A 56,878-nucleotide genomic window follows, 5' to 3' on the forward strand; every position below is an offset into this window, starting at 1 on the left:
TCGCGCACCTCGTTGGCCAAAGCTCCCATCAGCGGGCGCTCTTCTGCAGAAAGTTTGCCCATTCCGCGAAGAACTTCTGTGATTGGCCCTTTTTTACCTAGATATGATACACGGATCTCATTCAGGCTCTTTAAATCATTTGCTGCCTGAATTTTTTCAAGCGCTTCAAGCTGAAGCTGTTTTAATTGCTCCTGCATCGTTTATTCCTCCTTTTATTTCAGATGATTCCTGATTTTTTTGAACAAAATAAAAAACCCGTCCAAAAAGGGACGAGTTGACAGTCGCGGTACCACCCTTGTTAACAGCAAAAAGAACCTGCTGTTCACTTCGTTCATAAATAACGGATAGGATCCGGAGCACCTTTACACCCTGGATTTCTCCGGATGGTCCTGGTGTCAGCTAAAGAGGTGAATTCATCTGCTGCTGTCAAAAAAATGCTCACAGTCACCGGCATTTTCTCCCTGATTGACGCTTTCGCAGACTACTCTTCTCTGTCAACGCTTTTTCATGGTATGTAACTGTCTTTTATTATAATGAATTCATGTTGGCGATGCAACCACGCTTTTGTCTATTTCACAAGGTGATACATCAGGATTCCTGCAGCAACTCCAGCGTTTAAGGATTCAGCTTTCCCAAGGATCGGGATGTACAGATTCTGGTCGGTAAGGGACAGCCATTCCTCCCTTACCCCGCTGCCTTCATTGCCGATAAGCAAGGCAAAGTGTCCGGAGGTTTCTGCTTTTCTGTAATCGGATCCGTTCTGCAGGGAGGTTCCGTAAATGGCCACTTCATTCTGCTTCAGTTCTGAAATGGATTCATCCATTTTTTTCCTTACAACCGGTATGTGGAAAATGGAGCCCTGTGAGGAACGCACGACTTTTGAATTATATGGATCAACTGTCCCATCCCCGAGAATGACGCCGTCAAGACCTGCTGCATCGGCTGTCCGGATTATGGTTCCAAGGTTCCCCGGATCCTGAAGCGCATCAATCAGTATGACTTTTTTCCATGTGCTTATGCTTCCGCTGTCCTTCTGGATGCATACGGCTGCAGCACCTTGAGGGGTTTCTGTCTCGGAAATGGCTTTCATGATTTCTTTTGTTACGTAGATGATGGAGAGATCATCGACGTCCCAGCCTTTTGGAATAACTGTGTCTTCTGAGAGGATCAGCTCTTTTATATTTGATTTATTTTTAATGGCTTCTTCTACAAGATGCATGCCTTCAATTAAAAAGGTGCCTGATGCATCACGTTCTTTTTTTGTGTGAAGTTTGCGCCATTGTTTGACTTTTTGATTTTGTATGGATTCGATTCGCTTCAATTGTCCTGCTCCTTTTAGTGTTGGGTTTTCCTGCCCATCTTTTTTCTTTTGTTAATATCACAAGCTATAGAAGAATTTGGTTCTGAACTTATACCCGTTCCTTTCCGCTCCAGAAACTTGCTTTCCGCGGGGAGGGATGGGAGCCTCCTCGGCCAGCCTGCGGGGTCTCCCATTCCCTCTTCATCCCGCAGGAGTCAAGTTTCTTCCGCTGCAATCCACTGGAGTTTAGGCATATCTTATGAAACGGCCATATTCGCTGAAAGCTTTTTTATTATTTTAACGGAAGATACATAAAATAAGCAAAGTGACGCACGATAAACAGAGATCAACTATTTTAAAAATGGAGTGAGTCATATGGATTTAAATTTACGAAATGCCATTATCTCAAATGTTTCGGGTAATGACCAGGGGCAGCTTGAGGATACGATTGTGGATGCAATCCAAAACGGTGAAGAAAAGATGCTTCCGGGACTTGGCGTTCTGTTTGAAGTGATCTGGCAGAATTCAAGTGAAGATGAAAAGAATGAAATGCTTACGATTCTTGAAGAAGGCTTGAAAAAGAAATAAATGCCGGGCGGCTGCCCGGCATTTTTTTATGGGATCTTGCGCTTTTCTTAGTCGAATGTAATAGCTTTTACAGTTTCGTCATCTAAACGCTTAATAACTTCTGTAATCAGCTTAACCGCATTTTCATAATCGTCGCGGTGAAGCATGGCTGCATGGGAATGGATGTATCTTGTTGCAATGGTGATGGAAAGTGCAGGCACACCGTTTGCTGTCATATGGATTGCACCTGAGTCTGTTCCTCCGCCTGCAATTGCATCGAACTGATATGGAATATTCATTTCATCAGCAACGCCTGTAACGAAGTCGCGAAGTCCTTTATGGGAAACCATTGATGCATCATAAAGAATAATCTGCGGCCCTTCTCCCATTTTGCTTGAAGCTTCTTTGTCAGAGATTCCAGGAGTATCGCCGGCAATCCCGACATCCACTCCAAATCCGATATCCGGCTGGATGCTATGAGCAGAAGTGCGCGCTCCGCGGAGTCCTACTTCTTCCTGAATCGTTCCTACACCGTAGACAACGTTTGGATGATCTGCATCTTTCAGGCCTTTCAGGACATCAATGGCAATGGCACAGCCGATGCGGTTATCCCAGGCCTTGGCAAGAAGCATCTTCTCATTGTTCATCACGGTAAAATCAAAATAAGGGACAGCCTGGTCTCCCGGACGAACGCCGAATTCCATTGCTTCCTCACGGCTTGAAGCGCCGATATCAATAAACATATCTTTAATATCCACCGGTTTTTTTCTAGCTTCCGGAGGCAGGATATGCGGCGGCTTAGAGCCGATTACACCTGTTACATCCCCTTTATTCGTCACGATGGTTACACGCTGTGCAAGCATCACCTGTGACCACCATCCGCCTACTGTCTGGAAGCGGAGAAACCCTTTGTCGTCAATTTGCGTGATCATAAAGCCGACTTCATCAAGGTGGCCCGCTACCATAATCTTCGGTCCGCCTTCTTTACCGGTCTTTTTAGCAATCAGACTTCCAAGCCCGTCTGTTGTTACCTCATCGGCATAGGCTGATATGTAGTTTTTCATAACCTCTCTCGGTTCGCGTTCATTTCCGGGAATTCCCTTTGCATCTGTCAGATCCTTCAGCATCTGAAGTGTTTCGTCTAATTTTGTCATCCCTTTACCCCTCTCGTTTATTATCTACTATTATACTAAACGCTGGAAAGTAATACAAAATGTTAATAACCCTGTTTCTGGCGGTCATGGTTCACTTCATTCTTTTTCATATAGGCATCTTCGATCTGGGCTCCCGAAAATCCAAGGGCCTGTCCAAGGTGCATATACTTGCTGAACAGCAGGGTAAATTGTTCATCCTCATGGTTCTTTTCAAACTCGGCAATTGCGTTAAAAACATCGGCAAAATGAGCAGTCAGTGTCTTTTCTTCCGCATTCTGCTGCATCTCGATTCCGCTTGTTTTTTCAATTTCGATTCCAAGAGACAAAATAAAATGGACGCCGTCCACGTACTCTTCAAGAATGACATCTGTTTCCGCCGGCGGTTTCAGGCTCCAGAATTTAAAGCATCTCGTCTCATTCGCCAGTTCACCCACTTCCACATACAGGGCAAGAATCTTTTTGTGAATAAGGGATTCCTTCTCAAGGCCGTGCTGTTTTTCTATTTTCATGTCAAGGGTATGCTGCATCTCAAACAGTTTTGTTAAATTCACGATTTCACTCTCCTCTACGAGCCCATTTTATCACTGCAGGAACCATGCTTCAAAAATTTTTCATGAAATATGAAACCTTAAGGCGTGTTTATACGTATTGTAACAAAATATGTCTTGGAGGCATTGCTATGATTGTTATTTTTCTACGGCTGCTCCTGCTCGCACTCGTTGTTTTTATCCTTTATTCTTTAGCAAAATACGTGCTGAATCCTAAACGAAAGCTTGAGCTTGCACAAGAACAGAATCAGTTTTATCTGCTCGATGACCCCGGCAATGTCCGAAAGAATTTTCTGCTTACCTACAAAGGCGTCCGGTTTGAAGGCGAAAAGTATCTCGGCACGACCGATCAGGCGTTTGAAGTTGTCTCCATTTTCATCTGGACCGACACACCCAGCAAGCTTCAAGGACTTTCTTTATCAGACTTCACCTTCATCACAGACAAAGTAAAAGAAAACTATCCGCATGCAGCCATTGACTGGAAGAGTCCGGTCAGAGAATTTCTCTCAAAAGCACAAAAGCCGTGACCTTGTCGATCACGGCTTTTTGCTATTTCAGAAAAAATTCGTTCCATTTAATAATGCTTCTCCGTTCTCTGAGCAAATAGACAAATACGACAAGCGTGCAGAGGATCAGAACGGTCGCAATGAGCGACAGTCTGCCAAAGTAAGTGCCAAACGAAGTAAAACAGAAGGCCGCAGGAATATGAGTCCAGAAGGAAAGCTTTGCATATTCTTTAAACGAGCCTGATCTGTCCAGAATGCAGAGGGATAAGAGCGAAAAATTCACGAACGGAATCATCCGAAGCACGGTAATCTGCCCAACCGAAAGACGCGTATAATTTCCCATCCATTTTTTCTTAAGCCCTGAAAAACGGTCTAAGAAGGAAGGAAACTGTTTCGACAGCGTATAAAAGGTGATGCTCGCAACAGTCAGCCCGATAATGGAATAAAACGTGCCGAATTCTGTTCCGAAAAGAATGCCCCCGACAATGCAAATGGCCACAACGGGTATGAACAAAAACTGCCTCAAAATGTGCATGCCGATAAAAAACACAGGTGCCAGAAATCCCGCAGACTGGACGGTATTGACCACAGCCGAAGTAGCAAGATCGATTGTTCCCACCTCTTTCATGCAGTCCCTGATGATGCTGTGTGAGAATCGTTCCCTAAAGTGTATCGGCTGGGAGGCTGTCTTATGACAGTTTATAAAGAAAATAGACAAACAATATGAGATGGACAACCATCAGTGCCGGAAGACCTGCTGCAAACGTTCGGTGCTTTGTTTTATGGCGGTATGTATTCATCCCTATAGTAAGTCCCGCTGCTCCCCCGATAAAGGCGACAAGCCAAAGAGTGTTCTCCTTGATTCTCCACTCGCCCCGTTTCGCTTTTTTCTTATCCGCTCCCATTATGTAAAAGCCGTATACATTCAAGATCAAATAGTATGCAATCACGAGTGTCATATCATTCAACTCCATAATAAATGATAAAAAGACCATCCTCATACGGTGAGAATGGTCTTGTGGTATTAGCTGTTAAGTTTAGCTTTAGCAGCGTCTGCAAGTTGAGCGAAAGCTTTTGCATCAGTAACTGCAAGCTCAGAAAGCATTTTGCGGTTTACTTCGATGCCTGCAAGCTTCAAGCCATGCATTAAACGGCTGTAAGAAAGACCGTTCAAGCGTGCAGCAGCGTTAATACGAGTGATCCAAAGCTGACGGAAGTCGCGCTTTTTCTGACGGCGATCACGGTAAGCATACATTAATGATTTCATTACTTGCTGGTTAGCAACTTTGTATAATGTATGTTTTGAACCGAAATAACCTTTAGCTAATTTAAGAACTTTTTTACGTCTTTGACGTGAGACAGTACCGCCTTTTACTCTTGGCATGTCAATTCCCTCCTATGTGAAAACGAATTATTTAATGTTATCTAATAAATGACGGATGCGTTTGAAGTCGCCTTTGCTTACTAGCGTGCCTTTGCGAAGCTTGCGTTTTGCTTTCGTTGATTTGTTAGCAAATAAATGGCTAGTGTAAGCGTGTGAACGTTTTAATTTACCTGATCCAGTCTTTTTGAAACGCTTTGCAGCGCCGCGATGAGTTTTCATTTTTGGCATAAGGTATTCCTCCTCGTATCTTTACTTTTCAGCTTTTGGTGCAAGCACCAGGAACATACTGCGTCCATCCATTTTCGGATGAGACTCAATTGTACTTAAATCTTCACAAGCTTTAGAAAAACGGTCCAGAACACGCTGGCCAATTTCTTTATGAGTGATTGCACGTCCTTTAAAGCGGATGGAAGCTTTCACTTTATCTCCTTTTTCAAGGAACTTGCGTGCATTTTTAAGTTTTGTGTTAAAATCATGCTCATCAATCGTCGGGCTGAAGCGAACCTCTTTCATGCTGATGATCTTTTGATTTTTACGTGCTTCTTTGTCTTTCTTCTGCTGCTCAAAACGGAATTTTCCGTAGTCCATAATGCGACATACAGGAGGCTTCGCGTTTGCGGCAACTAACACTAAGTCAAGATTCGCTCTGGCAGCAATCTCAAGCGCCTCTTGGCGTGTTTTGATTCCAAGCTGGTCGCCGTTTGCACCAATCAGACGAACCTCACGAGCGCGGATTCCATCGTTTACCATCATGTCTTTGCTAATAATTAGCCACCTCCAAGGATTTTTAACTGAACAGACTCTGCTCGCACTTTTTTCAAATAAAAAAGTGCGGGCGCATAAAACACCCACACTACGATTTAGTATACTAAGTATAAAATGGTCGTAAACCTGCAGACTGCGCAATGCGTCAATCAGGTGAGAAGCGGGTGCTTCTGCTTGCTAGACAAACGTTCTATTCAATTAACATGCAAATTATATCACGGAAAAAATTCCTGTGTCAAGTCATGCTGGCTTTTATTGCAACAAAAAGAATTGTATCAAACATCTTCCGCATGTGCAATACTTTTTTACAAGATTTATCTTTTAACTTCTTTCACAATGCCCTCAATAAATGCATCCAGGCTGATTGTTTCAGATTTCTGCTCGCCGTATTTACGGACATTCACAGCTGATTCGGCTGCTTCATTATCGCCCACTACAAGCATATAAGGTGTTTTCTGAATCTGTGCCTCGCGGATTTTATATCCGATTTTCTCATCGCGTGCATCAAGCTCGACGCGGAGTCCTTCAGCCTGCAGCTTCTCCTGAACGCTTTTCGCGTAATCAAGATGAACAGAAGGCGAAACCGGGATCACCTGAACCTGAGTCGGAGCAAGCCAAGTCGGGAACGCCCCTTTGTACTCTTCAATCAGGAAGGCCACAAAACGTTCCATCGTTGAGACAACCCCGCGGTGAATAACAACCGGACGGTGCTGTTTGCCGTCTTCGCCGACATAATTCAGATCAAAGCGTTCAGGCAATAAGAAGTCAAGCTGCACAGTAGAAAGCGTTTCGTCTTTTCCAAGTGCTGTGCGGACCTGAACATCAAGCTTAGGACCATAGAACGCCGCTTCCCCTTCTGCTTCAAAATAGTCATGGCCAAGCTCATCCATAGCAGATTTAAGCATACTCTGTGCTTTTTCCCACATCGCATCATCGTCAAAGTATTTCTCTTTGTCTTCCGGATCGCGGTAGGAAAGACGGAAGGAATAGTCATTGATGCCAAAGTCTTTATAAACTTCTTCAACAAGCTTTACAACCCGGATAAATTCATCCTTGATTTGGTCAGGGCGGACAAAGATATGGGCGTCATTCAGTGTCATCGCGCGGACACGCTGCAGGCCTGTAAGAGCTCCTGACATCTCATAGCGGTGCATCGTTCCAAGCTCCGCCACGCGAATCGGAAGTTCGCGGTAGCTGTGAATATCGTGCTTGTACACCATCATGTGATGCGGGCAGTTCATCGGACGAAGAACAAGTTCCTCATTGTCCATGGACATAGCAGGGAACATGTCATCCTGATAATGATCCCAGTGTCCGGATGTTTTGTACAGCTCGACACTGCCAAGCACAGGTGTATACACATGCTGGTAGCCCAGACGTTCTTCTTTATCCACAATGTAGCGTTCTACGATGCGGCGGATTGTCGCGCCTTTTGGAAGCCAGATCGGAAGACCCTGTCCTACTTTTTGAGACGTTGTAAACAGGCTCAGTTCTTTTCCAAGCTTGCGGTGATCGCGCTCTTTCGCTTCTTCAAGCAGGCGCAGATGCTCATCAAGGTCTGCTTTTTTAATGAAAGCCGTACCGTAAATGCGCTGCAGCATTTTATTGTTGCTGTCCCCGCGCCAGTATGCGCCGGCTACACTCAAGAGCTTAAATTCTTTCAGCTTTCCTGTTGAAGGAACATGCACTCCGCGGCAGAGGTCAAAGAAATCGCCCTGTTCATAGATGGTCACTTTTTCCCCTTCAGGAATGGCATCAAGCAGTTCAAGCTTTAAGTGATCGCCGATTTCTTCATACAGAGCCTTTGCTTCTTCGCGTGTTACTTCTTTGCGCACAACCTCTATGTTTTCATTGATGATCTTCTTCATTTCTTTTTCAATCGCCGGCAGATCCTCAGCTGAGATGGATTCTTCCATATCGATGTCATAGTAGAACCCGTTTTCAATAACAGGACCGATTCCAAGCTTTACATCTCCATATAATCGCTTAATTGCCTGGGCCAGTACGTGGGCAGAGCTGTGGCGGATGATTCCCAGAGCATTCGGGCTGTCGAGTGTGACAATTTCAATGCTCCCGTCCTGCTCGATCGGTGTTTTCAAATCAATCAGTTCACCGTTCAGTTTACCGGCAATGGATTTTTTTCTAAGACCCGGGCTGATGGAGGCTGCAATATCTTCAGTTGAGGTGCCTGCCTGATATTCCTTTACAGCTCCGTCCGGAAAAGTAATGTTTACAATTGACATCCTGTCGTCACTCCTTGCATGTTTTCTTAAAAAATAAAAAACTCGTCCCTTAAAATAAGGGACGAGTGATTATTCGCCGTGGTTCCACCCTTGTTTCCATTCACAATACGCACAGTGAATGGCTCAAAAAAGATCTGTAACGGGATTTCCCGTCAGCACTTACTGGGGACCCGAGTCCTTTTCAAAGCTGAAGTTCAGAGGCGGTAAGCAGGTTATTCGTACTGGGAAGCTTTCAGCCGTGTCTTCCCTCTCTTTGAGCCGTGATAACTCACCCGTGTCCTCATCAAAACATTTCTTCTATTCATAACGTATTATAAAAGCATTCCGGGAGGAAATCAAGCCGATTCCGCTTTTTCCCTTTCGGAAGCTGAATTTTAAACGCCTGCCATCTTTCTTGGATAAATGCTGACTCGTTCAAGAAAGATATTCTGGATCGTCTGCACCATTCCATAATCAGGTGAATCTGTATACAGGTGGATCCTCCCTGGGGCTATGGAGACAAGTGGAGCCAAAAGGGAAGCATCGATATACATCGGGTGCTGATGAACGAACGTCCTGTCAATATGCCCCGCTAAATCCTCTTTGCTGATTTCTGAAAAATGTTCATTATAAACGGTCAGGTCCTGTTCATGAACAATATGAATGACCTCTGCCTTCGTTTCCCTGTTCATGGCATACTCTCTTAAACTATGAATAAATGTCTGATATTCCTGTTCAAGCTTATACTCTTCAATCGCAAGCTCAATATATTTATATAAACGCTCCACATAGCTGTGGAGACGGAATTTTATAAAAGATGAAAGAGCAAATGCTAGATCAGGCTTAATAAAGTCATTCAACGCTTCATAAATCGGCGTTTCTCTCACGGGGAGCTGTTTTGCGCCGGGAATTTCCGTCCGTTCACCTTCAATGATCGCCTCTGCAATATGTATGATTTGCTGTTGCTCTTCAGGCTCATGAAAATAAAAGCGGTCCCTGATGATCGAAAGCATAAGACGTGATTCATTGTATTTAAGAATATAAGACGCAAGCGCCGGAATAAAAAGCGTTCTTGCCGCCGCATCAAAATCACTTGCCGAAACCCCGACTCCGTTTCCGTCAATTATGCACAATTCAACGTTCCGCCGATTCTGCTTAAGGACAAGCATTGTATAAAATCTTTCTGCTTCATCCGGAGAATTAAAAAATACTTTGATCAAGGTTGTCCCCCCTTTTAGCCAATACCTGATTCCATGTATATGGCCAGAGAAGAACAATTAGAATCACAAACCTAAAAAAAGCAGCACGCCGCAGAATTTGCGGTATACTGCTTTTTCTATCTTTCGCGCCAGTTGCGGCCTTTCAGTTCGAACGGTTCTGCCAGATACTTGATTCTCTCCATAATTCTCGCTGATTTTACAGGCTCTTCTTCGCCCCGCTGTGTAACGCTTAAATGCGACTGAAGATCTTTCATGCTGAAATTGGAGGTGAAAAACGTTGGAAGGTTTTCAAGCATGCGGTATTGGAGAATTGACCCGAGAATATCATCGCGCACCCAGCTTGACATCGCCTCGGCGCCAATGTCATCAAGCATAAGCACCTTTACCTTTTTAACCGCCTCAACCTTCTCTTCCAGCGAATGATCATGCATGGAGCTTTTTAATTCTCTGAAAAATTCCGGCACATACACTAGCATGGAAGGAATCTTTTTCTTTGCCAGTTCGTTTGCAATCGCTCCGAGAATATAGGTTTTGCCGATCCCGAACGGTCCGTATAAGTACAGCCCTTTGCGGTACTTGCCCTCCTGATAGTCCCTGCTGAAGCTGAGGGCCATGTCCACAACCTTCAGCCTGCTTGCTTCCTTGAGGTCGATGTCTTCAAGGGTTGCATTCAGAACGTCCCGGGGAATAAACATGGACTTGATGAGCGACTGCTGTTTTTTCCGTTCGTCATCCGCTTCTTTCGTCGGGCAGACCTCATATTTCAGGTCAATGGTTTTTCCCTGAAGGATGAGCTTCGGATGATAGCCTTCTACTAGATTTTTGCATTCTCGGAGACTCGGGCAGTCGGCGCAGCGCTTGCTTTGTCCAATGTATTCATAGAGTTTGATCAGGCTTCTGTTGATCATTTCTTCATTCACTTCAGAACTGTTTTCATGCAGAAACTCCTGGATATCCGGATTTTGCATGATCTGAGCCTTCATGGCACCCAGCCTCTTCTGAAAATCCTCCCGGCCTGAAAGACGCCCAAGAGATTTGTTGATGGATTCCATTTTGTTCACCTCCGCCTGAGATTAATTTTGTTCCCTGTACTGTCTGAGCTTTTCTTCAAGCCGTTTCCGTTCGAGCTCTGTTGCTTCGTCATCCTGTTCTGCGGCTGGAACTGCACGTTCTTCGCTTTGCTGTAAATACTCGGGCAGGGTTTCTTTCCGGACGATTTTTCTGCCGGAAGATGTTTTCTTTGAAGCCCAGTCCTGGTACTTTCTGTGCTCCTGCTTTGCAAGGTCCATCGCATCCTTTACAGTTGACACCTGTTTCCGGGCCCAGTGGCTCGCGATTCGCTGAACATACGTCTTTGAGAGCTTCATGTCGGTTTTGAGCATGACATAGTAGATCAGGACGTTCACAACGCCCGGATGAAGCTTTTGTTTAAACATGACTTCTTCAACAATCTGCAGGTCTGCAGCAGATGGCTCTATGCCGTCTGCCAGGTCCTTTAAAAACTGCTTCGGCGAGATGCTCTCAAGCTGTTTGATCAGCGATTCTTCCTGTGACAGTTCAGCTTGAACCGCAGGCTTTGACCTGAGATGGGAAGGCTGTACTTTTTCAGTAAGCGCAGGAAGCTTTTCTCCATGCTCAAACTGATACCAGTCTCTTGCAGCCTTTCTGAGTTCGTCTATTTGAATGGCTTCATTCGCATCAATGGCGTTCATCACAACATTCTTCATCTCCATGGCTCCAATGCCGTAAAGATAAGAAAGTTTCTTGATCGTTTCTTTTACTTTCGGCGTGATGGATTTCCTTGGAATAACAGCTTCTGAAAGCCCGGCGAAAAACAGATCAAAATCAAAAACAGTGTCCGTCATATGGGGAGAGCTGCCCTCCTTGGAACCAAGAAAGTCCCGGCCTTCTTCAGGCACCATCGATTCCTGCATTTCTCCTGAAGCGAAAGAGTGCATTTCTGTTGGCTGCAGGGACTGAAACACCTCATTAAACGGCTTCGTCACTTGGGTCAAGTTTTCCGGAAGGCTGCTGTCTGAAAAATAGGTTTTCAGCTGACTGTATTTTGACTTTCCGATCCGGTTATACAGATAGATGTTCAATACCCCGTCTTGAAAAAACTCATCCGGCATGATAGGCGGCATAAGCTCATAGATGTAGAGTCTGGAATCTCCTTCTTCTTTCAGATAGGTTTTAAGCAGTCCTATGCCCTCAAGCTTTATCCGTTCTTCATAGATCTCCCTCAGGTTGTTTTGCATAAGAGACATCAAGCCATGATGCGTCGTTTCTCTGCTCCAGATCCGGTCCTGTTCAAGCTCTGACCAGAGTGTCATATAGAGGGCATAGCTTTTTGCCCCAAGCAGAGGCTGATAAAGCAGCGTCAGAACTTTTCTGTCAAAATCCTGCAGCAGCCCGTTCATTTTAACGAGATATCTGTCTACTGGAAGTAACTGTTTCCAATGATTGTCCATAGCATTCCCTCGGTTTCATCGGCCGAAACTCGCAGCACGCCTGCGAAAAGGAAAAAAGAGCCCAAAACCATGTTCTGCGCGCTCTTATTTCACCTTTTTGATCAGCTCTGATAGTTCTTGAATAAATACGTTTATATCTTTAAACTGGCGGTAAACGGACGCAAACCGGACGTAAGCCACTTCATCCACACCGGCAAGCCTGTCCATAACCATTTCGCCAATGTCGTCGCTGTTCACTTCTGATATTCCCTGATTCCGGAGTTCTTTTTCAATATCCTGCACAATCTCCTCCAGTTTAGGAAGAGGAACAGGGCGCTTTTCACACGCTTTAATGAGACCCCGAAGAATTTTATCTTTGCTGAATTCTTCCCGGACCCCTTCTTTTTTGACAACGATGAGCGGAATCTCCTCTACCTTTTCAAACGTAGTGAAGCGGTACTGGCACTCTTCGCACTCACGACGTCTCCGAATGGATTTTCCTTCATCAACCGGACGGGAGTCCAGAACTCTCGTGCCATTATGATGACATGTAGGACATTTCATACAACCAGCTCCAATCAAAAAGCATCGGGATTTTTGTTACAGTCTGATCATGATGCCGAATCTTTTCTTCTATCTTTCCCAAAAGCCTGGACTTTCCTTCGCAAGCACCCGTTATCACTTTGGATAAAGTCCAGTGCCGATAAACGGAAGATCCTTATTCAGCTTATCGTATGCCTCACTGATCAGCTTTTTGCTGAATCCGAAATCTGTTCCGAGCTTTGAATCTGTTGAAACGTTAAAATCGATGGCCGTTTCGTAAGGCCGTACAGATATGACCGTGACAATCATCAGCGCTTTTTTAGGTTTTTCAAAAGCAAGACTGATTTCGCCGTGCTCCTCGGAAACGGAGGTTACTTTCGCTCCAGGCATTCTGCCGAGCGTTTGCTGAACGGTTTCCATTGCCTTCTTGGCGGTTGTTTTATAATAGTGGCTTCTCAATGCCTCATCGTAGTGACTTTCAGACGTTTCCTGTCCTGAAGAGAAGAAACTTTTCATTTTATGCATAATGCTCATAGTCAGGCTTGGCTCCTTTTCTAATTAGAATAAAAGGTATGTATGTAAAAGGTAATGGCATAAGAAAAAGAGGTGCATGCTGCACCTCTTTCATTTTACATGAAAATGAGTAATCATTAAAGAGCTTTTACTTGTGCCTGTTTCACTTGTACAGGACCCATGCCGCGCGGGATCTCAATGTTCTCGCGTGTTTGTGCGCAAAGAGCCTCTGCAATATAGTCTGCTGCAACATTCGGGTTTAAATCTCCGCAAGTATATACATCAATGCTTGCATATCCATGTTCAGGGAAGCTGTGAATCGTTAAGTGAGACTCAGAGATGATAACAACTCCGCTCACACCTTGAGGAGCAAATTTATGAAAAGCTACCTCGCGCACTTCAGCACCTGATTTCAGTGCAGCATTTACAAACGTTTTTTCAATAAAGTCCATATCATTCAGTTTATCAAAGTCGCATCCCCACAGTTCAGAGATAACGTGACGTCCCATTGTTTCCATTATATGGTTCCCCCTTTAGGAATTTTAGTTTACATGAAGTTCTTCGCAATGGATTGTTGAACTACCACGGGGGAAAGTTAGTCCAGAGAGGTCCTAACCCTTTAAGTAGCCACAAGGCCGCGTTCATTAAGAAGTTCACGAAAAATAGTATACTTTCTTTAGTTTGTTTTTGCAACACACTTTTTTTAAAAAAATGATGCATCTCTTCTTTAGAGGGGCTCATAGCCCACGCTGCCGGGGGTTTTACTATTTTTTGAGCGGAGATAAATTTCGTTTTTTGGGGGAGGAAATAATTGAGTTAACTGTTTGTGTTCAGATAGGATCTTTGCAGAATTGTGCCGTTATGGCAGATTCTTTTTTGATTGAGGGTTTTTATCGGACGGAATAGGACCACCAAATCTGATTCATCTCTGCTTGAGGATTCTTATCGGACGAATCGGTGCCATCAAAATGGATTCTTCTCTGCTTGAGGGTTCTTATCGGACGGATTGGTGCCATCAAACCTGATTCTTCCCCGCTTGAGGGTTCTTATCGGACGGATTGGTGCCATCAAATCTGATTCTTCTCTGCTTGAGGATTCTTATCGGACGGAATAGGACCACCAAATCTGATTCTTCTCTGCTTGAGAATTCTTATCGGACGGAATAGGACCACCAAATCTGATTCTTCTCTGCTTGAGAATTCTTATCGGACGAATCGGTGCCATCAAAATGGATTCTTCTCTGCTTGAGGGTTCTTATCGGACGGATTGGTGCCATCAAACCTGATTCTTCCCCGCTTGAGGGTTCTTATCGGACGAATCGGTGCCATCAAAATGGACTCTTCTCCGCTTGAGGGTTCTTATCAGACCGATTGGTGCCATCAAACCTGATTATTCTCCGCTTGAGGGTTCTTATCGGACGAATCGGTGCCATCAAACTTGATTCTTCTCTGCTTGAGGGTTCTTATCGGACGAATCGGTGCCATCAAAATGGATTCTTCTCTGCTTGAGGGTTCTTATCGCACTGATTGGTGCCATCAAAATGGACTCTTCTCCGCTTGAGGGTTCTTATCGGACCGATTGGTGCCACCAAACCAGATTTTTCTTTGTTTGAGGGTTCTAACCTAACGGAGTCCTTGTACAGAGTTATTACTAGTTTGCTAATTCTCGCTGGTTTGCACCACACCCAAAAGCTGGAACCACAAAGAAAAGACAGCCAAAGGCTGCCTTTTCAACTTATCTATTTATACCGCCGACAACTTTTTCATTTTCGAAGCAACAAATCGAACGAGATCCACGACTCTGCATGAGTAGCCCCACTCGTTGTCATACCATGCGAGCACTTTGATTTTCCGGTCTGCCATGACGATGGTGGACAGGCCGTCAATGATTGCGGAATGAGGATTGGTGTTAAAGTCGATCGATACTAGCGGCTCTGTTGTAAAATCCAGGATTCCCTGGAGCTCACCGTCTGCAGCATCCATGAACGCAGCACTCACTTCTTCTACTGTCACGTCTCTTTTCACATCGACAACGAGGTCGACGAGCGAGACATTCGGAGTCGGGACTCTAAGTGCCATGCCATGAAGTTTGCCTTTAAGATGAGGCAGGACGAGTGACAGCGCTTTTGCAGCTCCTGTTGTTGTCGGGATTATCGACTGGCCGCATGCTCTTGCTCTGCGCAGATCTTTGTGCGGGTTATCAATGTTTTTCTGATCGTTTGTGTATGCGTGAACGGTTGTCATGAGGCCATTTTCAATGCCAAACTGTTCATCGAGCACTTTTACAACGGGTGCCAGGCAGTTTGTTGTGCATGATGCATTTGAAATGATGACGTGCTGTTCATTGTTGTAAGCCTCTTCATTTACGCCCATGACAACTGTAATGTCTTCATTTTTTCCCGGTGCTGTTAGGATGACTTTTTTTGCACCGGCCTGTACATGGTACATCGCTTTTTCACCGTCGTTGAATTTACCCGTAGCTTCAACAACTATATCAATATCCATGAGTCCCCAAGGTAAATCCCTCGGATCTCTGAAGTTAAGTAATTGGACCTTTTGTCCGTTAACAAGCAAATAATCATCAAAAGGAAGCACTTCCCCTTCGAACTTCCCGTGATTTGTATCATATTTGATCATGTGCGCCAGCGTCTCAGCCGGATAGCTTGCGTTGATGGCGACAATCGTCATGCTTTCTTCAAAGATTGCTTTTCTGAATACCATTCTCCCAATTCGACCAAAACCGTTAATGGCAATCTTCGCTTTCATACCATTACCCCTCTCGGATTATGTGATATACTAATATATGCTTATTCGCACGATTAGTATATCACATTTAAGCCCAAATAGGATGATTAAATGTTCTTTTTTCAAAAAAAAAAAATGAAACCAGGCTTCATTTAGAAGCGAGGTTCCATTTCTCAAGCAATGTATGAAACTGTTTTTTTGTTTCTTCGATCGTTCCGTTGTTATCGATCACTTCATCCGCCTGATCCTTCTTTTCATTCAGGGGGAGCTGTGATGCGATTCTCCATTTTGCATCTTCTTCTGATAAGCCGTTGCGTCTCATCAATCTGCTCAGCTGCACATCTGGATTCACGTATACGACCAGCGTCACATCCGCCAAGTGTGTCAGCTTGCTTTCAAACAAGAGCGGGATATCCAGAACGACGGCAGCCTCCCCGCTTGCTTCCGCCTCTTCTTTTTGCCGCAGCATTTCTTTTCTGACTGCCGGATGAACGATGCTATTCAGTTTTTCCCGCTCGTTTGCGTTTTGAAAAATAATGCTTCCCAGCTTCTCGCGGTCAATCGATCCGTCTTCCTGAAGGATGCCGCTCCCAAATGCTTCTGCAATCAGCCGGTATGCCGGCGCGCCTTGTTCTACGACCTGTCTTGCGATGATATCTGCATCTATAACCGGGATGTTTGCTTCTTTGAACATGTTTGATACGGTGCTTTTTCCGCTTGCAATTCCGCCTGTTAAACCAATTGAGAGCGTCACTTTTTTTCCCCCTGCTTCTAAAGCTTCCAGATTCCGAGTATAATCAGCAGAACTCCCGGAAGAAATGATAGTTTTTCCATCCAGGCAAATCTTGAAAAGAGGTGCCCGGATTTGATTCCGAACATCACAAACAAAGAGCTCATAACGGCCACAAGCACGCTTGTCGCCAAAGGAGAATAGCCGAGAAGCGCCGCTCCTATTCCTGCTCCAAACGCATCAAGCGACAATGCAAATCCGAGCAGAAGGGCTTCAACCCCTGTAATTGTGCCGGATTTATCTATATCTGCTGCAGCCGGTCTGCTCAAAATGTTAATGACGATGCCAAAAGACTTGATTTCAAGGTTAAGCAGGGTCTTTTCAGATTCTTCCTTTGTCATTTCCCTGACAGGCTGAAGAAACTGATAAAGCACCCATGCGCCAATTCCTATTAAGATAATGCCTCCGAGCTTTCCGGTCAGACTGTGGGGAAGGACTGAAGCAAGCGCGTGACCGGCCCCCATTGCAAGAAGCAAAGTAACTGCTGAACAGCAGGCAATGATGAAGACCGACTTAAACGGCATGCTCATTTTCCTTAATCCATAGGTGAAACCGACTGAAAAGCTATCCAGACTTACTGCAAATGCCAATAAAAAAAGTGATGCAGCTGCAACCATAAACCATGCCCCTTCCGCAAATGCTACGGTAGTATATGACATCGGCCTATGAGGTGTTCACTTAACTCTGGCAGCTGCTGCAGTAATGGGTTCCTCTTCCTCCAACTACTGTCTTAATAAGGGGGTCGCCGCAAACCTTGCATGGTTCATTCGTTCTTCCGTATACAAACAGCTGAAGCTGGAACATGCCGATCTGTCCTTGTGTATTCACATAGGATCTGACCGTGCTTCCTCCTTTTTCAACGGCTTCACTCAGCGTGCGCACAATTTCCAGATGAAGCTTTGCTGTTTCCTCTGCGCTGAGCCCGTTTGCGGGACGCTCAGGGTGGATGCCGGACCTGAAGAGCGCCTCATCTACATAAATGTTCCCAAGGCCTACAAGCACCTTCTGGTCAAGGAGGACAGCCTTGATTTTCCGGTTCGTCTTTTTCAGCTTTTCCTGCAGGTATTCAGGGGTAAAGCTTTCCGAGAACGGTTCCGGTCCAAGATGGGACAGGGGCATATGCAGTTCTTCCTCACCTTTCGTGAAAAGGTGCATAGTGCCAAACTTTCTGACATCCTTATACCTCAGCTCCGATCCATCCGTCATTTTAAATACGACATGCGTGTGCTTGTCGATGGGTTCAGATGACTGAAACAGACCGTATTTCCCTTCCATCCTGAGATGGGAGACAATGACATAGTCATCAAGATAGAATTTGAGAAATTTCCCCCGTCTTCCGACATCCTGTATTGTCTGGCCGGCAACGGCATCCTGAAACTGCACCGTTTCTTCCGGCTTTTTAATGATTTTGGGCCAGTGGATATATACGGCCTCTATTGTTTTTCCTTTGACTAATTCAATCAGCGTCCGTCTGACGGTTTCAACCTCCGGCAGTTCAGGCATATTTTCACTTCCTTATTTTGCGTCGTACCAGGATGAACCATAAGAATAGTCCACTTTAAGAGGCACTTTCAGTTCAACCGCGTGTTCCATCACTTGAGGAACAAGCTTTTCAAGTACCGGTATTTCTTCTTTCGGCGCCTCAAAAATCAATTCATCGTGCACCTGAAGCAATAGACGTGTTTGAAGTTTTTCCTCTTTCAGCTTTGCAGCCATATCAATCATGGCTTTTTTGATGATATCGGCCGCACTTCCCTGGATTGGGGTATTCATCGCCGTTCTCTCTGCAAAGCTTCGCACATTAAAATTCCTGCTCGTAATCTCAGGTATGTAGCGCCTCCGGTGAAGAAGCGTTTTGACATATCCGTTCTGCTTGGCTTCCTGTACGATCTCTTCCATATACTCTTTGACACCGTCGAAACTTTCGAGGTAGCGTTTAATAAACTCTCCCGCCTCTTTTCGGGTAATGTTCAGACTTTGAGAAAGGCCATAGTCGCTGATGCCATATACGATACCAAAGTTAACGGCCTTTGCCTGCCTTCTCATATTCGAAGTAACGGCATCCGCTTCAACGCCGAAAACGTCCATCGCTGTTTTTGTATGAATATCAAGGTCATTTCGGAAGGCCTCAATCAGATTTCTATCACCTGCAATGTGGGCAAGAACCCGAAGTTCAATCTGCGAATAATCGGCTGCAAACATGACCCAGTCTTTTTCAGAAGGGACAAAGGCCTGACGGATTTTGCGTCCTTCTTCAAGGCGGATCGGGATGTTCTGCAGATTCGGGTCTGTCGAGCTCAGACGGCCTGTCTGGGTTAGCGTCTGTACATATCTTGTATGCACCTTCCTTGTGTCCTTGTGGACGACTTTCAAAAGTCCCTCGATATAAGTGGACTGAAGTTTGCCGAGCTGGCGGTAATGAAGGATTTCCTGCACGATTTCATGCTTGCCTGCAAGCTTTTCAAGCACGTCTGCAGACGTGGAATATCCTGTCTTTGTTTTCTTAGCAGCGGGCAGCCCAAGCTTGTCAAAGAGAATGGAGCCCAGCTGCTTTGGCGAATTGATATTAAACGCCTCGCCTGCAAGGCGGTGAATGGTTTCTTCGAGGGTCATCAGACGGTCTGTCAGCTGCCGTCCCATCTCCTCCAGACGTTCGATATCCACGCTCACACCTGTTGCTTCCATTTCCGCAAGAATAATGGAAAGCGGCATTTCAAGATGGAGATAAAGCTCAAGCTGTTCATTTTCTTCAAGTTGGAGCTGAAGCTTTTCTTTAACAGCCTTTAAGGCAAGACCTTTTCTTACAAGGTGTTCAGCAAGCTTTTCCGTTTCCGGAATGGCGCGTTTTGCCCCCTTGCCGTAAACCGTTTCATCGGACTGAACGAGGTGAATGCCGCTGTGGCGGACCACTCCTGCTGCATCCGCAAACGACTGTGAAGGGTCCAGGATATAGGCAGCAAGCAATACGTCGAACTCAACTGCATTCAGCTCAATACCCTGCCAGTGAAGAGCAACGATGGATTGTTTGGCATCATAAACCGTTTTTCGTTTCGTCCCGTCTGCCGCCCATTTTTTGAATGCCTCGGATTTTACGGCAAGCTCTGCCGGCACATAGTAGCTGCCATTTTCATTGATCACAGCAAGTCCGATGATGCTGCTGCTGTGATAATTGTCATCAAGCACTTCTACAATCAGGACGGATTCATCAGCCAGGTGCTCCTCCGCAATTTCGACCAGCATTTCAAATTGAACATCTTCAATAGGCTCAAGATCTTCTTCTGTGTCCGCTCCCAGCTTGTCCAGGAGAGAATTGAAGCCGAGCTCTTTGTAAATACCCGCTACGGTCTTAGCCTCAAAGCCCTTATACTCTGCTTCAGACAAGGTAATTTCAAGCGGCGCCGCACAGTTGATGGTTGCAAGCTCTTTGCTCATGATCGCCTGTTCTTTGTTTTCTTCAAGCTTTTCCTTTAATTTTTTGGCCGTGACCTTGTCTAAAGATTCATAGAGCCCTTCAAGGGTTTCATGTTCCTTCAGAAGTTTGATGGCCGTTTTTTCTCCGACGCCCGGAACACCCGGAATATTGTCTGAACTGTCTCCCATAAGACCTTTCATATCGATTATCTGCGAAGGAGACAGGCCGTATTTCTCCATGACAAATTGAGGCGTATAGGAATCAACATCTGTTATTCCTTTTCTTGTAATGTCAACGGTGATGTGTTCTGAGACAAGCTGTGTCAAATCTTTATCCCCGGATATGACTTTCACTTCAAAGCCGTCTTTTTCGGCTTGTCTTGACAGAGTTCCGATAATATCATCCGCTTCATAATTCGGTAGCTCATACCGTGAAATGCTGTAGGCATCAAGCAGTTCCCTGATGAACGGAAATTGCTCCGACAGCTCAGGCGGCGTCTTCTGCCGGCCGCCCTTGTATTCCTTGAACGTTTCATGCCTGAAGGTCGTTTTTCCCGCATCAAAAGCAACCAGCATGTGAGACGGCTTTTCATCTTCAAGTATTTTCATAAGGATCATGGTAAATCCGTAAATAGCGTTTGTATGTACACCTTTGTCATTGTTCAGCAGCGGAAGGGCAAAAAAAGCCCGGTAGGCAATGCTGTTCCCGTCGATCAGCACGAGTTTTTTCGGCATAGGTAAACCTCCCTGTACAAGGATATAAAAAATCCCCTGATTTTCTTTCTCTATTCTACCATGACAGGCAGACAGAATGAAAATCAGGGGACAGGACGCTGTTAGTCAGTTCCGCCCAGCAATGTTTTGGCATAGTCAGAGTCAAACGGCATGATAATGACCGTTTCTTCGTCGATGGTCTTTTTGTAGGATTCAAGTGTTCTGTACAATTCATAGAATTCCGGGTTTTTAGAATAGGAGCTGTTGTAGATTCTCCCCGCTTCCTGTTCCCCCTGACTTCTGATAACATCTGCGTTGGCTGCTGCCTTAGCCAGCATTTCCTTTACAGTCCGGTCGGTTGCCGCGATGGCGCTGTTTTTCTTAGCATCACCCTGGGACAAATAATCCTGGGCCGTTGACTGTCTTTCAGAGATCATGCGGGTATAAACAGAAGCTTCATTGTCCTCAGGCAGGTCGGTACGTTTAATTCTGACATCTGTGACTGTAATGCCGTATCCGTCCTTTTCCAAAAGCGCATTCACAATTTCCGTTACTTTATCGTTAATGCTGCCTCTTGATGATTTTTCATCGTTAATGATTTCATCATAGTTGAGCCGGCCAAGCTCTGAACGGACGGTGGAAAAAGTGAACTCAGCCATTTTTGTTTCAGCGTTCACGAGCGTTCTCGCGTTGGCAATCATTTTCTTCGGGTCGTCTACTTTCCAGACAGCAAAATTATCAATCAGGATTCTTTTTTTGTCTTTCGTATTGATTTCCGCTTCTTCAACATCATATGTCATCTGGTATTTCGGAATTGATGAGACCGACTGGACAAAAGGAACTTTCAAGTGCAGCCCCGGCTTTTCTATGATTCTGACAACCTCGCCAAACTGGCGGACTACTTTATATTCATTTTCTTTTACAACAAACATGTTTGTGAAAAGAACAATCGCTGCAGCAAGGGTGAGTAAAAGCCAGAGTCCCGTCTTTATATATTTGCTGTACCCTCCGGAATCTCCGCGCTTTTCACTCATGTCCACCAAGTTGTCATTGGCCATTCTTTTCACTTCCTTCCTCAGTTTCAGGTTTTGGCTCTTCCTTCTTCTTCTGCAGTTCGCTAATAGGGAGATATTTCATTGTGCTGCCGTCATCTTTCATAAAATAGATCGTGGCTCCTGGAAGCACCTGATCGATCGTTTCAAGAATGAGACGCTTCTCTGTTATGCCCTCGGCTTTTTCATACTCGCTTAGAACAGCGTTGAAATTAGCTACTTCTCCGCGGGCTTTTTCAATTCTTGCCGTTTTGTCAGCTTCTGCTTTTGAGATGAGTGCATCCTCTTCCCCTTCAGCCTCCCGCGTTCGCTGATTTGAGTATTTTTTTGCTTCATTAATTTTCGTATTCATCGTTTCACGCGCGCTTGTTACGTCCGTGAAGGCTTTTCTTACCTCATCATTCGGAAGGTCTACATCCTGAAGTTTCACGGCCAGAACCGAGATGCCGATATCATACTTCTCCATCAGGGAAATCAGCAGTTCCTGAACATTTTCCTCGATTTCCACTTTTCCGGATGTGAGAGCATCGTCAATTTCAGAGCTGCCGATAATGCTTCGCAGGGAAGCCGATGTGGCGTCATACAGGATTTCCTCTGGATCTTCCGAGTTAAATAAGTACTTTTCAGGATCGGTAATTTTCCACTGCACAACCATATCTGCGAGAACGATATTTTCATCCCCTGTAATCATTTTCGTGTCCTTTGGAAAGGATTTTACTTCGCCGTTTTCTTCTGAATAGCCGAACTTAAGACTGAACGTTTCTTTGGACAGCTTTTCAACGGACTGAATTGGCCATGGCATTTTGAAGTGAAGACCGGGCTCACTGATGCCTTCTTCTACTTCACCAAATGTGATGATAACCGCTTGATCGGATTCATCGACCGTATACCATGTAGTAAATGCAACGATCAAAAGCACTGCAGCCAGCAGCACTGCTCCTATGATCGTGTAAATGCGCCTGATGCTGATCATTTCTCCGCCCCCTTTTTCTCTTCACAAATATTTACGTTCTTTCCATGAAAAGGTTTCATCTTTTTTTGAAGACAAAAAAAGGGACGAGAACAGGGATGTTCTCGTCCAAAAGATTGGCTCCTTGGATGAAGGGGTTTTCACTTAGTATATTATCAGCATTTTATTAAGCAGGAATAAATGTGATGTAAATATATTGTAAACTAGCCGTCAATTTGGTTTTTATTCAGTTTAACGGTAAACGCAGTTCCTTCCCCAACGGTGCTGCTCACATAAATCCGTCCTTTGTGCGCTTCCACCAGATGCTTGACAATGGCAAGCCCGAGCCCCGTTCCGCCTGAATTCCGGCTTCTCGCTTTGTCCACTCTGTAAAAACGTTCAAAAATCCTTGGAATTTCTTCTTTTTCAATGCCGATTCCCGTATCACTCACGATAAATACCGCCTGGTCACCGCCGTCTTTAAGAATCACATTTACTTTGCCGCCCTTGGGTGTATAGTTCAATGCATTACTGATCAGGTTAATGAAAATCTGCTTCAGGCGGTATACATCCCCGTAAATGTGAAGTCCTTCTTCAGGCATAGCAAGTGACAGCCCGATTTCTTTTTCTTCTGCTTTGCTTCTCAGGATAATGATGACCTCTTCGAGAACTTCCTTCGCATTGCAGTGCTGAAGGTTCAGCTTAAAGCCCTGCTGTTCTATTTTGGAAAGGTCAAGCAGATCCTGAATAAGCGTTTGTAGACGGTCGCTTTCTTTCAAGATGATTGAGAGAAAGTACTCCAGCGTCTCCCTGTCTTCAAGTGCTCCGTCAAGCAGCGTTTCCGTAAACCCTTTAATTGATGTAATCGGTGTTTTGAGCTCATGTGATACGTTCGCAACAAAGTCTTTTCTCATCTGTTCGAGCTTTTTCAGCTCAGTGATATCATGGAAAACAAGCACAATGCCTTTCCATTCATCGTTTGTGCCTATAATCGGGGCACCGTACACTTCAAAATGCCTGCGCTCAATTTTCAGAGGGAGATGCAGCTGTTTTCTTGCTTTGATTTCAGTCATGAAGATATGCTCGACCAAATCAACAATCTCCCGGTGTTCAAACGCTTCATAATAAAGCTTGTACAGGAAGTCCGTTGATTTAATGTGAAAGAGCTCTTTGTATGCCCGGTTTACCAGGTTAATGTAGCCTCTTCCGTCAATCAGGATCAGACCGCTGCCCATATTTTCAATCAGCGTCTGCAGCCTGTCCTGCTGCATTTCCTGTGCACGGTTCATATCCTGAAGATTTCTGGCAAGAACATTAATAGACTGGCTGAGCATGCCCGTTTCATCCAGATGATCTTCATAGGTTCTTGCTTTATAATTTCCTTTTGCAAGCTCCATCGCAACATTTGTCGCCGATTCAATCGGCCTTGTGTAGCGCGATGTAATTCTGACAGCAAGCAGCAGAATGACAAGGAGGGCCATTCCAAGACTCGCAATCAGCAATCCCCAGATCTGCTGGTTGATTTTCTTTAAAGACGATTCCGTAGAGCTGAGGACGATATACCCCCGCTTTTCGTTGTTTTCCAAATAAGGAAGACCGTAAAAATACAGTTTGTCATTTTGTATATTTAGTTTGAAGCCTTTATTTGTATTCCGGTGCTTTAGAAGAATCTCTTTTGAAATAGAATCGTGATCCTGTTTAAAAGGGCCGGCATCATGCAGAACATTCCCGTTTCTGTCATAAATGGTGATATGAGCCTTAATCGCTTTGCTGTAGCGGTTCAGGAAGGAGTTCATCTCAGAAGATGACAGTCCCTTTTCCTTTACCAGAAGCTCAGTAATTTTTGCTTCCTCTTTCATGCGCTCCTGAAAAGAACTCATATAATAGCTGCCGAAAATTTGCCCAAGCAAAAGCCCGAGGCCGATCAGTACGGCAATGATCAGTGTAATAAGGGCAAAAATAAGGCGTGACCGGAATCTATTCATCCAGCCTAGGCTCCTCAAGCTTGTAGCCGAGTCCCCTTATAGTTTTAATATAAAGCGGTTTTTTCGTATTGCGTTCTATTTTTTCCCTTAAGTGGCTAATGTGGACATCCACGATCCGTGTATCCCCTGCAAAATCGTAGTTCCATACTGCACTCAAAAGCTGGTCGCGCGTCAGTACTCTTCCTTTGTGACGGGCAAGGTATACAAGCAATTCAAATTCCTTAGGGGTAAGCTCAAGGCGTTCATCGCCGTAATAGGCTTCATAATGTTCAGGGAGAATTCTCAAATCGCCTATCAGGATTCTCTCAGATGTATCCAATTCTTTTTCTTCAGATTCAGAAGATGTCTGCGTTCTTCTTAAAATGGCTTTCACCCTTGCCACAACTTCTCTTGGACTGAAAGGCTTTGTCATATAATCATCAGCGCCAAGCTCAAGGCCAAGCACCTTATCAAACTCATCATCTTTAGCCGTCAGCATGAGAATCGGCACCATGATTTTCTTCTGTCTAAGCTGCTTGCACACTTCGATCCCGTCCATCTTAGGCAGCATAAGATCAAGAACCATTAGGTCAGGGGACTCATTCAAACCCTTTTCAAGCCCGTCTTCTCCATCTATAGCGGTTATTACCTCATACCCTGCCTGAACCAGATTGTACTGCAGCAGAGTCAGGATTGATTGCTCATCATCTACGACCAGAATTTTCTTACTCATATAAAGCCTCCACCAAATAGTATTCCCCTAGCAATCCAACGTGTTTTCTCTCTTTTATACTTCCATTATAGAGGATAGATTCAAATGAACAAATGTTTTCTTTCAAATGATCCTTTCAGCACGCTGTCTTTCTCTATTAGAATAGCCAAAACAGGAAAAGGCATTCCAGTGACGGACAGTAAAATGCCGGCACCCTGTACAGGAGCCGGCATTGGATTAAAAATTTTCAAGAGCACTGCCATCCATAGAGGCAATTGCTGCAGGAGGCGCAACTGTTAATGTTCCCTGAATGACGGTCTCATCTTTGTCATTATGTGCATGTACCTTGAGAAGGACAGTATTTTCGGACGCATTCACTTGGGTCACCTCAAACAGGAACTGAATCATGCTGTAGTGATAGACTGCCCGGACAAATTCAAGGTTTTGACTGAGAATGTGGCTTCCCGGTCCAGGCATATATTTGGATATAGCAGATGTTATTATGCCAGTCAGCATGATGCTTGGGACAATCGGCTTTTCATAAGGCGTGAATGATGCATAATCATGCTGAATATAGAGCGGATTAGAATCATTTGTCAGTCCAAGATAGAGCAGCAGGTCTTTATCTTCAATTTTTTCGGTCAGCGTTAATTTCTCTCCAACCGTGATTTCATCTATCTGTCTTCCAAGTTTTCTTTTTTTTCCAAGCAGCATTATCGTCGTCCTCCAATCTATTGAAAACGTTTACAAAACACTTGATAAAAGGGACTGGAGAGTATTCTCCAGCCCCGGCAGCGATTAAGAAAGAACCTTCATGACACTTTTGACCGAGTCAGCAGACCTTGATAATGCTTCTTTTTCATCATCATTCAAGTCGAGCTCGATAATCTGCTCAAGCCCGTTTCCGCCAAGAATGACAGGAACTCCAAGGTAGATCCCTTCGAACCCGTATTCTCCTTCTAAGTAAACGATAGCAGGAATCACACGGCGCTGATCTTTAAGAATAGCTTCTGCCATTTCTGCCAGTGAAGCAGCCGGTGCATAATACGCACTTCCGTTTCCAAGAAGATTGACAATCTCACCGCCGCCTTTGCGTGTTCTCTCAACAATTGCTTCCAGGCGGTCTTTAGGGATCAGCGTTTCAAGCGGAATTCCGCCGGCATACGAATATCTCACCAGAGGAACCATGTCATCACCGTGTCCGCCAAGAACAAATCCAGTCACATCTTTTACCGACAGATTCAGCTCCTGTGCCGCAAATGTGCGGAAGCGCGCAGTGTCGAGAACACCTGACTGGCCGATGACGCGGTGTTTAGGGAAACCTGACTCTTTGAAAACCGTGTAGGTCATGGCATCGACCGGATTGGTCAAAACTAGAATGACCGCATCCGGCGAATACTTCACAATCTCCTTTGTCACGCTTTTCATGATTTTCTGGTTCGTCTGAACAAGGTCGTCGCGGCTCATTCCCGGTTTTCTCGCAATGCCTGCTGTAATGATGACAAGATCAGAATCAGCTGTATCAGCATAGTCGCTGGTCCCTGTAATCTGAGCGTCAAATCCCTGAACAGGACTTGCCTCAAGCATGTCCAAAGCTTTTCCTTTAGTCGGATTTTCCTGCTGCGGAATATCAACAATCACGACATCAGACAGTTCTTTTTGAGCTAACAAAAATGCAGTGGTTGCTCCTGTGAAACCTGCGCCGATTACGGAAACTTTTTTACGCTTCATGCCCATTAAAAACATCCCCTTTAGCATAACAGAGCTGTTTTCCAAAAGTGAAAAACAGCTCTGTGTATTGTTGATGAAGAAGATCTTACATTTTGCTGATTAAAGCATCTCCGAACTCAGAGCATTTCACTTCTTTAGCGCCGTCCATCAAACGGGCAAAGTCGTAAGTGACAACTTTCTCAGAGATGGATTTCTCCATTGCTTCTACAACAAGCTTAGCTGCCTCATTCCAGCCTAAGTGCTCAAGCATAAGGACACCTGAGAGAATAACAGAAGATGGATTTACTTTATCAAGACCTGCATATTTAGGAGCAGTTCCATGAGTCGCTTCGAAAATAGCATGTCCAGTTTCATAGTTAATATTTGCTCCAGGAGCGATTCCAATTCCGCCGACTTGCGCAGCAAGAGCATCTGAGATGTAGTCACCGTTCAGGTTCATCGTAGCAACTACGTCAAACTCGCGCGGACGTGTAAGGATCTGCTGAAGGAAGATATCAGCAATGGAATCTTTAACGATGATTTTGCCTGCATCTTCAGCTTCCTGCTGAGCCTTGTTTGCAGCGTCTTTGCCGTCTTTCTCAACGATGCGGTCATATTCAGCCCAAGTGAATACTTGATCTCCGAATTCTTTTTCAGCAAGCTCGTAGCCCCAGTTTTTGAAGGCTCCTTCTGTGTATTTCATGATGTTGCCTTTGTGAACAAGTGTTACGGACTTGCGGCCTTCTTTGATTGCATAGTTGATGGCAGCACGCACAAGACGCTGTGTGCCTTCTTCTGATACAGGCTTGATGCCGATTCCTGAAGTCTCAGGGAAACGGATTTTGTTTACACCCATTTCATTTTTAAGGAAAGCAATCAGCTTTTCAACTTCTTCAGATCCTTTTGCATACTCAATGCCGGCATAGATATCTTCTGTATTTTCACGGAAGATCACCATGTCTGTATCTTCAGGGCGTTTGATTGGAGACGGAACACCGTTGAAGTAGCGTACTGGACGCAGGCATGTGAAAAGATCAAGCTCCTGGCGAAGAGCAACGTTCAGTGAACGGATTCCGCCGCCTACAGGAGTTGTTAAAGGTCCTTTGATTGCGATGAAATACTCGCGGATCATATCAAGCGTTTCTTCAGGAAGCCACTCGCCAGTCTGATTGAATGCTTTTTCTCCTGCAAGCACTTCTTTCCAAACGATTTTCTTTTCGCCATTGTATGCTTTGTCAACAGCTGCTTCAAGTACGCGTGAAGCTGCAGCCCAGATATCAGGACCAATGCCGTCTCCTTCGATAAATGGAATAATCGGATCGTTTGGTACGTTAAGTACTCCGTCTGTAACTGTGATTTTTTGTCCTTGTGTCATTGTAGTTACCTCCTGTTATGTAAGTGAAATTTGTTTTTTGGAAAAATGCGCAGGGACAGGCAGCATCAGCGTATGCCGATACTGCCTCGTCCGCTTAAATCAGCCGCGCTGCTCGATTGGAACGTATTTTTGCATGTCAGGGCCTGTGTAATCTGCGCGAGGGCGGATCAGGCGGTTGTTTTCGTACTGCTCAAGAATGTGTGCAAGCCATCCTGATACACGGCTGACAGCAAAGATCGGCGTGAAAAGGTCATGGTCAATTCCAAGACTGTGGTACATGGATGCTGAATAGAAATCAACATTCGGCGGAATTGATTTTTCGCTGGTTACGACCTCTTCGATTTTTGTGGACATTTCAAACCATTTTGGTTCGCCTGTCAGGTTGGTGAGCTTCTCGGACATTTCTCTGAGATGCTTGGCTCTCGGATCTCCCTGGCGATATACGCGGTGTCCGAATCCCATGATTTTTTCTTTGCGGGCAAACTTTTCGTGAAGATACGCTTCGACGTTATCCACATCGCCGATTTCCTTCAGCATCTTCATAACAGCTTCGTTTGCTCCCCCGTGAAGCGGCCCTTTTAGAGCTCCGATCGCTGCAGTGATTCCGGAATAGACGTCTGACAGTGTCGCCACACAGACACGCGCTGTGAATGTAGATGCATTTAATTCATGATCTGCATGAAGAACGAGTGCCTTGTTGAAAGCCTCAACCGCAACACTGCTTGGCTCTTCGCCTGTCAGTGTATACAGGAAGTTTTCTGCTAAACTGGCATCTGCCTTCGGTTTAATAGGCTCAAGCCCCTTGCGGATACGTGCGAATGCAGCCACAATTGTAGGCAGTTTAGCCTGCAGACGGATCGCTTTGCGGTAGTTCGCTTCCGGATCCATGACATCGGCTTCGCTGTCAAACAGCCCAAGAAGGGAAACAGCTGTGCGGAGCGCCGCCATCGGATGCACTGACTTAAGGTCGTACGATTTAAAATGGCTGACAACCTCCTGCGGAATTTCCGCATTCTCTGCAAGCTCTTTTTTAATCTGTGCAAGCTCTGCATGATCAGGAAGCTTTCTGTGCCACAATAAATATACAACCTCTTCGAAACTAGCATTCTCTGCTAAATCATCGATGTTATACCCCGCATATGTAAGAGTATCATCAATAATTGAACTTACGGATGAAGTAGTAGCAACTACTCCCTCCAGACCCCGTGTTGTTGTCATGTAAATCTCTCCTTTGCAAAAATATCCCCATTGATCCGCTCTTCTCGTCAGCAATAAAAGATAGCATTCGACAAATCCATTTTTCTTCTTATTTGCCCATTCTTCCAATTATTTAAACGACCGAGCGCTTGCTCAATACTCAAGCATTTTTAAAAAGAAAATGCTTACATTTACAGCCATTATAAGAGCCACATCGAATGTTATCTTCAATTGTGACTTAAGATGAACAAGAAGGCGTAATCATACTGCCTATATCCATTATAAACAATTATCTGATTTTTGTGAACGAAAAGAATTTCCAGAAGCAAAAAATTTGTCAGAAAAATGATATTTAAGATGAATAATAGGTTTTCAAGGCGCCTTCTCGTATATTGTATCAGAATTTATTATATTAACCAAAAAATTTAACCGTTTGCATGGCCAGATAGGCAATGCCTGCCCCGATCAGCGGCCCGACTGCCACTCCCCCAAATAATGAAACGGCGAGAATGGTGCCAAATACAAGCGCTGTTGTAATGTGCGGATCATCCTGCAGCAGAGTCAAACCGTTTTTAGCAATCAGCGCCACAGCAATTCCTGCACCCAGGGCAATCCATGCGTAGGAGGATTTCATTGCTTCTGTCAGCTGCTTAAATCCGATATCTCCTGTGGCAATCGGGACGAGAACGGCAATCGTAATAACCGTAACCCCCCAATTTATTCCTTTCGACTGAATGTGCGGAAACAGCTTTTCATCCAGTCCGGTCAGTTTTACAGCAAGAAGAAAACCTACTGCAAACATTAATGACTGATTTTTGGCAAGAAATCCAACGATGAATAATATGATTAAAAATAGGACAGGTTGATTCATTTCATTCTTCCTTTCCGGATTTTTCCCCAAAAGAGAAAAGGAGGGTATTTTATTGAATGCACAACTGGCACATGCGGCCTTCAGAGCCCTTGCAGTCACAGCAATTATCATAGCTGCAGCTGCGTCCGTCTATTATGTATCCGCCCTCGCTTATCCATTTATTATAGGTTTTTTATTAGCCTCTATTATAAATCCTTTTGTCGATCTGCTTGAGAGGCGGATGGTTCGCGGCGTTGCCGTGTTTTTGTCTATTGCGTGCTTAGTCATTGTCTTTGCAGGAATGGTCACACTTCTGATTGCAGAGATTGTAGCGGGTACGACTTATTTAGCTTCGTCTGTACCTGAGCATTTTAAAACGCTTGTTGTATATATAGAAACATTTACTTTAGACCGGATTCTGCCGGTTTATGAGGACTTTGCAGCGCTGTTTAATACTCTTGATGCCTCCCAGCAAAAAACGATTCTTGCAAACATCCAGCACACCGGTGAGCAAGTCGGTTCAAACGCGGCAGAATTTCTAAAAGAAATATTAGAAAACATTCCGCTTCTGATCAGCTGGCTTCCCAATGCAGCAACTGCCGCTGTCTTTTCTCTTTTAGCCGCTTTTTTTATCAGCAAAGACTGGTACAAGTTCCAGAAATTACTTAGAAAGTATCTTCCCGTCAAAGCACGAAAAAGCGGAAGATCTGTCGCAGATGACTTAAAAAAAGCATTATTTGGTTTTATAAAGGCCCAGATTATTTTGATCAGCATTACCACTGTGACCGTCCTTATAGGGTTGCTCTTATTGAGAGTGGATTATGCAATCACGATAGCTTTGCTGATTGGCCTGGTCGATCTATTGCCGTACCTTGGCACCGGTCTTGTCTTTGTTCCCTGGATCATCTACTCTGCTTTCAGCGGCGAACTCCCCTTTGCTATTGGACTTGGCGCGCTGTATCTTATTATCTTAATGCAAAGGCAGCTGATAGAACCGAAAATTCTCTCTTCTACCATTGGTCTTGATCCGCTTGCTACCCTGCTTTCTCTGTTTGTCGGCTTTAAGCTGATTGGGTTTTTAGGCCTGATTGCAGGGCCGGTTGCTCTTGTCATTTTTAACGCCCTTCAGAACGCCGGGGTTTTTGAGGATGCATGGAAGTTTATTACAGGAACGAGCCGCGATTAGGCCAATCGCCTGTTTTTCTCCTGCATACAGATAAGAAATCCCCCGAATTTTTTCGGGGGATCTTTCTTGCCGGCAAGCTTCACCCGGCTCTATCTGATAATGGTGAACCGGTTTCGTTCAATCATTTTGCTGATCTGCTTCTGAAGAAGCGGTTTAAACATTTTCCTTGTGCCGGGTATGAGCAGCATAAAACCGGTTATATCGGTGACAAAGCCCGGTGTGAGCAAAAGAAGGCCGCCTGTAAGGATGCAGAGTCCGTCGAGTATCGAGTCTCCGGGAATGTTGCCCCTGCTCATTTCTCTCTGGACTTTTTGAATGGTTTCTATGCCTTGTTTTTTGGCCAGGAAGGCGCCTCCGACTCCTGTTGCAATGATCAGCAGAATGGTCGGAATAATTCCGAGCGTTTTGCCTGAGAACAGCAAAATGCCAATCTCAAGCGCAGGGATGATGATTAAAAAAGGCAGGATATATCTCAATGTGAAATTCACCTCGCGTTTTGGATAAAAAGGCTTGTTCATCTTCTGGAAAAGTATATGAAACACATGCAAAAAAGAGAAGGGGTCTGCCCTTCTCTTTTTCTGTATTCACTTAAAGGACGCTAGCGTGTCCTTGATAGATGGCACCGCGTGATCCGTCTACTGTGATTTCCTGTCCGTCTTTTAAGATAGCTGTTGCGTTTTCAACGCCGACAATAACAGGAATTCCAAGGCTTAAGCCTACAACTGCAGCGTGACTTGTCAAGCCGCCTTCTTCCGTAATAAGAGCAGCAGCTTTTTCAAGCGCAGGCATCATGTCGCGGTCTGTGCTTTGAGAAACCAGAATGGCTCCCTGTGTCATTTTTGCTTCTGCATCAGCAGCTGAGCTTGCCACTACAACTTTGCCGAATGCTGTTTTGCGGCCAATGCCCTGGCCTTTAGCGATAACGTCGCCGACAACATGAACTTTCATCAAGTTTGTTGTGCCTGTTTCCCCGATCGGCACACCAGCTGTGATGACAATCAGATCACCATGCTTGACTACACCTGAAAGAAGGGATTCCTGAACAGCCTGATCAAGCATTTCATCTGTTGATGAAGACTGTTCGCCGTTGCGTGAATGTACACCCCATACAAGAGCAAGCTTGCGTGAAACAGATTCACATGATGTAACCGCAACGATTGGAGCTTTAGGGCGGTATTTTGAGATCATGCGTGCAGTATGGCCGCTTTCAGTTGTTGCTACAATTGCAGCTGCCTGAAGGTTCAAGCCTGTATGTGCAACCGATTGTCCGATTGCATCTGTAATCGTCATATCAGCCTGCTCGCTGCGTTTTGCAAGGATCTGCTTGTAATCCAGCGCCTGCTCTGCACGTGAAGCGATGTTGTTCATTGTTTGAACAGCTTCAACAGGGTATGAACCGGCTGCTGTTTCACCAGAAAGCATGATTGCATCTGTTCCGTCGAAAATGGCGTTTGCAACGTCACTTGCTTCTGCGCGTGTAGGGCGCGGGTTGCGCTGCATGCTGTCAAGCATTTGAGTAGCTGTGATAACAGGCTTGCCTGCTGCGTTGCACTTTTTGATCAATTCTTTTTGAACAAGAGGCACTTCTTCTGCAGGAATTTCAACGCCAAGGTCTCCGCGCGCTACCATAAGGCCGTCTGATACTTCAAGAATTTCATCGATGTTGTCGACGCCTTCCTGGTTTTCAATTTTCGGGATGATCTGGATTTGAGATGCTCCATGTTTTTCAAGCAATTCGCGGATCTCAAGAACATCTGCTGCGCGGCGCACGAATGATGCAGCGATAAAGTCCACTCCCTGCTCAATTCCGAACACAATGTCATTTGCATCTTTTTCAGTGATTCCAGGAAGTTTTACACTTACTCCCGGCACGTTGACGCCTTTTTTATTTTTAAGTGTTCCTGTGTTAAGGATCTTTGTTCTGATTTCACTCGCCTGTTTATTGATTTCAATTACTTCAAGACCGATCAGACCGTCATCAAGAAGAATGATTGAACCTGTATGAACATCGTCGATAAGACCTTCGTAAGAAATGGAGAACTTGTCTGCTGTACCAAGAACTTCAGTCATAGAAACCGTTACTTCAGATCCTGCCACGAGTTCAATTGCTCCGTCCTGCATAGAATGCGTGCGGATTTCCGGTCCTTTCGTATCAAGAAGGATGGCAACATTCTTATTAAGCTTTGCAGCTGCTTCACGGATGTTTTTGATGCGTGCTCCGTGCTCTTCAAAATCTCCGTGGGAGAAGTTCAGGCGTGATACGTTCATGCCTGCTTCCATCAATTGTGTGAGCTTCTCTACACTTTCACTTGCAGGGCCGATCGTACAAACTATTTTCGTTTTTCTCATTCGATAAATTCCTCCTGTATATAGGTATGAAAACGATACCAGTCTGATTGGAAATCAGATGGATAATTCTTTGGAAAGCTGGTACATGTTCTGATCAATCGTATGCGGTGTGTCTAGAATTTCGAGGATATCATTGTTCGTCAGCTTGTTGCTTTGAATACCGACCGCACGTCCGCCTTTGCCTTCAAGAAGAAGTTCTACAGCGTAAGCTCCCAGACGGCTTGCAAGGACTCTGTCAAATGCTGTTGGCGATCCTCCGCGCTGAATGTGGCCAAGAACGGAGACACGTGTTTCGAGGTTTGTAGCTTCTTCGATCCTTCTTCCGAAGTCAACTCCGCTTCCAACGCCTTCAGCAACAATGATGATACTGTGCTTTTTGCCGCGGTCTGTTCCGTGCTTCAGACGGGCAAGTATATCTTCCATATCATAGTCAACTTCAGGAATCAGAATCGTTTCTGCTCCGCCTGCAAGGCCGGACCATAATGCAAGATCTCCTGCATGGCGTCCCATTACTTCAATTACATATGTACGCTCATGTGAAGTTGCTGTATCACGAATTTTGTCTATTGCATCAATCACGGTATTAAGTGCCGTGTCAAATCCGATTGTAAAATCTGTGCCTGGAATGTCATTGTCAATGGTGCCTGGAACGCCTACGCACGGGAAACCGTGTTCAGTCAGTTTTTTAGCTCCCATGTAAGAACCGTCTCCGCCGATGACTACAAGGCCTTCAATGCCGTGCTTTTTCAGCTGTTCGATGCCTTTGAGCTGGCCTTCAACTGTTTTAAACTCCGGGCAGCGGGCTGTGTAGAGCTTTGTACCCCCGCGGTGGATAATATCTCCTACCGAACCGAGTTCAAGTTTTTCTATATGGCCTGCAATTAAGCCTGAATAACCATGATAAATGCCGAACACCTCTACGTCATGATAGATCGCTTTACGTACGACAGCACGCACGGCAGCGTTCATGCCAGGTGAATCTCCTCCACTGGTTAATACGCCGATTTTTTTCATTTTTCTCACCCCAAAGTAGTATGTGATATTAAAATAACATGAAGAAATGGGCAATACAATAGACAAGAAACGACAAATGTCGAAATTTCACGTTACCTTTAAACCTTTCTCATTATACAATAAAACCGCCTGTCCTGAAGGGTTTTCAGCGAATCTTTGAAAATTAAGTCAAGTAAACGCTTCCTTTTGGGATTGTCGAATAATCTCACTCACATGAACTGGCTGTTTTTCTATGAATAACCAGATTTGGCATTCTTCATTTAAGAATTCAAGGTCTGAAAAACAGTCCTTTCAAAAAAAGAAACGTGCCGCCTTCCTTCCGAAGGCTACACGTTAATCTATTTTACCCCAATAATTTCCTCTGCAAACGAAACCTGGCCGATTCTTTTAAACTTTTCATAGCGGTGCTGAATCAGCTGCTCTCCATCGAGCTTTAAAAGCTCTTTCAGCGAATCATGAATGACCCCATTCATATTTTTTGCCTGTTCAGCAACATCCCTGTGGGCGCCGCCTTTTACTTCTTTGATGATTTGATCAATAACGCCCAGTTCTTTCAGATCCGGGGCCGTGATTTTCATCGTTTCCGCTGCCTTTTTGGCAAGTCCTGAATCTTTCCACAAAAGGGCAGCAGCTCCTTCCGGGGAAATAACCGAATAGGTTGAATTCTCAAGCATATGGATGTGGTTGCCGACTCCAAGAGCAAGCGCACCGCCGCTTCCGCCCTCGCCGATAACGATGCAGATGACCGGTACGGATAACCCTGCCATTTCAAAAAGGTTCTTTGCAATGGCTTCACTTTGGCCACGTTCTTCGGCTGCTTTTCCAGGGTATGCTCCTTTTGTATCAATCAGGCAAATGATCGGACGGCCGAACTTGTCAGCCTGATGCATCAGTCTGAGTGCCTTGCGGTAGCCTTCTGGATGAGGCATTCCGAAGTTTCTGCGGATGTTTTCTTTTGTATCTTTTCCGCGCTGATGGCCAATGACCGTTACAGGGAGCCCGTTAAACTTGGCAATTCCGCCTACGATGGCTTCATCATCCCCATAATACCGGTCACCATGAAGCTCGAAAAAGTTTGTGAAGAGCTTTTCAATATAATCAAGCGTTGTCGGACGGTTCGGATGTCTTGCAATCTGAACTCTGTCCCACGGCTGAAGATTTGTGTAAATTTCTCTCTCAAGCTTTTCAAGGCGCCCTTCAAGCTTAGAGATCTCAGCAGACAAGTCCACATCTGTACTTTCCGTAAACTGTTTCAGTTCAGAGATTTTCGCCCTCAGTTCTGTGACGGGCTTTTCAAATTCCAGTTCCCCTACCATGAAGATGCACCTCCTGAGGAATGAAGCTCAAGGATATTCGAAAGAGTATCCTTCATATCGAGACGGTGGATGACCGCATCAAGCTGACCGTGTTTTAATAGAAATTCTGCTGTCTGGAAATCTTCCGGCAGATCTTCTCTGATCGTCTGTTCAATAATCCGTCTGCCGGCAAAACCGATTAGCGCTTTCGGTTCAGCAAAATTGTAGTCTCCCAAAGAGGCAAAGCTTGCTGAAACACCGCCTGTTGTCGGGTGTGTCATTACAGAAATGATCAATCCGCCGTTATCACTGAACAGTTTCAGGGCAGAGCTCGTTTTGGCCATCTGCATAAGGCTTAAAACACCTTCCTGCATTCTGGCGCCGCCTGAAGCTGTAAAGATGATGAATGGAAGCTTTCTTTCATTCGCACGCTCAATCGCTCTCGTAATCTTTTCTCCAACGACTGACCCCATGCTTCCCATCCGGAAAGTGGCATCCATGACTGCAACAACGGTCTGATTGCCGTTAATGGCTCCCTCGCCTGTTACAACCGCTTCATTCATCTTTGTTTTCTTCCGGTCTTTTTCTACTTTTTCAAGATAGCCCGGAAAATTAAGAGGGTTTTCAGAAACCATCTCTTTATCAAACTCTTTAAATGTATGTTCATCAAATAAACTCTTAATGCGCTCTTTGGCATTCATTGTATGGTGGTGGCCGCAGTTCATGCACACGCGCAGGTTTTTATTTAATTCTTTCGTATACATAATCTTTTTACAGCTTGGACATTTTGTCATAATTCCTTCAGGCACATCGTGCTTTGCCTGATCTGAAGGAATGGATGCATATTTCTTTTTCTTTGAAAATAAATCCTTTAACAAATCGCTGCCTCCTTTTCTATGAAAATGACCGGGCAATTGCCTGACCATCATCCATTTTTTTGCAGGCTGTGAATCTGCGCCGCTGATAATAAGACCGGCAGCAGGGAAGCCTTTCCGAAAAAAGATGTTATGCCTTATCGGCACTTTCTTTATGAGCTAGAGTGTAAAAAGATTGGAATACACGATTTTCGTCCTTGGAAAGCAGTCCGTCGATGATTTCTTCATAGACGGCTTGAGGTCCGGACTCATGTTTGGGCTGAATCAGCTTTACATACTCGCTGACAACCGTCCAGATACGGTACAGCAGAAAATTATCCGACAGTTTCATAAGCTCCGTCATGAATGCTGCATGGGCCATCGTCTCCTGCTTCAGCCTGTCTCTCAGTTCTTTCAGTTCCGTCTCGCGGTCTTTTGCAAGCAGGACCTGCAGGGCATTATATTCAAGAAGCTTATTCATCTCAGTAAGATCAGAAATTGCATTTTTATCCTGAAGAATAAAGGTGCCGAGAATTTCGACAAGGTCATTGTCGCGAAAATCTTTAATAAAGGTGCCTTCCCCGCGCCTTGTTTCAATGATCCCCAGGAGCTCAAGCGCCCGAAGCGCTTCTCTGACAGAGGACCGTCCTGCCTGCAGACGTTCGGCAAGCTCGCGTTCAGATGGAATCTTATCGCCCGCAGCGAGCCCGTCTTCTTTGATGATCGACCTGATTTCGCGAAGAATTTCGATATATACTTTAGGTTTAGATGCACTCATTGTACATCACTCACTTTGTTTCAATAATCGCAAGCTGCTTCGTTTTTTCTGCAATTTCCTCAGGATCGGCTTTTATTCTGGCCACTCCGGTTTCCATTGCTGCCCTCGCAACAGCCGCAGCCACCGCAGGAGCAACTCTTGCATCAAATGGAGCCGGGATGACATAATCCGCCGTCAGCTCCTCAGTTGAAATCAGGGCAGCAATCGCTTCTACAGCCGCAATCTTCATTTGTTCATTAATGTGTGTAGCACGCACATCAAGCGCGCCGCGGAAAATGCCCGGGAAAGCAAGAACGTTGTTTACTTGATTCGGGAAATCTGAACGGCCCGTTCCGATGACCATTGCGCCCGCTTCTTTCGCTTCATGAGGCATGATTTCAGGGACAGGGTTTGCCATTGCAAAGATGATCGGATCTTTTTTCATGGATGCAATCATTTCTTTCGTCAAAGCCCCTTCTACTGAAACGCCGATAAACACGTCCGCATCTTTAATGACATCGGCCAGGCTTCCCTCTGTGCGGTCGCGGTTTGTATATTTGGCCACTTCCTCTTTTACACTGTTCATTCCATAAGAGCGGCCTTCAAAGATCGACCCTTTGGAATCGCACATGATAATATCGCGCACACCGTAGCGGTAAAGCAATTTAATGATGGCAATGCCTGCCGCACCCGCTCCGTTTGCAACCACCCTGATGCTTGACATGGATTTGCCCGCAAGCTTCAATGCGTTCACAAGACCTGCCACTGTAACGATGGCTGTGCCATGCTGGTCATCATGGAAAATCGGAATATTCGTTTCTTTTTTCAGGCGCTCTTCAATGACAAAGCAATTCGGTGCAGCAATATCCTCAAGATTCACGCCGCCGAAAGTAGGTTCGAGAAGTTTGACCGTTTCTACAATCTTGTCCACATCCGTTGTGTTTAAACAGATTGGAAACGCATCAACACCTGCGAAGCTTTTGAAAAGAACAGCTTTCCCTTCCATAACAGGAAGTGCTGCCTCCGGTCCGATATTTCCAAGCCCAAGGACAGCCGTTCCATCAGAAACAACGGCAACCATGTTGCCTTTCATTGTATAGTCGTACACTTTATTTTTATCTTCATAAATCGCTTTGCAAGGTTCAGCGACCCCTGGAGAATATGCTAAGCTCAGGTCTTTAGCATTTCTGACTGGTACTTTTGATTTCGATTCAAGCTTTCCTTTATGAACTAGATGCATATGTAATGCTTCTTCGCGCAATGACATGTTCTCACTCCTTAGGGTCTATTTGGAGGTGGTCAGACCACCTCCAGCCAATAATAAATCATAACATAATTTTAAGTATTGTAAAGTCCTGTCTTTTTGTCCGGCACCGGACCTTTGTGCTTATTCTTTGACGGCTGCATTTTTCTCCCCGAGTAAATTTCTAAGCTCTGAAAGACATGCAGCACTCGCTTCTGTGTTATATTCATCCGGCAGTCTGACGCTCTTTTTCTCTTTTTCATAATAGAGAATTACAGGCGTTGTGCCGCGGTGCTTTTTAAGAGTATTCTGCACGGTTTGAAGCTTTCCTTCCGCGAGATGCAATTCCTCAATTTTTAAAAAGAGCGTCTTTGCTCTTTTCTTCAGATCATCCACTGTTTCCGCTTCAGAAATAATCAGCTGCGTGCGGTCGCTGCGGTTTTCCATTTTGCCTGTAAGAATGACTACATTTCCCTGATCAAGCAAATTCCGGGCCTTCGTATAAACGTTCGGAAAAGCCACCGCTTCAAGATCTCCGCTTTCATCACTCAAGGCAAGAAACGCCATGACCTCGCCTTTTTTTGTCCGGATCGTGCGCATGGCAGAAATAAACACGCCGACCTTCACTTTTTTCTGACCGCCGAGAACGGCTTCACTCAGCGGAAGAACTCCCGCACGCTGAAACAGCGGCAAATGGGCTGAAGCAGGATGGCTTGAAAAATAAAAACCAAGCGACTCTTTTTCAAACTTCAGCTTTTCTTCCGTTTTGAACGGCTCAACTTCTATATATTTCGGCTTGATGCTGAATTCTTCCTCTTCTAAAAACAAATCAAATTGATTTTCATCATCCGTTGAAAAGAGGGCAGCATGTTCAATCGCAAGATCCAGGCTTGCAAGCAGAGTGGACCTCTCCATCCCAAACTCATCCATGGCTCCCGAAAAGATAAGAGACTCAACAACTCGTCTGTTCACGGTCTTCATGGATACCCTTGTGCAGAAATCAAACAGATCTGAGAACGCTTTTTTCTTTCTGGCTGCGTAGATTTCTTTTACAGCGTTGACGCCTACACTCTTAATCGCATTCAGACTAAAGCGGATGTTTCCGTTTTCGACAAGAAAAGGATATTCGCTTCTATTAATAGAAGGAGGAAGAACTGTGACTCCATGCTGCTTTGCCTCGCGAATGTACTGGGCCGTTTTTTCATCGTTGCCGATCACGCTGGTTAAAAGAGCGGCCGTAAAATAAACAGGATAGTGGGCTTTTAAATAGGCAAGCTGAAAAGAAATCATGCTGTAGGCGACAGCATGGCTGCGGTTGAATCCGTAATTTGCAAATTTGACGATCAAGTCGTAAATATGGTTTGCAGACGTCCGGTCATAGCCGTTATTCAGACAGCCCGAGACAAAGTGCTCTCTCTCCCGGTCAAGTATTTCCTTTTGTTTCTTTCCGACAGCGCGTCTTAGAAGATCCGCTTCGCCTAAAGAAAAACCGGCCATTTTAGACGCAATCTCCATGATCTGCTCCTGGTAGACGATAACGCCGTTCGTCGTTTGAAGGATGGGCAGCAGGTCCGGATGCGGGTACTCGATTTTTTCTTCCAGATGTTTTCTTCTGATGTAAAGCGGAATATTTTCCATCGGACCCGGACGGTACAGGGCATTTACAGCCACTATATCTTCAAGATCTGTCGGCTTGAGCCGTTTCAGAACGCTGCGCATCCCGTCTGATTCAAGCTGAAAGACCCCTGTTGTGTCCCCTTTGCCAAGAAGGTCGAACGTTTTATCATCCGCGTAGGAAATGCGGGCAAAATCAATCCGTTTCTTTTCATGGCGCTCGATTAAACCTGTGATCTGCTCAATCAGCGTCAAATTTCTGAGGCCGAGAAAATCCATTTTCAAAAGCCCAAGATCCTCAAGATAATCCATTGAAAACTGAGTTAAATAAATGCCGTTATGCCCCTCCTGGATCGGAACGATATCTGTAAGCGGCTGGCTGCTCAGCACCATGCCCGCTGCATGTGTGGAGGTGTGCCTCGGAAGGCCTTCAAGCTTTACGGCTGTTTCAAAAATCCTCCTGTACAAATCCGACTCATTCAGAAGCTGCTGAAGGTCTTTGGATTCTGAGAAAACCTGCTCCAAGGTGCACCCGGGCTTTGAAGGAATGAGCTTTGCAAGAACATCCGCCTCCTTGGCAGACGCCCCCATGACTCTCCCGACATCCCTGAGGGAAGCTTTCGCAGCGAGTGTTCCAAACGTCACGATTTGAGCTGCGTGCATCGCCCCGTACTTTTCTGCCACATACGAAATGATCTCATCCCTTTTAGAATCAGGAAAATCAATATCTATATCAGGCATATTTATCCGCTCTGGATTTAAGAAGCGTTCAAATAAAAGGCGGTGCTCAATGGGATCCACATCTGTGATTCTGAGGACATAGGCAACAAGTGAGCCTGCTGCAGATCCCCTTCCCGGACCCGTAAGAATTCGATTATCATGGGCATATTTCATGAAATCCCAGACAATCAGGAAATAGTCGCTGAATTTCATCTCCCTGATCACATTCAGCTCATAGTCAAGCCTTTTGTAATAGCTGTCCGGCGGATCCCCGAACCTCTCTTTGAGGCCAGACAGGCACAGGCGCTCCAAATATTCGTCAGCCGGCTGGCCGTCAGGTGAAGGATACTTCGGAAGACGGGTCTGTCCAAGTTCCATTGTGACCTGGCACATGTCTGCTATTTTCAGAGTGTTTTCAAGAGCTTCGGGACAATCCCTGAAAAGCTCTGCCATTTCAGCAGGGGATTTTAAATAGTACTGATTGGAAGGAAGGGCGAAGTCACTGTCGTCTTCAAGCTTTGCACCGTTTTTTATGGCAAGAAGGCAGTTGTGGGCAAACGCATCTTCTTTTTCGATATAGTGAACGTTGTTGGCAGCGGCGGCAGGCACCCCTGTTTTTCCGCTTAATTCTAAAATACCTTTCTGCAGTTCTTTATCTGTATGCAGGCTGTGGTTTTGGAGCGAAAGATAGAAATCACCTTCATGAAACAGTGATTTATAGAGCAAGAGCGTTTTTTCCGCTTCCTCTTTATCCCCGCTCAGGACCGCCTGTTCCACCAAGCCCTTGTCACCGGGGGTTAACCCGATAATTCCGGAGCTGTAGGATTTCATCCACCGGGATTTTATTCCTTCTGGAGATCTTGTTTGAAGAACACTGCTGATTTTGATCAGATTTCTGTATCCTTCATTGTTTTTGGCAAGCAGAACAAGGGGGTATCCCCCGCTTGCGCCCTGTTCTTCGAGCGTAACAGACGCTATTAGCCCGATAATGGGTTTGATGCCGTGTTTCATGCATGTTTTATAAAAAGCTACCGCTCCATACATCGTATGGAAGTCAGTAATCGCGAGTGATTTTGCTCCATGGGCTGCTGTTTTTTCAACAAGCCGGTCGATTCGCGCTGAACTGTTCAGCAGACTGTAGGCACTTTGAACTTGAAGGTGAACAAATGGCAATCGCATGTCCCGTCCTTTCTCTAAATCTCTTCTTTTTATTATATTCTCTATTGAAAAGTGACACAAATTGAAGCTGTCCCATCTCATACTTCCATTGTTTGTCCATATACATAGAAGAAAGGGGTGAATCGCATGGAGGTTAAAGAGGCGTTTATTCCGGCCTTTATCAACAGTTATTTCATAGCACTCGGCGTAATTCTCGGCGGATCGATTGTTGGCGGCATAGGTGCTTACTTAGCAGGTGAGCCTCCGCTGTCGACGATTTACAGTCTTGCAAACAGACTGAAAATATGGGCCCTTGTCGCTGCAATCGGGGGTACCTTTGACGCTTTTTCAAGCTTTGAAAGAGGATTTTTTGAAGGAGAGACACGTGATGTGATTAAACAGGTCCTGCTGATCATTTCAGCCATGGGCGGCGCGCAGACTGGCTGGCTCCTGATCTTATGGCTGACGCAGGAGACACCGGAATGAGAATCCCTCCATTATACAGGCGCCCATCCTGGCAGCGGCTTTTTGGAGGCATGGTGCTCGGCGCCATCATCAGCTGGTGCATCTTCCTTTATATATACGGCGAGTGGCAGGAGAAACTGGTGACAAAAATTGAAGAACAGACGTACACCATTGAAGATTTGAGTCAGACAAATAAAAGCTACTATGAGGAGATTCAGAATCTGAATAAAATCACTCAGGAAAAACTCCGGGTGCAGAAGATCAGCGTGACCTTAATGAACGGGGAACGCTATCAGTTTACATCCCTGATGACTTTTATGATTGAGGATCAGGTGAAAGAAGATGTGTCTGATGTTTTGGCAAAGGATTTGGAAAGTGTTTATAAAACGAGAAAGCTGATGAAAAAAGCGGTCGAAAACAAAGTATATAAAATCGATGACAAGCAGTACCGGGTAGAAATTGAGGAAATGTTCATATACACCACCCTCTCAATCGAGCTTAAAGTCTCATTCGCAAAATAGAAAACGGGACTAACGAACCTTGCCGCAGGAACCGAATGGTTTATTTTTAGAAATTTCAATTAATTAAACCGCACTCCTTCCTGCCTTTCGGGTAGAATGGTAATAGCAGCAAACCCAAAATCAGGAGGAATGAGGATGTATGTCTTAAACCACAAACAGATGGCCCGGGAAAAAGCGGCACGCCTTAAAGAAGGCTATTCAGCTTATGCGGAGTCAAACGAGCTTGCTTCACTGATTAAAAAAGAACTTCTTGCACAGGGACTGACCTTTCACGAAGATTCAACTGAATTCGGATACTGGTTTATCCCTGTGAAATAAGTTCATCTTTCTTGTTTATTGAAAGCTTCGGCAGATGCTTTCAAGATCTGAAAGAACCTGATCCGCTTCTTCCCAGCTTGTGACTGATGCACCTGAAGCAAGCGGATGGCCGCCGCCGCGGTATTTTTTTGCCAGTTCATTAATAACCGGACCTTTGGATCTCAGCCTTACTCTGATTTGATCTGCTTCTTCTACAAAAAAGACCCATGCCCGGAGACCTTCAATATTGCCAAGCATGCCTACCAGCTGTGAAGCCTCAGAAGCACTCACTTCAAATTGCTCCAGTATCTCTTTCGTCAGGATCATGGAAGCAGCACCCGATGACGACAGCTTGAAATTCTGCAGAACATAGCCGCTGAGCTTAGCCGCATTATATTTCGTCTTATACATCTCATCATAAATGCCTGTAAATGAAAAATCATACTCAACAAGCTCACTGGCATATCTTAATGTTTTTTTCGTCGTGCTTGGAAAAAGGAATCTGCCCGTATCGCCGACAATTCCCGCGTAAATCAGCTCTGCTGCTTTGTCAGGCAAAACAAGCCCGTCTTCTTTGCCCGCAAGATAAAATTCATAAATCATTTCACTGACTGAACTTGCGGACGTATCCACCCACAGAAGGTCTCCATATGGATCTTCATTTGGATGGTGGTCGATCTTTATAAGCTTTGCACCTGTATGATAGCGCTGATCACACACACGCTCTTGATTGGCCGTGTCGCAGACAATCACAAGTGCTCCCTCGTAGTCACTGTCTTTCACGTTGTCCATTTTATATAAAAATTCGAGTGAGGGTTCACCAAGTCCAGCTGCAAGGACGTTCTTTTCCGGAAAAGATGCCTTGATGATCTCGGTCAGTCCGCATTGTGATCCGTATGCATCCGGGTCAGGACGCACGTGGCGGTGAATGATGATCGTTTCATACTGTTTAATCTCTGACAGAATTTCCTGTTTCATATGCAGTCTCCTTTTCGAACCTGATTATAGACTAATTAAAGCATAAAACCGTCCCGGCAGAAAGCGAATCTTGTCTTTCGTTATAGCAATCCTGCGCAAGAATGATTAAAATAGAGGATGTAAGTTTACTATGGAGGTTATTCTTAATGCCTGTACTTGTCATTCTGATCGTATTTGCCTTCTCTTTTTATCTTTTCTATAAAGTGAAGTTTTACAGAACAAGAAAGCCGATGGAAAAACAGTGGCTCTCTGCAAAATCGAGCATGGCACTGGGTGTATTTGTGTTTTTGTTCGGCCTGAACCAGCTGTTCCTATTTCATTCAACGGTTTCTTTGGTCGTTGGGATTATTTTTATGGTTGTCGGACTTGCCAGCAGCTGGGCCGGCTACAAAGCCTATAAGCACTATCTTCCTCACGCTGCAAAAGAAGCAAGGGAAGGCTGAAATCGCTTGGTTTAAAAAAGCAGGCAGGGAAACTCTCGTTTTCCCTGCCTGCTTTTTTTACCTATTTTCAGTTTCTCTCAATCAGCTGCACCATCAGCATGGCTTTGCCTACTGCCACTCCGCTGCTGAATACCTCAACATCAATCTTTCCGAACTTGCGCCCGACTTCAAGGATTTTTGGATGCACTTCAAGCATGCTGTCCATCTGAACAGGCTTCATAAAGTAAATCGTGATGTTTTCAACGACAATTTCGCCTTTTTTCTGTGTGCGAAGGTACCGGTTTGTCGCTTCTGTCACGACGGTTGTAAATACACCATATGAAATCGTGCCGAGATGATTTGTCATTTGCGGGGATACTTGAAAACGGTAGACATTCGCTTTTTTTGCATCCTCAGCCGTGACAATAAACTGATTGGTCACGATGTCATCCAGCTTCTCGCCGATCTGAGGCTGCCTTTGAATCATTTGCAGCGCCTGAAGAACGTCCTGACGGCTGATCATTCCTTCCAGCCGGTTATTCTGATCGACTACAGGCAAAACCTCAATGCCTTCCCAGACCATCATTTGCGCCGCTGAGGCAACGGATGTTTTCCCAATGACCGTGATTGGATTTTTCGTCATGACTTTCTCAACAATCACACTGCGGTCATACCCCATCACGTCTTTTGAGGTGACCATACCCTGTACCCTCAGCTGGTTATCAATGACCGGAAAACGGCCGTGGCCAGTATTCACATTATGCTGATACCACTCATCTACTGTATCAGTCGTTTTCAGGCATATCGTTTTATCAAGCGTTGTGAGAATATCTTCAACCAGAACAATTTCCTTTTTGATCAGCTGATCGTAAATCGCTCTGTTAATCATGGTTGCCACAGTAAACGTATCATAGCTTGTTGAAATAATCGGAAGCTCGGCTTCATCAGCAATTCTCTTTACATGCTCGTCAGTGTCAAAACCCCCGGTAATCAGCACAGCTGCACCCGCTTCAATGGCGAGCTGATGAGCATTTGTCCGGTTCCCTACGATTAGAAGATTCCCGGCACCCGTATAGCGCATCATCGCCTCAAGCTTCATGGCGCCGATGACAAACTTGTTGAGCGTTTTATGAAGTCCCGCCCGTCCGCCCAGGACTTGTCCATCTACGATATTTACAACTTCAGCGTATGTGAGTTTTTCAATATTTTCTTTCTTTTTCTTTTCAATCCTAATGGTTCCAACACGCTCAATCGTGCTTACATAGCCTTTGTTTTCGGCTTCTTTAATCGCACGGTATGCAGTGCCTTCACTTACGTTCATATCTTTCGCGACCTGCCTGACCGAAATCTTTTCCCCGATCGGGAGGCCGTCAATATGCTGCAGTATTTGCTCATGCTTTGTCGCCAAGCTTCTTCACCCTTTTTTATCAGCCATTCTTTCTTTTTCTATTATAAGGGTGAGACCGCTTTATATCAACGCGCCGCTGCACGCTGTCTTACTTTCATCCTGCGCACTTGCGCCTGTTTTGCTTTGTGTTTTTTCGGTGCATACATCAGACCCGTTAAATTTCCGCCTGCAGCAAAGAGAGCAAACAGAATCCAGATGAGAGAAAACAGGCTTTCAAGAGGATTTGCACTTGAGATATCCAGTCTTGGCAGTGCATAAAACAGCATGGCCCCCGCCAGCAGCAAATAGACAATACGCATATTAACCAGCTCCTTTTAAAACAGCTTGGTTCATTTTATGCGCATTCATGAAAAAAATGCAGGCATTGCCTGCATTTTTGATGGTGATTATAGTTTAATAGAGTCTCCCGCTTTCATGACTTTTCCCATTTTCCCAGGGAGGCTGTCCATAAAATCCTGTGGATTCTGCTCAATTACTGGAAATGTATTGTAGTGCATTGGAACGACGGTTTTTGCCTTGATCCATTTTGCTGCTATGGCTGCATCCTCCGGCCCCATTGTAAAATTATCGCCGATCGGCAGAAACGCAAGATCAATCTCTTCCAGTTCCCCGAGAAGCTTCATATCAGAAAAAAGACCTGTGTCTCCTGCGTGATAGACTGTTTTCCCGTCATGTTTAAAGAGAATTCCCGCAGGCATACCAGTATAAACGATTTTTTCTCCCTCTTCCTCATAGCTCGAGCCGTGGAAAGCCTGAGTCAGCTTGACCGTGCCAAAATCAAATGTGTAAGATCCTCCAATGTGCATCGGATGAACGTTAAGACCCTTCCATCCCAAATATGTAGCAAGTTCAAACGGCGCCACAACAAGCGCATTATTTTTCTTTGCAAGTTCGATGGTGTCGCCAACATGATCATTGTGTCCGTGTGTAAGCAAAATCACATCCACTTTCAAATCATCCGTTTTCAGGTCCGTCTGACCGTTCCCGTTAATGAATGGGTCAATGATAATCGTGTGCTGATCCGTTTTAATCTGTACAACAGAATGGCCATGGTATGAAACGTTCATGTCTCTCACTCCCATTTAATTGATAGTTTTATCGTACTAAAAATAGAGGGGGCTGTCGAATGTGAGGGTACGGCCGAATAGGTTTGAGAGACTTCTTTTTTTGAGATGGAGGGTGTTTGGTGCCATCAAAATGGTTCCGGCTGCTCTTGAGGGTTCTTATCCTGCTGTTCAGTGCCATCAAAACGCTTACGGCTGATTTTGAGGGTTCTTATCCTGGCTTTCAGTACCATCAAAACGCTTACGCCTGATTTTGAGGGTTCTTATCCTCCTGTTCAGTGCCATCAAAACGCTTACGCCTGATTTTGAGGGTTCTTATCCTCCGGTTCAGTGCCATCAAAATGCTTACGGCTGATTTTGAGGGTTCTATTCCTGCTGTTCAGTACCACCAAAACTCTTACGGCTGATTTTGAGGGTTCTATTCCTGGCGTTCAGTACCATCAAAACTCTTACGGCTGATTTTGAGGGTTCTATTCCTGCTGTTCAGTGCCACCAAATAGGCTCCAGGCTGCTCTTGAGGGTTCTATTCCTGGCTTTCAGTGCCATCAAAATGCTTACGACCGCTTCTTGAGGGTTCTATTCCTGCTGTTCAGTGCCATCAAAATGCTTACGACCGCTTCTTGAGGGTTCTATTCCTGCTGTTCAGTGCCATCAAAATGCTTACGGCTGCTCTTGAGGGTTCTATTCCTGCTGTTCAGTGCCATCAAAACGATTGCATACAGCTCTTGAAGGCTCTACTCCCCTCGTCCTGCAAAACCTTGCTGAACCACAAAAAAAAGATACGGGCCTTTCAAGCCCGCATCCCATTTATTCACCAAGAAGAGCTCTTGCATCCGAGTAAGTTAATGAATGCGCTTCTGCGACTGCTTCGTATGTGACAAATCCCTTCAGCGTGTTAACGCCTTTTAAAAGCGGCTCATTTTCAAGGCATGCTTTTTTGTACCCTTTGTTAGCAATCTGCACCGCATATGGGACGGTCACGTTTGTCAGCGCGATTGTCGAGGTCCGCGGCACCGCTCCCGGCATATTTGCCACCGCATAATGGAGGACCCCGTGCTTTTCATACGTAGGATGATCGTGAGTCGTGATTCTGTCGGTTGTTGCAAAGATGCCTCCCTGATCGATGGCGATATCAACAATCACAGAACCGGGCGTCATGCTCTGGACCATCTCTTCTGTCACGAGCTTCGGGGCCCGTGCCCCAGGGATGAGGACCGCACCGATCACTAGATCTGACTGGGCCGCAGCGTACGCGATATTGAAAGGATTCGACATCAGCGTGGAGATTTCTTTTCCGAAAATATCATCAAGCTGGCGGAGCCGTTCCGGATTCACATCAAGCATCGTTACATCTGCCCCGAGTCCGACCGCAATTTTCGCAGCATTTGTGCCTGCTACTCCTCCGCCGATGATGGCAACTTTTCCGCGCTTGACTCCAGGAACTCCTGAAAGCAGGATTCCCTTTCCGCCTTTCGTTTTTTCTAAAAACTGTGCACCGATTTGTGAAGCCATTCTGCCGGCCACTTCACTCATTGGCGTCAGCAGCGGCAGGGACCGGTTTGGGAGCTGGACCGTTTCATACGCAATACCTGTGACCTTCCGATCGATCAAAGCGCGCGTCAGCTCAGGTTCTGCTGCAAGATGCAAATAGGTAAACAGGATGAGGTCTTCGCGGAAATACTGATATTCAGAAGGCAGCGGCTCTTTTACCTTCATCACCATTTCCATAGACCAGGCTTCTTCAGGGGAAGAAACAATTTTCGCCCCTGCTTCTGTATACTGGTGATCGGGAAAACCTGATCCTTCGCCTGCATTTTGTTCAATATAGACTTCATGTCCTGCCTGAACGAGGTGAACAACGCCGGCCGGGGTCATAGCAACACGGTTTTCATTATTTTTAACTTCCTTGGGGATGCCGATTTTCATACATCTTCCTCCTGTGCCATTACATTCCGTTTCTGCTATAAGTATTTCCTTTCTTTAGTATATGGAAACACACGAAATTTGGAAATCCATTCCTGCTAAATGTGCGCATCTGAACGTGCTCTTCTTCAGGCATGTGGAGTCTTCAGTGTCACTCCCGTTCCCTCAGCCCCCCAATAAAAAACACATACAAAAAACCCCGGAATCTCCGGGGTTTCTCTTATTGTCTTCGGCTCAGCACGTTGACTGCCCCTGAAGCTTCAACGATGGCTCCAGTGATCATGTCAGAATCTTCCTCGCACAAAAAGGAGATGAGCCTGCCGATATCTTCTCCGGTGCCGGATCTGCCTACAGGCGTTTCTGAATCAGGTGTTTTTCTCGACTCATGGATGGAAGCTTCCTTCATCTCTCCCACAATATTGCCCGGGCAAATCATGTTCGCAGTAATGCCATTCTCCGCTTCTTCAATGGCAATTGTCTTTGTCAGAGAGGCAAGTCCTGTTTTCGCTGCGCTGAAAGCAGAACGGTGTAGCCAGCCGGATGATGATTCAGCTCCCTGAAATCCGTAGGTGATGATCCGTCCGTACTGCTGCTGTCTCATGACCGGTATCACTTTTTTGAAAAGGTGAAAGACCGCGCTAAGATTGCCTTCAATCATTTCATACCATTCATCATCTTCATAATCTGCAAGCTTCTTGCGCTCAAATATGTATGGCCCTGCATTATTGATTAAGCAGTCAATCCGGCCGAATGTGCTGAGAGTTTCATCCGCAAGCTTTATGAGATCATCTTTTTTTGTGACATCGCCTTTCAAAAAAAGCATGCGTTCGCTTATGTGCGCATATTTTTCTTTTAGCTGCAGCACAGCATCTTCATCGCTGCGGTAATTGACCGTAACGGAGTAGCCTTTCTCAAGGAAGATTTCCGTCACTTTTCGTCCCAGTCCTTTGGAACCGGCTGTAATAATTGCGTGTCTCAATGGCAAAATCCTCCTCGGTGGTCCGGGAAATGTAATGCTGCTTCTTTTCCATTGTATTGAACAGAAAGGAATCTTACAATAATCTTATCTGCGCTGAATGTTTTTCACGGTGCGTTCACTTTTAAAAAAGGCGGAATACATATGTCTCAACCTGCAGTACGGTCAAAAATGGAACGTTTCGGTCTGGAAGCTGTTCCAAAGGAGCTCCGCAGCACATCATGGTTTGATTACTTTTTGATTCAATTATCTTTTTCGGTGAATGCAGGGAATTTCCTTCTTCCTGCTCTGGCCGTCATGGAAGGAGGCCTGTCTGTTATGCAGGCAGCCGTCTCCACAGTCATTGGAGCTGCATTGGCCTTTTTATTTGTGTCTCTGCTTTCGCTGCCCGGCTCAGTTCACGGAATTCCTGCCCAATATGCAATGAGATCGTATATCGGCGTCAGCGGAGCGCGTTTTTTCTCATCGCCGGTCAGAACACTGACCTCTCTTTACTGGTTTTGCGTACAAACGATTGGCGGAACGTTCATGATCATAGAAATCTGCAGGCGCTATTTTTCTTTTTCCCCTCATTTTGCTCTGACTGCCGTGCTTCTTGGGATTTTCATGGCTGCCGTCGCTGCAGCCGGGTTTGATGCCGTCAAACGCATGACAAAGTACTTCCTGCCATTCCTTCTTGCGGGGCAGGCCGTTATGGTTTATTTATATTTTACTGCAGATCCTGCTCTCTTATCATCGCCGAGTGTGCCGGAATATTCTTCCTCATCCCTGCCTGCAATGGCTTTTTATGCGAGCCTCGTGTTTGTCCAGTATATTTCAGGTGTCAGTGCTTCTGCTGATATGGCAAGATACGCAAAGTCTCCAAAGCAGGGATTCTTCGGACTCTATGCCGGCAATCTATTCGGATTTATCCTGACCGCACTTTTCGGCGCTTACAGTGCGGCACATTTCGGGGAGCTGAATCCTTTCATTTCAGCGAGCGCGCTGACAGACTCGGTGACGCTTGTATCTGTCATTCTGATCTGTTCCATATTGTCCATGTTTTCCATCAACTTAAACAATGCGTATACAGGGGCTTTCAGTCTGCTGAATATTTTCCCTTCCCTTGGAAGACTGAAGAGTGCAGTCGTGTTCGGCACAGCCGCTGTCGCATGCAGCACGATGCCCTCTTTAGTGACAGAAGCTTCCTCCTTTATTTCATGGATGGGCTCTGCCATCGTCCCGCTGTCTGCTGTTATTATTGCTGAATTTACACACTTGCAGCTAAAGGGCAGGGAATTGCATGTACGAAAGCTTAACAGGAAAGGTGCAGCGTCCATCCTCTGCGGCATTGCGTTTTATTGGATCATCCCGGAATCTCTGTCCCCCGGGTTTGTTTCTTTCATTTTTACATTGGTGCTTTACACCGCTTTGCTGAAAGGACAAAAAAAGTCATCCTGAGATGACTTTTTTTGTTTACTCTGATTCTTCTCTCGGCTGCAGATTTTCCTGCAGGAAGTTTTGCTCATATTGCTGCTCAACGACTCCGCTTGAATACGCTTCAGTGATTAATTGAGACGTTTCATTTTCACCTTCGTAATCGAAGTAGGCAGAATGGTTTTTAGGATCCTTTTCTTTTCCCATCTTCTTTCAGCCCCCTGTCACCTGATTGTGTTCCCTGTTATCGTTTGTGAAATGGGGAGGAAATACGATGGTAATATCTTCTTTATGACAGAGCGTCTTCAGCTTTCAGCAGCGCTTCCTTTACTTTTGAAAAACCGGTGCCGCCATCACTGATTCTCTTTGCAACGGCGGTGTAAGGATCAATTGCTTCAAACAGATCTTCTGAAAATAAATCAGATGCTTCTTTGTATTCGGCAAGCGGGAGATCTTTTAAGTAGATTCCTTTTTGGATGCACGTATACACAAGCTTTCCGACCACTTCGTGCGCTTCACGGAAAGGCATGCCTTTTTTAGCAAGATAATCGGCAAGCTCGGTCGCATTTGAAAAATCCTCAGTGGTCGCTTTCTTCATTTTTTCCTCTTTGACCTTGAGTGTGCCGATCATTCCTGTGAAGATCTGCAGACTGCCTTCAACCGTGCGGACCGCATCAAACATGCCCTCTTTGTCTTCCTGCATATCTTTGTTGTATGCAAGCGGAAGACCCTTTAACGTTGTGAGCAAAGCAAACAGATTGCCGTAGACCCGTCCCGTTTTTCCGCGGATCAGTTCGGCCATATCCGGATTTTTCTTCTGAGGCATCATGGAGCTGCCGGTTGCATAGGTGTCATCAAGCTCGACAAACTGAAATTCCTGGCTGCACCAGAGAATCAATTCTTCGCAAAGACGGGACAGATGCATCATCATGATTGAGCTGTTGCTTAAAAACTCAACAATGAAATCCCGGTCGCTTACGCCGTCAAGACTGTTTTCATAAATGCCGTCGAACTCCAGAAGCTCAGCAGTCAGCTTGCGGTCGATCGGAAAAGTGGTGCCTGCGAGAGCACCGCATCCAAGCGGGGAAAGGCTGATCCGCTTCAAGGATTCCGAGAAACGCTGTTTGTCCCGCTCAAGCATCCAAAAATAGGCAAGAAGGTGATGAGCAAAGGAAATAGGCTGTGCTCTTTGAAGATGTGTATACCCCGGAAGAATGGTCTCAACATTTTCTTTTGCCTGCTTGAGAAGCGTTTCCTGAAACGCAGAGATCAGTCCGACAATTTCGTTCACATGGTTTTTCAGATACAAGTGCATGTCCGTTGCCACTTGGTCATTTCTGCTTCTCCCTGTGTGAAGCTTGCCTCCGACTGGACCAATCTCATCGATCAGCAGTTTCTCAAGATTCAGATGGATATCTTCATAATCCACTGAAAAAGAAAGCTCTCCTTTTTCAGCTTTTTCTTTCAGAAGAAGCAGACCGGTTTTAATCTGCTCTGCTTCTTCAAGTGAAAGAATCCCGCATTCGCCAAGCATATGAACATGTGCGAGGCTGCCCTGAATGTCTTCAAAGACAAGCTCTTGATCAAATGAAATAGATGCGCCAAACTCATCTACCCATTTCTCGGGTGTTTTTTGAAAACGGCCTCCCCACAGCTTTTTCATACATTCACCTTCTTTTTCCCCTGCACCATGCTGCTTACTTTTGTCGGAAGTCCATACAGCGAGATAAATCCGACTGCAGCCGCGTGGTCAAAGGAATCTTCGGTTGTGTAAGTTGCAAGCTTTTCATCGTAAAGGGAATACTCCGACTTTCTTCCTTCTACAATGCTATGCCCTTTAAACAGTTTGACACGGACTGTTCCTGTCACATATTCCTGCGTTTCTTTCAGGAATCCCATCAGCGCATCTTTAAGCGGCGAGAACCAAAGACCGTTGTAAATCAGTTCTGTCAGCTTCATTTCAATGACCGGTTTAAAGTGTGCCACTTCTTTCACAAGCGTCAGATCCTCAAGCTCTTTATGAGCTTTGATCAGCGTCATGGCTGCAGGGCATTCATACACTTCACGGGATTTGATTCCCACAAGGCGGTTTTCAACATGGTCAATCCGTCCGACTCCATGATTGCCTGCTACTGTGTTTAAATGAAGAATCAATTCTGAAAGCGGATAGGAAACGCCATTCAACGTAACAGGAACCCCTTTTTCAAATCCAATTTCAATGATTTCAGGCGTGTCAGGTGTATGTTCCAGCGCGTTCGTCAGATCATAGGCTCCTTCCGGCGGAGCTGCCCACGGATCCTCTAAAACGCCGCATTCATTGCTTCTTCCCCATAAGTTCTGGTCAATTGAGTACGGGCTGTCAAGATTGACCGGGATCGGAATGTTGTTGTCCATGGCATATTGGATTTCCTCTTCCCGCGACCAGCTCCACTCACGAACCGGCGCAAGCACTTCAAGGTCAGGATTCAGTGCTTTGATGGATACTTCAAACCGCACCTGGTCGTTTCCTTTTCCCGTGCAGCCGTGGGCTACAGCTACAGCCCCTTCCTGTTCAGCAACTTCTACAAGTTTTTTGGCAATGAGCGGACGGGACAGCGCGGATACAAGCGGATACTTCCCTTCGTACAGAGCATGTGCCTGCAAGGCAGCTAGTGCATATTCATCTGCAAATTCTTTTTTTGCATCGATCACATATGATTTTGAAGCGCCGACCTGAAGGGCTTTGCTTTGAACAAACGCCAGGTCTTTTCCTTCTCCAACGTCCAGGCAGCAGGCCACAACTTCATATCCTTGATCCTGAAGCCACTTAACTGCAACTGACGTATCTAATCCGCCTGAATAGGCAAGAACTACTTTTTTATTTTCAACCATCTTTAATTTCCCCTCTCGGATGTATAAATATTAATTTAGATTTATATTAATTCATTTTAATAACTATCACTTTAACAAGTTATCAGCTGTTTTTCAATACATTTCTTAAAAGTTTTTACGATATTTTCGTGAATTGTATACAGCCCTCATGTAAAATGGAAGAAAATCATGCGTACGGGGGAATCAAGATGAAGCACTTTGAATTCAGCAGCCGTCTGGGAATCTATATCCCAAGGATTGAAGTGGAGTGGGAGAAGCTTACGAAGCAGGAACAGGAATCCATTCTTATGCAGTGGGAAAATATCCGCGGCCATATACCCGATCAGATTGCAGCAATTGAAACGGTCATAAACAAGAAGCAGGCAGCACTCGATTCAGAGGATGACTTTACTGTTTCCTGCAGGCTGAATTCTGAAATCTCAGAACACGCATCTGTCATCAATGACCTCTGGCTGTGGTTCAGGCAGAATCAGCACGTGTCTGAGAGGATGCATACTTGAGAAACAGTTTTAAATAAACATACAAAAAAACCATCTGCCTAAAAGGCGATGGTTTTTTATCAAAGATCTTTCTTTAATTCTTTCACAATATGCCCAAGCTCCGGCAAAATGAGCTTCTCCATCGCAAGTTTGACTGCGCCGGTTGAGCCGGGCATGGAGAAAATAATTGTATTGTCGGCGGTTCCTGCGGCCGCCCTGCTCAAGATGGCGGCTGAACCGATGTCTTCCTGATAGCTGAGCATGCGGAAGATCTCGCCGAATCCCGGAAGTTCTTTTTGAATGATGCTTAAAACAGCTTCGATTGTGACATCTCTCTTTGCAATGCCTGTTCCGCCGCTGATTAAGACAGCATCTATGCCGGGAGCTTTACAGCCGCTGACCGCTGCACTCTTTATGAGCATTTCTTCATCAGGCACAATTTCGTACTCCGTTATGTGATGGCCCGCTTCCTGTAAAAGAGAATGCATAAGCTGTCCGCTCTTGTCGGTATCAGTTGTTCTCGTATCGCTGACCGTGATCACTTTACAGGAGATTGGAGCGAAATCCTTCTTTTTATGTTCAATCAAACTCATGATCTGAATCCTTCTTTTCAAGCAGGAGCCTGTATCTGTAATACTGATGGGCAAACTCCGTGATCTGGCGTGTCATCTGGTAGTTCACTCCGGCCCCGATCGCCATTCCGATCAATGGGATGCCGCCAATCATTTTTTTTCTCAGCATTGATATCGCTGATACTTTGACAAGCTGCTTCACAAGATGATCAAGTGTCGCCTGATTGGCAAACACGTCTTCCCCTTCATAAAAGAACGGATGGCTCTCGCTGTCCTGCAATTCTTCCTTAAGGGAAGTCCATTGCTCATACCTCAGGTGCTTCGGCAAAATGGCAGCATGATAAACTTTTAAAGAAGTCATCATTTCATAAGGGGTGTTCACTTCATATCCATAGCTGAGTGCCGTCATTTGAACGGCCCGCAGGTTAAGCAGCATTTGGGCGGGGAGATCAATGCCCATCAGCAAAAGTCCGCCAGTACCAGCGAGGCCTCCCTGAACGAACGAATAAAGCCTGTGCTTTGACAGCTGCAGTTCGGATAAATAATGCAGCTGATCTACAGACAGTTTCTTTAAATCCTCTATCTGATCGATTTCTTCATGAAACGTCTTTGCCGTCATTAGTAGCTGCTGGCGGGCATCCTGCTGCACATGAGAA

Annotated in this window: 59 protein-coding genes and 2 other annotated features (2 of these 61 running past the window's edge); of the genes, 10 read left to right on the top strand and 49 right to left on the bottom strand. The window is 45.3% G+C overall.

Annotation, left to right across the window (positions count from 1 at the left end; genetic code table 11):
- A protein-coding gene (gene pheS / locus ACK1LH_RS15560) for a phenylalanine--tRNA ligase subunit alpha (protein WP_029279212.1) crosses the window boundary here: on the bottom strand, positions 1-197 show its 5' portion. 838 nt of this gene lie to the left of the window's left edge; the window shows 197 of its 1,035 coding nt (coding positions 1-197); the start codon lies at positions 195-197; the stop codon falls past the left edge of the window.
- Between the two features lie 65 nt (positions 198-262).
- Positions 263-507, bottom strand: a binding site (T-box leader).
- A gap of 61 nt (positions 508-568) precedes the next feature.
- Positions 569-1,321 carry a TrmH family RNA methyltransferase gene (locus tag ACK1LH_RS15565; RefSeq protein ID WP_411333550.1) on the bottom strand — a complete coding sequence of 251 codons (753 nt, stop codon included), beginning with the start codon at positions 1,319-1,321 and terminating at the stop codon, positions 569-571.
- Positions 1,322-1,675: 354 nt separating this feature from the next.
- Between ACK1LH_RS15565 and sspI the strand changes: the two genes are divergently transcribed.
- Positions 1,676-1,888 (top strand): small acid-soluble spore protein SspI, encoded by a 213-nt coding sequence (gene sspI / locus ACK1LH_RS15570; RefSeq protein WP_029279208.1) that lies wholly within the window; start codon positions 1,676-1,678, stop codon positions 1,886-1,888.
- Between the two features lie 47 nt (positions 1,889-1,935).
- On the opposite strand, the gene ACK1LH_RS15575 is transcribed toward sspI, so the two are convergent.
- Entirely contained in the window at positions 1,936-3,021 is a 1,086-nt protein-coding gene (locus ACK1LH_RS15575; RefSeq protein ID WP_411333551.1) for a M42 family metallopeptidase, read from the bottom strand.
- A 62-nt stretch (positions 3,022-3,083) separates the two neighbouring features.
- Entirely contained in the window at positions 3,084-3,572 is a 489-nt protein-coding gene (locus tag ACK1LH_RS15580) for a dUTP diphosphatase (RefSeq protein WP_411333552.1), read from the bottom strand.
- Positions 3,573-3,700: 128 nt separating this feature from the next.
- On the opposite strand from ACK1LH_RS15580, the gene ACK1LH_RS15585 reads away from it, so the two are divergent.
- On the top strand, positions 3,701-4,096 hold the full coding sequence (locus ACK1LH_RS15585; protein ID WP_029279202.1) for a hypothetical protein: 396 nt from the start codon (positions 3,701-3,703) through the stop codon (positions 4,094-4,096).
- 22 nt (positions 4,097-4,118) lie between these two features.
- Here the strand turns inward: ACK1LH_RS15585 and ACK1LH_RS15590 are convergent, their stop codons facing one another.
- The 26 genes from ACK1LH_RS15590 to ACK1LH_RS15715 all read right to left on the bottom strand — a co-directional run bounded on the left by ACK1LH_RS15590 (position 4,119) and on the right by ACK1LH_RS15715 (position 30,661).
- On the bottom strand, positions 4,119-4,703 hold the full coding sequence (locus ACK1LH_RS15590) for a TVP38/TMEM64 family protein (RefSeq protein WP_051827309.1): 585 nt from the start codon (positions 4,701-4,703) through the stop codon (positions 4,119-4,121).
- A gap of 61 nt (positions 4,704-4,764) precedes the next feature.
- The gene (locus ACK1LH_RS15595; protein WP_029566836.1) at positions 4,765-5,034 is read right to left on the bottom strand and encodes a DUF1294 domain-containing protein; all 270 of its coding nucleotides are present in this window, start codon (positions 5,032-5,034) and stop codon (positions 4,765-4,767) included.
- 65 nt (positions 5,035-5,099) lie between these two features.
- Positions 5,100-5,459, bottom strand: coding sequence for a 50S ribosomal protein L20 (rplT, locus tag ACK1LH_RS15600; protein WP_029279197.1), 360 nt, complete (start codon positions 5,457-5,459; stop codon positions 5,100-5,102).
- Positions 5,460-5,486: 27 nt separating this feature from the next.
- Complete coding sequence (gene rpmI / locus ACK1LH_RS15605; RefSeq protein WP_029279195.1) at positions 5,487-5,687, bottom strand: 50S ribosomal protein L35; 201 nt, start codon at positions 5,685-5,687, stop codon at positions 5,487-5,489.
- Between the two features lie 21 nt (positions 5,688-5,708).
- Positions 5,709-6,227, bottom strand: a complete 519-nt coding sequence (gene infC, locus ACK1LH_RS15610; RefSeq protein ID WP_161781213.1) for a translation initiation factor IF-3 — start codon at positions 6,225-6,227, stop codon at positions 5,709-5,711.
- A 49-nt stretch (positions 6,228-6,276) separates the two neighbouring features.
- Positions 6,277-6,406, bottom strand: a sequence feature (ribosomal protein L20 leader region).
- A gap of 132 nt (positions 6,407-6,538) precedes the next feature.
- Entirely contained in the window at positions 6,539-8,467 is a 1,929-nt protein-coding gene (gene thrS, locus ACK1LH_RS15615; protein WP_411333554.1) for a threonine--tRNA ligase, read from the bottom strand.
- Between the two features lie 374 nt (positions 8,468-8,841).
- A complete protein-coding gene (gene ytxC / locus ACK1LH_RS15620) occupies positions 8,842-9,666 on the bottom strand; it encodes a putative sporulation protein YtxC (RefSeq protein WP_029566838.1) in 825 nt (274 codons plus the stop codon).
- A gap of 116 nt (positions 9,667-9,782) precedes the next feature.
- Positions 9,783-10,718, bottom strand: a complete 936-nt coding sequence (gene dnaI, locus ACK1LH_RS15625) for a primosomal protein DnaI (protein WP_029279187.1) — start codon at positions 10,716-10,718, stop codon at positions 9,783-9,785.
- A gap of 21 nt (positions 10,719-10,739) precedes the next feature.
- Complete coding sequence (locus ACK1LH_RS15630) at positions 10,740-12,137, bottom strand: replication initiation and membrane attachment family protein (RefSeq protein WP_029279185.1); 1,398 nt, start codon at positions 12,135-12,137, stop codon at positions 10,740-10,742.
- Between the two features lie 84 nt (positions 12,138-12,221).
- Positions 12,222-12,680 carry a transcriptional regulator NrdR gene (gene nrdR, locus ACK1LH_RS15635; protein WP_029279183.1) on the bottom strand — a complete coding sequence of 153 codons (459 nt, stop codon included), beginning with the start codon at positions 12,678-12,680 and terminating at the stop codon, positions 12,222-12,224.
- A gap of 114 nt (positions 12,681-12,794) precedes the next feature.
- A complete protein-coding gene (locus ACK1LH_RS15640; RefSeq protein WP_029279181.1) occupies positions 12,795-13,193 on the bottom strand; it encodes a hypothetical protein in 399 nt (132 codons plus the stop codon).
- A gap of 116 nt (positions 13,194-13,309) precedes the next feature.
- Positions 13,310-13,690 carry an adenosylmethionine decarboxylase gene (speD, locus tag ACK1LH_RS15645; RefSeq protein ID WP_029279179.1) on the bottom strand — a complete coding sequence of 127 codons (381 nt, stop codon included), beginning with the start codon at positions 13,688-13,690 and terminating at the stop codon, positions 13,310-13,312.
- A 1,224-nt stretch (positions 13,691-14,914) separates the two neighbouring features.
- Entirely contained in the window at positions 14,915-15,937 is a 1,023-nt protein-coding gene (locus ACK1LH_RS15650) for a glyceraldehyde-3-phosphate dehydrogenase (RefSeq protein ID WP_029279177.1), read from the bottom strand.
- A gap of 127 nt (positions 15,938-16,064) precedes the next feature.
- A complete protein-coding gene (coaE, locus tag ACK1LH_RS15655) occupies positions 16,065-16,670 on the bottom strand; it encodes a dephospho-CoA kinase (protein ID WP_029279175.1) in 606 nt (201 codons plus the stop codon).
- Between the two features lie 17 nt (positions 16,671-16,687).
- Positions 16,688-17,323 carry a sporulation membrane protein YtaF gene (gene ytaF, locus ACK1LH_RS15660; protein ID WP_029279173.1) on the bottom strand — a complete coding sequence of 212 codons (636 nt, stop codon included), beginning with the start codon at positions 17,321-17,323 and terminating at the stop codon, positions 16,688-16,690.
- 61 nt (positions 17,324-17,384) lie between these two features.
- Positions 17,385-18,209, bottom strand: coding sequence for a DNA-formamidopyrimidine glycosylase (mutM, locus tag ACK1LH_RS15665; RefSeq protein ID WP_411333556.1), 825 nt, complete (start codon positions 18,207-18,209; stop codon positions 17,385-17,387).
- 12 nt (positions 18,210-18,221) lie between these two features.
- On the bottom strand, positions 18,222-20,852 hold the full coding sequence (gene polA / locus ACK1LH_RS15670; protein WP_411333557.1) for a DNA polymerase I: 2,631 nt from the start codon (positions 20,850-20,852) through the stop codon (positions 18,222-18,224).
- Between the two features lie 101 nt (positions 20,853-20,953).
- Complete coding sequence (hflC, locus tag ACK1LH_RS15675) at positions 20,954-21,889, bottom strand: protease modulator HflC (RefSeq protein ID WP_029279169.1); 936 nt, start codon at positions 21,887-21,889, stop codon at positions 20,954-20,956.
- Positions 21,879-22,856: an FtsH protease activity modulator HflK gene (gene hflK, locus ACK1LH_RS15680; RefSeq protein WP_029279167.1), complete on the bottom strand. Its 978-nt coding sequence runs from the start codon at positions 22,854-22,856 to the stop codon at positions 21,879-21,881. The genes hflC and hflK overlap by 11 nt, the downstream gene beginning before the upstream one ends.
- A 200-nt stretch (positions 22,857-23,056) precedes the next feature.
- Positions 23,057-24,817, bottom strand: coding sequence for a two-component system histidine kinase PnpS (gene pnpS, locus ACK1LH_RS15685; protein ID WP_203288363.1), 1,761 nt, complete (start codon positions 24,815-24,817; stop codon positions 23,057-23,059).
- The gene (locus ACK1LH_RS15690; RefSeq protein WP_029279163.1) at positions 24,810-25,529 is read right to left on the bottom strand and encodes a response regulator transcription factor; all 720 of its coding nucleotides are present in this window, start codon (positions 25,527-25,529) and stop codon (positions 24,810-24,812) included. The genes pnpS and ACK1LH_RS15690 overlap by 8 nt, the downstream gene beginning before the upstream one ends.
- A gap of 216 nt (positions 25,530-25,745) precedes the next feature.
- On the bottom strand, positions 25,746-26,219 hold the full coding sequence (locus ACK1LH_RS15695; RefSeq protein ID WP_411335107.1) for a MaoC/PaaZ C-terminal domain-containing protein: 474 nt from the start codon (positions 26,217-26,219) through the stop codon (positions 25,746-25,748).
- 87 nt (positions 26,220-26,306) lie between these two features.
- Positions 26,307-27,245, bottom strand: a complete 939-nt coding sequence (mdh, locus tag ACK1LH_RS15700; RefSeq protein WP_029566844.1) for a malate dehydrogenase — start codon at positions 27,243-27,245, stop codon at positions 26,307-26,309.
- A 79-nt stretch (positions 27,246-27,324) separates the two neighbouring features.
- On the bottom strand, positions 27,325-28,593 hold the full coding sequence (gene icd, locus ACK1LH_RS15705; protein WP_029279157.1) for an NADP-dependent isocitrate dehydrogenase: 1,269 nt from the start codon (positions 28,591-28,593) through the stop codon (positions 27,325-27,327).
- Between the two features lie 99 nt (positions 28,594-28,692).
- The gene (gene citZ / locus ACK1LH_RS15710; RefSeq protein WP_029279155.1) at positions 28,693-29,811 is read right to left on the bottom strand and encodes a citrate synthase; all 1,119 of its coding nucleotides are present in this window, start codon (positions 29,809-29,811) and stop codon (positions 28,693-28,695) included.
- Positions 29,812-30,202: 391 nt separating this feature from the next.
- Positions 30,203-30,661 (bottom strand): DUF441 domain-containing protein, encoded by a 459-nt coding sequence (locus tag ACK1LH_RS15715; protein WP_029279153.1) that lies wholly within the window; start codon positions 30,659-30,661, stop codon positions 30,203-30,205.
- Between the two features lie 52 nt (positions 30,662-30,713).
- Here ACK1LH_RS15715 and ytvI point away from each other — a divergent pair, with 52 nt between their 5' ends.
- Complete coding sequence (gene ytvI / locus ACK1LH_RS15720; RefSeq protein ID WP_411333561.1) at positions 30,714-31,826, top strand: sporulation integral membrane protein YtvI; 1,113 nt, start codon at positions 30,714-30,716, stop codon at positions 31,824-31,826.
- Positions 31,827-31,915: 89 nt separating this feature from the next.
- Here the strand turns inward: ytvI and ACK1LH_RS15725 are convergent, their stop codons facing one another.
- The 8 genes from ACK1LH_RS15725 to dnaE all read right to left on the bottom strand — a co-directional run bounded on the left by ACK1LH_RS15725 (position 31,916) and on the right by dnaE (position 42,845).
- Positions 31,916-32,302, bottom strand: coding sequence for an FxsA family protein (locus ACK1LH_RS15725; RefSeq protein WP_029279149.1), 387 nt, complete (start codon positions 32,300-32,302; stop codon positions 31,916-31,918).
- A 112-nt stretch (positions 32,303-32,414) separates the two neighbouring features.
- On the bottom strand, positions 32,415-34,175 hold the full coding sequence (gene pyk, locus ACK1LH_RS15730; RefSeq protein ID WP_029279147.1) for a pyruvate kinase: 1,761 nt from the start codon (positions 34,173-34,175) through the stop codon (positions 32,415-32,417).
- 54 nt (positions 34,176-34,229) lie between these two features.
- Positions 34,230-35,189, bottom strand: a complete 960-nt coding sequence (pfkA, locus tag ACK1LH_RS15735) for a 6-phosphofructokinase (protein ID WP_029279145.1) — start codon at positions 35,187-35,189, stop codon at positions 34,230-34,232.
- A 338-nt stretch (positions 35,190-35,527) separates the two neighbouring features.
- The gene (accA, locus tag ACK1LH_RS15740) at positions 35,528-36,505 is read right to left on the bottom strand and encodes an acetyl-CoA carboxylase carboxyl transferase subunit alpha (RefSeq protein WP_029279143.1); all 978 of its coding nucleotides are present in this window, start codon (positions 36,503-36,505) and stop codon (positions 35,528-35,530) included.
- Positions 36,499-37,362 carry an acetyl-CoA carboxylase, carboxyltransferase subunit beta gene (gene accD / locus ACK1LH_RS15745; RefSeq protein ID WP_029279141.1) on the bottom strand — a complete coding sequence of 288 codons (864 nt, stop codon included), beginning with the start codon at positions 37,360-37,362 and terminating at the stop codon, positions 36,499-36,501. The genes accA and accD overlap by 7 nt, the downstream gene beginning before the upstream one ends.
- Before the next feature lie 127 nt (positions 37,363-37,489).
- Positions 37,490-38,116, bottom strand: coding sequence for a FadR/GntR family transcriptional regulator (locus tag ACK1LH_RS15750; protein WP_051865422.1), 627 nt, complete (start codon positions 38,114-38,116; stop codon positions 37,490-37,492).
- A 10-nt stretch (positions 38,117-38,126) separates the two neighbouring features.
- Positions 38,127-39,362, bottom strand: coding sequence for an NADP-dependent malic enzyme (locus ACK1LH_RS15755; protein WP_029566847.1), 1,236 nt, complete (start codon positions 39,360-39,362; stop codon positions 38,127-38,129).
- Between the two features lie 120 nt (positions 39,363-39,482).
- Positions 39,483-42,845, bottom strand: coding sequence for a DNA polymerase III subunit alpha (dnaE, locus tag ACK1LH_RS15760; protein ID WP_411335108.1), 3,363 nt, complete (start codon positions 42,843-42,845; stop codon positions 39,483-39,485).
- Positions 42,846-42,977: 132 nt separating this feature from the next.
- On the opposite strand from dnaE, the gene ACK1LH_RS15765 reads away from it, so the two are divergent.
- From ACK1LH_RS15765 to ACK1LH_RS15775, 3 genes are all read left to right on the top strand, one after another.
- A complete protein-coding gene (locus tag ACK1LH_RS15765) occupies positions 42,978-43,316 on the top strand; it encodes a YtrH family sporulation protein (RefSeq protein ID WP_029566849.1) in 339 nt (112 codons plus the stop codon).
- Positions 43,313-43,816, top strand: a complete 504-nt coding sequence (gene ytrI, locus ACK1LH_RS15770) for a sporulation membrane protein YtrI (RefSeq protein ID WP_029566850.1) — start codon at positions 43,313-43,315, stop codon at positions 43,814-43,816. The genes ACK1LH_RS15765 and ytrI overlap by 4 nt, the downstream gene beginning before the upstream one ends.
- A 135-nt stretch (positions 43,817-43,951) precedes the next feature.
- Positions 43,952-44,134 carry a hypothetical protein gene (locus tag ACK1LH_RS15775; RefSeq protein WP_029279131.1) on the top strand — a complete coding sequence of 61 codons (183 nt, stop codon included), beginning with the start codon at positions 43,952-43,954 and terminating at the stop codon, positions 44,132-44,134.
- A gap of 15 nt (positions 44,135-44,149) precedes the next feature.
- On the opposite strand, the gene ACK1LH_RS15780 is transcribed toward ACK1LH_RS15775, so the two are convergent.
- Entirely contained in the window at positions 44,150-45,091 is a 942-nt protein-coding gene (locus tag ACK1LH_RS15780) for a DHH family phosphoesterase (protein WP_029566851.1), read from the bottom strand.
- Positions 45,092-45,237: 146 nt separating this feature from the next.
- Between ACK1LH_RS15780 and ACK1LH_RS15785 the strand changes: the two genes are divergently transcribed.
- Positions 45,238-45,534: a YtpI family protein gene (locus tag ACK1LH_RS15785; RefSeq protein ID WP_029566852.1), complete on the top strand. Its 297-nt coding sequence runs from the start codon at positions 45,238-45,240 to the stop codon at positions 45,532-45,534.
- A 67-nt stretch (positions 45,535-45,601) separates the two neighbouring features.
- Here ACK1LH_RS15785 and ACK1LH_RS15790 read toward each other — a convergent pair whose 3' ends face one another.
- The 3 genes from ACK1LH_RS15790 to ACK1LH_RS15800 all read right to left on the bottom strand — a co-directional run bounded on the left by ACK1LH_RS15790 (position 45,602) and on the right by ACK1LH_RS15800 (position 47,988).
- Positions 45,602-46,921, bottom strand: coding sequence for a DRTGG domain-containing protein (locus ACK1LH_RS15790; protein ID WP_029566853.1), 1,320 nt, complete (start codon positions 46,919-46,921; stop codon positions 45,602-45,604).
- 65 nt (positions 46,922-46,986) lie between these two features.
- A complete protein-coding gene (locus ACK1LH_RS15795) occupies positions 46,987-47,220 on the bottom strand; it encodes a hypothetical protein (protein ID WP_029566854.1) in 234 nt (77 codons plus the stop codon).
- An 87-nt stretch (positions 47,221-47,307) separates the two neighbouring features.
- A complete protein-coding gene (locus tag ACK1LH_RS15800) occupies positions 47,308-47,988 on the bottom strand; it encodes a metal-dependent hydrolase (protein ID WP_411333562.1) in 681 nt (226 codons plus the stop codon).
- A gap of 119 nt (positions 47,989-48,107) precedes the next feature.
- On the opposite strand from ACK1LH_RS15800, the gene ACK1LH_RS15805 reads away from it, so the two are divergent.
- On the top strand, positions 48,108-48,236 hold the full coding sequence (locus tag ACK1LH_RS15805) for a hypothetical protein (RefSeq protein WP_277987831.1): 129 nt from the start codon (positions 48,108-48,110) through the stop codon (positions 48,234-48,236).
- A 556-nt stretch (positions 48,237-48,792) separates the two neighbouring features.
- On the opposite strand, the gene ald is transcribed toward ACK1LH_RS15805, so the two are convergent.
- Positions 48,793-49,911: an alanine dehydrogenase gene (ald, locus tag ACK1LH_RS15810; protein WP_282033080.1), complete on the bottom strand. Its 1,119-nt coding sequence runs from the start codon at positions 49,909-49,911 to the stop codon at positions 48,793-48,795.
- Between the two features lie 217 nt (positions 49,912-50,128).
- Positions 50,129-50,887 (bottom strand): SDR family oxidoreductase, encoded by a 759-nt coding sequence (locus ACK1LH_RS15815; protein WP_029279115.1) that lies wholly within the window; start codon positions 50,885-50,887, stop codon positions 50,129-50,131.
- 141 nt (positions 50,888-51,028) lie between these two features.
- Between ACK1LH_RS15815 and ACK1LH_RS15820 the strand changes: the two genes are divergently transcribed.
- Positions 51,029-52,324 (top strand): cytosine permease, encoded by a 1,296-nt coding sequence (locus ACK1LH_RS15820; RefSeq protein WP_029279113.1) that lies wholly within the window; start codon positions 51,029-51,031, stop codon positions 52,322-52,324.
- A 15-nt stretch (positions 52,325-52,339) separates the two neighbouring features.
- On the opposite strand, the gene ACK1LH_RS15825 is transcribed toward ACK1LH_RS15820, so the two are convergent.
- The 3 genes from ACK1LH_RS15825 to ACK1LH_RS15835 form a co-directional block, all read right to left on the bottom strand.
- The gene (locus ACK1LH_RS15825) at positions 52,340-52,507 is read right to left on the bottom strand and encodes a hypothetical protein (protein WP_158001618.1); all 168 of its coding nucleotides are present in this window, start codon (positions 52,505-52,507) and stop codon (positions 52,340-52,342) included.
- 82 nt (positions 52,508-52,589) lie between these two features.
- A complete protein-coding gene (gene argH, locus ACK1LH_RS15830) occupies positions 52,590-53,963 on the bottom strand; it encodes an argininosuccinate lyase (protein WP_029279111.1) in 1,374 nt (457 codons plus the stop codon).
- Positions 53,960-55,171 carry an argininosuccinate synthase gene (locus ACK1LH_RS15835; RefSeq protein ID WP_029279109.1) on the bottom strand — a complete coding sequence of 404 codons (1,212 nt, stop codon included), beginning with the start codon at positions 55,169-55,171 and terminating at the stop codon, positions 53,960-53,962. Before ACK1LH_RS15835 ends, argH begins: the two co-directional genes overlap by 4 nt.
- Before the next feature lie 188 nt (positions 55,172-55,359).
- On the opposite strand from ACK1LH_RS15835, the gene ACK1LH_RS15840 reads away from it, so the two are divergent.
- Positions 55,360-55,671, top strand: a complete 312-nt coding sequence (locus ACK1LH_RS15840) for a hypothetical protein (protein WP_029279108.1) — start codon at positions 55,360-55,362, stop codon at positions 55,669-55,671.
- Positions 55,672-55,730: 59 nt separating this feature from the next.
- Here the strand turns inward: ACK1LH_RS15840 and ACK1LH_RS15845 are convergent, their stop codons facing one another.
- Both ACK1LH_RS15845 and ACK1LH_RS15850 read right to left on the bottom strand, forming a co-directional pair.
- Positions 55,731-56,243 carry a molybdenum cofactor biosynthesis protein B gene (locus ACK1LH_RS15845; RefSeq protein WP_029279106.1) on the bottom strand — a complete coding sequence of 171 codons (513 nt, stop codon included), beginning with the start codon at positions 56,241-56,243 and terminating at the stop codon, positions 55,731-55,733.
- On the bottom strand, positions 56,230-56,878 hold the 3' portion of the coding sequence (locus tag ACK1LH_RS15850; protein WP_029279104.1) for an EcsC family protein. Its footprint extends 206 nt past the window's final position; the window shows 649 of its 855 coding nt (coding positions 207-855); the start codon falls outside the window, past its right edge — the gene reads right to left on this strand; it ends in the stop codon at positions 56,230-56,232. The genes ACK1LH_RS15845 and ACK1LH_RS15850 overlap by 14 nt, the downstream gene beginning before the upstream one ends.

The organism is Metabacillus indicus (assembly GCF_046603695.1).
In the GTDB taxonomy this organism is placed as follows: Bacteria; Bacillota; Bacilli; order Bacillales; family Bacillaceae; genus Bacillus_P; species Bacillus_P indicus.

What these genes read in the sequence shown, in the direction of transcription:
- sspI (WP_029279208.1), top strand. Translation starts at nt 1,676, where the DNA reads ATGGATTTAAATTTACGAAATGCCATTATCTCAAATGTTTCGGGTAAT.
- ACK1LH_RS15575 (WP_411333551.1), bottom strand. Translation starts at nt 3,021, where the DNA reads ATGACAAAATTAGACGAAACACTTCAGATGCTGAAGGATCTGACAGAT.
- ACK1LH_RS15585 (WP_029279202.1), top strand. Translation starts at nt 3,701, where the DNA reads ATGATTGTTATTTTTCTACGGCTGCTCCTGCTCGCACTCGTTGTTTTT.
- ACK1LH_RS15590 (WP_051827309.1), bottom strand. Translation starts at nt 4,703, where the DNA reads ATGAAAGAGGTGGGAACAATCGATCTTGCTACTTCGGCTGTGGTCAAT.
- ACK1LH_RS15595 (WP_029566836.1), bottom strand. Translation starts at nt 5,034, where the DNA reads ATGACACTCGTGATTGCATACTATTTGATCTTGAATGTATACGGCTTT.
- rplT (WP_029279197.1), bottom strand. Translation starts at nt 5,459, where the DNA reads ATGCCAAGAGTAAAAGGCGGTACTGTCTCACGTCAAAGACGTAAAAAA.
- rpmI (WP_029279195.1), bottom strand. Translation starts at nt 5,687, where the DNA reads ATGCCAAAAATGAAAACTCATCGCGGCGCTGCAAAGCGTTTCAAAAAG.
- thrS (WP_411333554.1), bottom strand. Translation starts at nt 8,467, where the DNA reads ATGTCAATTGTAAACATTACTTTTCCGGACGGAGCTGTAAAGGAATAT.
- dnaI (WP_029279187.1), bottom strand. Translation starts at nt 10,718, where the DNA reads ATGGAATCCATCAACAAATCTCTTGGGCGTCTTTCAGGCCGGGAGGAT.
- ACK1LH_RS15630 (WP_029279185.1), bottom strand. Translation starts at nt 12,137, where the DNA reads ATGGACAATCATTGGAAACAGTTACTTCCAGTAGACAGATATCTCGTT.
- nrdR (WP_029279183.1), bottom strand. Translation starts at nt 12,680, where the DNA reads ATGAAATGTCCTACATGTCATCATAATGGCACGAGAGTTCTGGACTCC.
- ACK1LH_RS15640 (WP_029279181.1), bottom strand. Translation starts at nt 13,193, where the DNA reads ATGAGCATTATGCATAAAATGAAAAGTTTCTTCTCTTCAGGACAGGAA.
- speD (WP_029279179.1), bottom strand. Translation starts at nt 13,690, where the DNA reads ATGGAAACAATGGGACGTCACGTTATCTCTGAACTGTGGGGATGCGAC.
- ACK1LH_RS15650 (WP_029279177.1), bottom strand. Translation starts at nt 15,937, where the DNA reads ATGAAAGCGAAGATTGCCATTAACGGTTTTGGTCGAATTGGGAGAATG.
- ytaF (WP_029279173.1), bottom strand. Translation starts at nt 17,323, where the DNA reads ATGGTTGCAGCTGCATCACTTTTTTTATTGGCATTTGCAGTAAGTCTG.
- mutM (WP_411333556.1), bottom strand. Translation starts at nt 18,209, where the DNA reads ATGCCTGAACTGCCGGAGGTTGAAACCGTCAGACGGACGCTGATTGAA.
- polA (WP_411333557.1), bottom strand. Translation starts at nt 20,852, where the DNA reads ATGCCGAAAAAACTCGTGCTGATCGACGGGAACAGCATTGCCTACCGG.
- hflC (WP_029279169.1), bottom strand. Translation starts at nt 21,889, where the DNA reads ATGGCCAATGACAACTTGGTGGACATGAGTGAAAAGCGCGGAGATTCC.
- hflK (WP_029279167.1), bottom strand. Translation starts at nt 22,856, where the DNA reads ATGATCAGCATCAGGCGCATTTACACGATCATAGGAGCAGTGCTGCTG.
- pnpS (WP_203288363.1), bottom strand. Translation starts at nt 24,817, where the DNA reads ATGAATAGATTCCGGTCACGCCTTATTTTTGCCCTTATTACACTGATC.
- ACK1LH_RS15690 (WP_029279163.1), bottom strand. Translation starts at nt 25,529, where the DNA reads ATGAGTAAGAAAATTCTGGTCGTAGATGATGAGCAATCAATCCTGACT.
- mdh (WP_029566844.1), bottom strand. Translation starts at nt 27,245, where the DNA reads ATGGGCATGAAGCGTAAAAAAGTTTCCGTAATCGGCGCAGGTTTCACA.
- icd (WP_029279157.1), bottom strand. Translation starts at nt 28,593, where the DNA reads ATGACACAAGGACAAAAAATCACAGTTACAGACGGAGTACTTAACGTA.
- citZ (WP_029279155.1), bottom strand. Translation starts at nt 29,811, where the DNA reads ATGACAACAACACGGGGTCTGGAGGGAGTAGTTGCTACTACTTCATCC.
- ACK1LH_RS15715 (WP_029279153.1), bottom strand. Translation starts at nt 30,661, where the DNA reads ATGAATCAACCTGTCCTATTTTTAATCATATTATTCATCGTTGGATTT.
- pyk (WP_029279147.1), bottom strand. Translation starts at nt 34,175, where the DNA reads ATGAGAAAAACGAAAATAGTTTGTACGATCGGCCCTGCAAGTGAAAGT.
- pfkA (WP_029279145.1), bottom strand. Translation starts at nt 35,189, where the DNA reads ATGAAAAAAATCGGCGTATTAACCAGTGGAGGAGATTCACCTGGCATG.
- accA (WP_029279143.1), bottom strand. Translation starts at nt 36,505, where the DNA reads ATGGTAGGGGAACTGGAATTTGAAAAGCCCGTCACAGAACTGAGGGCG.
- ACK1LH_RS15750 (WP_051865422.1), bottom strand. Translation starts at nt 38,116, where the DNA reads ATGAGTGCATCTAAACCTAAAGTATATATCGAAATTCTTCGCGAAATC.
- ACK1LH_RS15755 (WP_029566847.1), bottom strand. Translation starts at nt 39,362, where the DNA reads ATGTCATTGCGCGAAGAAGCATTACATATGCATCTAGTTCATAAAGGA.
- ACK1LH_RS15765 (WP_029566849.1), top strand. Translation starts at nt 42,978, where the DNA reads ATGGAGGTTAAAGAGGCGTTTATTCCGGCCTTTATCAACAGTTATTTC.
- ytrI (WP_029566850.1), top strand. Translation starts at nt 43,313, where the DNA reads ATGAGAATCCCTCCATTATACAGGCGCCCATCCTGGCAGCGGCTTTTT.
- ACK1LH_RS15775 (WP_029279131.1), top strand. Translation starts at nt 43,952, where the DNA reads ATGTATGTCTTAAACCACAAACAGATGGCCCGGGAAAAAGCGGCACGC.
- ACK1LH_RS15780 (WP_029566851.1), bottom strand. Translation starts at nt 45,091, where the DNA reads ATGAAACAGGAAATTCTGTCAGAGATTAAACAGTATGAAACGATCATC.
- ACK1LH_RS15785 (WP_029566852.1), top strand. Translation starts at nt 45,238, where the DNA reads ATGCCTGTACTTGTCATTCTGATCGTATTTGCCTTCTCTTTTTATCTT.
- ACK1LH_RS15795 (WP_029566854.1), bottom strand. Translation starts at nt 47,220, where the DNA reads ATGCGTATTGTCTATTTGCTGCTGGCGGGGGCCATGCTGTTTTATGCA.
- ACK1LH_RS15800 (WP_411333562.1), bottom strand. Translation starts at nt 47,988, where the DNA reads ATGAACGTTTCATACCATGGCCATTCTGTTGTACAGATTAAAACGGAT.
- ald (WP_282033080.1), bottom strand. Translation starts at nt 49,911, where the DNA reads ATGAAAATCGGCATCCCCAAGGAAGTTAAAAATAATGAAAACCGTGTT.
- ACK1LH_RS15820 (WP_029279113.1), top strand. Translation starts at nt 51,029, where the DNA reads ATGTCTCAACCTGCAGTACGGTCAAAAATGGAACGTTTCGGTCTGGAA.
- ACK1LH_RS15825 (WP_158001618.1), bottom strand. Translation starts at nt 52,507, where the DNA reads ATGGGAAAAGAAAAGGATCCTAAAAACCATTCTGCCTACTTCGATTAC.
- argH (WP_029279111.1), bottom strand. Translation starts at nt 53,963, where the DNA reads ATGAAAAAGCTGTGGGGAGGCCGTTTTCAAAAAACACCCGAGAAATGG.
- ACK1LH_RS15835 (WP_029279109.1), bottom strand. Translation starts at nt 55,171, where the DNA reads ATGGTTGAAAATAAAAAAGTAGTTCTTGCCTATTCAGGCGGATTAGAT.
- ACK1LH_RS15840 (WP_029279108.1), top strand. Translation starts at nt 55,360, where the DNA reads ATGAAGCACTTTGAATTCAGCAGCCGTCTGGGAATCTATATCCCAAGG.
- ACK1LH_RS15845 (WP_029279106.1), bottom strand. Translation starts at nt 56,243, where the DNA reads ATGAGTTTGATTGAACATAAAAAGAAGGATTTCGCTCCAATCTCCTGT.